Source organism: Acidovorax sp. FG60, assembly GCF_057808995.1.
Genome location: NZ_JBMDJC010000007.1, coordinates 55,534 through 113,204 on the forward strand (window position 1 = coordinate 55,534; position 57,671 = coordinate 113,204).

At 63.9% G+C, this 57,671-nt stretch carries 44 protein-coding genes, 1 tRNA gene and 3 pseudogenes (1 of these 48 running past the window's edge); 20 read left to right on the plus strand and 28 right to left on the minus strand.

Annotated elements, in window-relative coordinates; all coding sequences use genetic code 11:
• Both ACODS0_RS12070 and ACODS0_RS12075 read left to right on the plus strand, forming a co-directional pair.
• Positions 1–271, plus strand: partial view of a PhnD/SsuA/transferrin family substrate-binding protein gene (locus tag ACODS0_RS12070; protein WP_488835171.1) — the end only. The gene continues 713 nt to the left of window position 1, outside the view; the window shows 271 of its 984 coding nt (coding positions 714–984); its start codon lies off the left edge, out of view; it ends in the stop codon at positions 269–271.
• Between the two features lie 526 nt (positions 272–797).
• Complete coding sequence (locus ACODS0_RS12075; RefSeq protein ID WP_121506751.1) at positions 798–1,394, plus strand: lipocalin family protein; 597 nt, start codon at positions 798–800, stop codon at positions 1,392–1,394.
• 257 nt (positions 1,395–1,651) lie between these two features.
• Here the strand turns inward: ACODS0_RS12075 and ACODS0_RS12080 are convergent, their stop codons facing one another.
• The 5 genes from ACODS0_RS12080 to ACODS0_RS12100 are packed head-to-tail and all read right to left on the minus strand — an operon-like array spanning position 1,652 to position 8,104.
• Entirely contained in the window at positions 1,652–3,271 is a 1,620-nt protein-coding gene (locus ACODS0_RS12080) for an ABC transporter ATP-binding protein (protein WP_488835173.1), read from the minus strand.
• An 11-nt stretch (positions 3,272–3,282) separates the two neighbouring features.
• A complete protein-coding gene (locus ACODS0_RS12085; RefSeq protein ID WP_436129995.1) occupies positions 3,283–4,353 on the minus strand; it encodes an ABC transporter permease in 1,071 nt (356 codons plus the stop codon).
• Entirely contained in the window at positions 4,350–5,231 is an 882-nt protein-coding gene (locus ACODS0_RS12090) for a hypothetical protein (RefSeq protein ID WP_488835440.1), read from the minus strand. Before ACODS0_RS12090 ends, ACODS0_RS12085 begins: the two co-directional genes overlap by 4 nt.
• Positions 5,228–6,259 (minus strand): microcin C ABC transporter permease YejB, encoded by a 1,032-nt coding sequence (locus tag ACODS0_RS12095; protein WP_055401810.1) that lies wholly within the window; start codon positions 6,257–6,259, stop codon positions 5,228–5,230. The genes ACODS0_RS12090 and ACODS0_RS12095 overlap by 4 nt, the downstream gene beginning before the upstream one ends.
• Before the next feature lie 18 nt (positions 6,260–6,277).
• Positions 6,278–8,104 (minus strand): extracellular solute-binding protein, encoded by a 1,827-nt coding sequence (locus tag ACODS0_RS12100; protein ID WP_121422674.1) that lies wholly within the window; start codon positions 8,102–8,104, stop codon positions 6,278–6,280.
• 104 nt (positions 8,105–8,208) lie between these two features.
• On the opposite strand from ACODS0_RS12100, the gene fabI reads away from it, so the two are divergent.
• On the plus strand, positions 8,209–9,009 hold the full coding sequence (gene fabI / locus ACODS0_RS12105; RefSeq protein WP_055401808.1) for an enoyl-ACP reductase FabI: 801 nt from the start codon (positions 8,209–8,211) through the stop codon (positions 9,007–9,009).
• A 78-nt stretch (positions 9,010–9,087) separates the two neighbouring features.
• Entirely contained in the window at positions 9,088–9,933 is an 846-nt protein-coding gene (locus ACODS0_RS12110; protein WP_488835177.1) for a DNA ligase, read from the plus strand.
• 89 nt (positions 9,934–10,022) lie between these two features.
• Here the strand turns inward: ACODS0_RS12110 and ACODS0_RS12115 are convergent, their stop codons facing one another.
• Both ACODS0_RS12115 and ACODS0_RS12120 read right to left on the minus strand, forming a co-directional pair.
• Positions 10,023–10,583, minus strand: coding sequence for a fasciclin domain-containing protein (locus ACODS0_RS12115; protein ID WP_121419720.1), 561 nt, complete (start codon positions 10,581–10,583; stop codon positions 10,023–10,025).
• Positions 10,584–10,760: 177 nt separating this feature from the next.
• The gene (locus ACODS0_RS12120) at positions 10,761–13,130 is read right to left on the minus strand and encodes an arginine/lysine/ornithine decarboxylase (protein ID WP_176885630.1); all 2,370 of its coding nucleotides are present in this window, start codon (positions 13,128–13,130) and stop codon (positions 10,761–10,763) included.
• A gap of 146 nt (positions 13,131–13,276) precedes the next feature.
• Here ACODS0_RS12120 and ACODS0_RS12125 point away from each other — a divergent pair, with 146 nt between their 5' ends.
• From ACODS0_RS12125 to ACODS0_RS12135, 3 genes are all read left to right on the plus strand, one after another.
• The gene (locus ACODS0_RS12125; protein ID WP_176885629.1) at positions 13,277–13,702 is read left to right on the plus strand and encodes an NfeD family protein; all 426 of its coding nucleotides are present in this window, start codon (positions 13,277–13,279) and stop codon (positions 13,700–13,702) included.
• 52 nt (positions 13,703–13,754) lie between these two features.
• Positions 13,755–14,672: an SPFH domain-containing protein gene (locus ACODS0_RS12130; protein ID WP_055401799.1), complete on the plus strand. Its 918-nt coding sequence runs from the start codon at positions 13,755–13,757 to the stop codon at positions 14,670–14,672.
• Positions 14,673–14,752: 80 nt separating this feature from the next.
• A tRNA-Ser gene (locus tag ACODS0_RS12135) sits at positions 14,753–14,842 on the plus strand.
• A 644-nt stretch (positions 14,843–15,486) separates the two neighbouring features.
• Here the strand turns inward: ACODS0_RS12135 and pdxR are convergent.
• A complete protein-coding gene (gene pdxR, locus ACODS0_RS12140; RefSeq protein WP_488835181.1) occupies positions 15,487–16,971 on the minus strand; it encodes a MocR-like pyridoxine biosynthesis transcription factor PdxR in 1,485 nt (494 codons plus the stop codon).
• A gap of 110 nt (positions 16,972–17,081) precedes the next feature.
• On the opposite strand from pdxR, the gene ACODS0_RS12145 reads away from it, so the two are divergent.
• From ACODS0_RS12145 to fusA, 4 genes are all read left to right on the plus strand, one after another.
• Complete coding sequence (locus ACODS0_RS12145) at positions 17,082–18,347, plus strand: benzoate/H(+) symporter BenE family transporter (RefSeq protein WP_488835183.1); 1,266 nt, start codon at positions 17,082–17,084, stop codon at positions 18,345–18,347.
• Positions 18,340–19,155 carry a YggS family pyridoxal phosphate-dependent enzyme gene (locus ACODS0_RS12150; RefSeq protein ID WP_488835185.1) on the plus strand — a complete coding sequence of 272 codons (816 nt, stop codon included), beginning with the start codon at positions 18,340–18,342 and terminating at the stop codon, positions 19,153–19,155. Before ACODS0_RS12145 ends, ACODS0_RS12150 begins: the two co-directional genes overlap by 8 nt.
• Positions 19,152–19,871: a glutamine amidotransferase gene (locus ACODS0_RS12155; RefSeq protein WP_488835187.1), complete on the plus strand. Its 720-nt coding sequence runs from the start codon at positions 19,152–19,154 to the stop codon at positions 19,869–19,871. Before ACODS0_RS12150 ends, ACODS0_RS12155 begins: the two co-directional genes overlap by 4 nt.
• Positions 19,872–20,235: 364 nt before the next feature.
• Positions 20,236–22,296 (plus strand): elongation factor G, encoded by a 2,061-nt coding sequence (fusA, locus tag ACODS0_RS12160; protein ID WP_488835189.1) that lies wholly within the window; start codon positions 20,236–20,238, stop codon positions 22,294–22,296.
• Between the two features lie 362 nt (positions 22,297–22,658).
• Here the strand turns inward: fusA and ACODS0_RS12165 are convergent, their stop codons facing one another.
• The 7 genes from ACODS0_RS12165 to ACODS0_RS12195 all read right to left on the minus strand — a co-directional run bounded on the left by ACODS0_RS12165 (position 22,659) and on the right by ACODS0_RS12195 (position 32,713).
• A complete protein-coding gene (locus tag ACODS0_RS12165) occupies positions 22,659–23,336 on the minus strand; it encodes a hypothetical protein (protein WP_488835191.1) in 678 nt (225 codons plus the stop codon).
• 116 nt (positions 23,337–23,452) lie between these two features.
• A complete protein-coding gene (locus tag ACODS0_RS12170; RefSeq protein WP_488835193.1) occupies positions 23,453–24,400 on the minus strand; it encodes an IPTL-CTERM sorting domain-containing protein in 948 nt (315 codons plus the stop codon).
• Between the two features lie 92 nt (positions 24,401–24,492).
• A complete protein-coding gene (locus ACODS0_RS12175) occupies positions 24,493–25,467 on the minus strand; it encodes a helix-turn-helix transcriptional regulator (RefSeq protein ID WP_488835428.1) in 975 nt (324 codons plus the stop codon).
• 321 nt (positions 25,468–25,788) lie between these two features.
• Positions 25,789–28,362 carry an AAA family ATPase gene (locus tag ACODS0_RS12180; RefSeq protein ID WP_488835195.1) on the minus strand — a complete coding sequence of 858 codons (2,574 nt, stop codon included), beginning with the start codon at positions 28,360–28,362 and terminating at the stop codon, positions 25,789–25,791.
• Positions 28,363–28,753: 391 nt separating this feature from the next.
• Positions 28,754–30,019 (minus strand): HNH endonuclease, encoded by a 1,266-nt coding sequence (locus tag ACODS0_RS12185; RefSeq protein WP_488835197.1) that lies wholly within the window; start codon positions 30,017–30,019, stop codon positions 28,754–28,756.
• A 417-nt stretch (positions 30,020–30,436) separates the two neighbouring features.
• Positions 30,437–31,546, minus strand: coding sequence for a helix-turn-helix transcriptional regulator (locus ACODS0_RS12190; RefSeq protein WP_488835199.1), 1,110 nt, complete (start codon positions 31,544–31,546; stop codon positions 30,437–30,439).
• 60 nt (positions 31,547–31,606) lie between these two features.
• Positions 31,607–32,713 (minus strand): helix-turn-helix transcriptional regulator, encoded by a 1,107-nt coding sequence (locus tag ACODS0_RS12195; protein ID WP_488835201.1) that lies wholly within the window; start codon positions 32,711–32,713, stop codon positions 31,607–31,609.
• 217 nt (positions 32,714–32,930) lie between these two features.
• On the opposite strand from ACODS0_RS12195, the gene ACODS0_RS12200 reads away from it, so the two are divergent.
• The 3 genes from ACODS0_RS12200 to ACODS0_RS12210 all read left to right on the plus strand — a co-directional run bounded on the left by ACODS0_RS12200 (position 32,931) and on the right by ACODS0_RS12210 (position 38,895).
• Positions 32,931–33,383: a hypothetical protein gene (locus ACODS0_RS12200; protein ID WP_488835203.1), complete on the plus strand. Its 453-nt coding sequence runs from the start codon at positions 32,931–32,933 to the stop codon at positions 33,381–33,383.
• A gap of 132 nt (positions 33,384–33,515) precedes the next feature.
• Positions 33,516–35,897 carry a glycosyl hydrolase family 18 protein gene (locus ACODS0_RS12205; RefSeq protein ID WP_488835205.1) on the plus strand — a complete coding sequence of 794 codons (2,382 nt, stop codon included), beginning with the start codon at positions 33,516–33,518 and terminating at the stop codon, positions 35,895–35,897.
• Positions 35,898–36,048: 151 nt separating this feature from the next.
• Positions 36,049–38,895 carry a Kelch repeat-containing protein gene (locus tag ACODS0_RS12210; protein ID WP_488835207.1) on the plus strand — a complete coding sequence of 949 codons (2,847 nt, stop codon included), beginning with the start codon at positions 36,049–36,051 and terminating at the stop codon, positions 38,893–38,895.
• A 138-nt stretch (positions 38,896–39,033) separates the two neighbouring features.
• Here ACODS0_RS12210 and ACODS0_RS12215 read toward each other — a convergent pair.
• The 4 genes and pseudogenes from ACODS0_RS12215 to ACODS0_RS12230 form a co-directional block, all read right to left on the minus strand.
• A pseudogene (locus ACODS0_RS12215) lies at positions 39,034–39,257 on the minus strand (hypothetical protein); the annotation flags it as partial.
• Positions 39,211–39,597, minus strand: a pseudogene (locus ACODS0_RS12220) (helix-turn-helix domain-containing protein); the annotation flags it as partial. The pseudogenes ACODS0_RS12220 and ACODS0_RS12215, both read right to left, overlap by 47 nt.
• A 138-nt stretch (positions 39,598–39,735) precedes the next feature.
• A complete protein-coding gene (locus ACODS0_RS12225) occupies positions 39,736–40,752 on the minus strand; it encodes an amidohydrolase family protein (protein WP_488835209.1) in 1,017 nt (338 codons plus the stop codon).
• A gap of 577 nt (positions 40,753–41,329) precedes the next feature.
• A pseudogene (locus tag ACODS0_RS12230) lies at positions 41,330–42,004 on the minus strand (EAL domain-containing protein); the annotation flags it as partial.
• A 163-nt stretch (positions 42,005–42,167) separates the two neighbouring features.
• Here ACODS0_RS12230 and ACODS0_RS12235 point away from each other — a divergent pair.
• The 3 genes from ACODS0_RS12235 (at position 42,168) to ACODS0_RS12245 (ending at position 43,385) form a co-directional block, all read left to right on the plus strand.
• Entirely contained in the window at positions 42,168–42,488 is a 321-nt protein-coding gene (locus ACODS0_RS12235) for a hypothetical protein (protein ID WP_488835211.1), read from the plus strand.
• A 210-nt stretch (positions 42,489–42,698) separates the two neighbouring features.
• A complete protein-coding gene (locus ACODS0_RS12240) occupies positions 42,699–42,881 on the plus strand; it encodes a hypothetical protein (RefSeq protein WP_055393434.1) in 183 nt (60 codons plus the stop codon).
• Between the two features lie 126 nt (positions 42,882–43,007).
• The gene (locus ACODS0_RS12245) at positions 43,008–43,385 is read left to right on the plus strand and encodes a hypothetical protein (RefSeq protein WP_228894763.1); all 378 of its coding nucleotides are present in this window, start codon (positions 43,008–43,010) and stop codon (positions 43,383–43,385) included.
• A gap of 11 nt (positions 43,386–43,396) precedes the next feature.
• On the opposite strand, the gene ACODS0_RS12250 is transcribed toward ACODS0_RS12245, so the two are convergent.
• The 4 genes from ACODS0_RS12250 to ACODS0_RS12265 form a co-directional block, all read right to left on the minus strand.
• Positions 43,397–44,077 (minus strand): hypothetical protein, encoded by a 681-nt coding sequence (locus ACODS0_RS12250; protein WP_488835214.1) that lies wholly within the window; start codon positions 44,075–44,077, stop codon positions 43,397–43,399.
• A gap of 35 nt (positions 44,078–44,112) precedes the next feature.
• Complete coding sequence (locus ACODS0_RS12255; protein WP_487262610.1) at positions 44,113–45,150, minus strand: MlaD family protein; 1,038 nt, start codon at positions 45,148–45,150, stop codon at positions 44,113–44,115.
• A 59-nt stretch (positions 45,151–45,209) separates the two neighbouring features.
• Entirely contained in the window at positions 45,210–46,010 is an 801-nt protein-coding gene (locus tag ACODS0_RS12260) for an MlaE family ABC transporter permease (protein WP_121506797.1), read from the minus strand.
• Between the two features lie 196 nt (positions 46,011–46,206).
• Entirely contained in the window at positions 46,207–46,668 is a 462-nt protein-coding gene (locus ACODS0_RS12265; RefSeq protein WP_488835217.1) for a Cd(II)/Pb(II)-responsive transcriptional regulator, read from the minus strand.
• Between the two features lie 70 nt (positions 46,669–46,738).
• On the opposite strand from ACODS0_RS12265, the gene ACODS0_RS12270 reads away from it, so the two are divergent.
• The gene (locus ACODS0_RS12270; RefSeq protein WP_488835219.1) at positions 46,739–47,386 is read left to right on the plus strand and encodes a cation efflux transmembrane domain-containing protein; all 648 of its coding nucleotides are present in this window, start codon (positions 46,739–46,741) and stop codon (positions 47,384–47,386) included.
• A gap of 3 nt (positions 47,387–47,389) precedes the next feature.
• On the plus strand, positions 47,390–48,265 hold the full coding sequence (locus ACODS0_RS12275) for a DUF3703 domain-containing protein (RefSeq protein WP_488835220.1): 876 nt from the start codon (positions 47,390–47,392) through the stop codon (positions 48,263–48,265).
• A gap of 39 nt (positions 48,266–48,304) precedes the next feature.
• On the opposite strand, the gene ACODS0_RS12280 is transcribed toward ACODS0_RS12275, so the two are convergent.
• From ACODS0_RS12280 to ACODS0_RS12295, 4 genes are read right to left on the minus strand one after another with little or no spacing between them, the layout of a single operon-like run.
• A complete protein-coding gene (locus ACODS0_RS12280; protein ID WP_121419713.1) occupies positions 48,305–48,898 on the minus strand; it encodes a DUF2894 domain-containing protein in 594 nt (197 codons plus the stop codon).
• Entirely contained in the window at positions 48,891–49,550 is a 660-nt protein-coding gene (locus ACODS0_RS12285) for an OmpA family protein (RefSeq protein ID WP_055393450.1), read from the minus strand. The genes ACODS0_RS12280 and ACODS0_RS12285 overlap by 8 nt, the downstream gene beginning before the upstream one ends.
• Positions 49,547–52,225: a DUF802 domain-containing protein gene (locus tag ACODS0_RS12290; protein WP_488835223.1), complete on the minus strand. Its 2,679-nt coding sequence runs from the start codon at positions 52,223–52,225 to the stop codon at positions 49,547–49,549. Before ACODS0_RS12290 ends, ACODS0_RS12285 begins: the two co-directional genes overlap by 4 nt.
• A complete protein-coding gene (locus ACODS0_RS12295; protein ID WP_488835225.1) occupies positions 52,222–53,037 on the minus strand; it encodes a DUF3348 family protein in 816 nt (271 codons plus the stop codon). Before ACODS0_RS12295 ends, ACODS0_RS12290 begins: the two co-directional genes overlap by 4 nt.
• 323 nt (positions 53,038–53,360) lie before the next feature.
• On the opposite strand from ACODS0_RS12295, the gene ACODS0_RS12300 reads away from it, so the two are divergent.
• Positions 53,361–54,020: a YitT family protein gene (locus ACODS0_RS12300; RefSeq protein WP_228894753.1), complete on the plus strand. Its 660-nt coding sequence runs from the start codon at positions 53,361–53,363 to the stop codon at positions 54,018–54,020.
• Positions 54,021–54,047: 27 nt separating this feature from the next.
• Here the strand turns inward: ACODS0_RS12300 and ACODS0_RS12305 are convergent, their stop codons facing one another.
• Positions 54,048–57,596 carry an EAL domain-containing protein gene (locus ACODS0_RS12305; RefSeq protein ID WP_488835228.1) on the minus strand — a complete coding sequence of 1,183 codons (3,549 nt, stop codon included), beginning with the start codon at positions 57,594–57,596 and terminating at the stop codon, positions 54,048–54,050.
• Between the last annotated feature and the right edge of the window lie 75 nt (positions 57,597–57,671).

The window sequence follows — 57,671 nt, forward strand, 5'->3', positions numbered from 1 at the left end:
GGGCGATGTGAAGGGCTCCAGCATCCGCACGCTGTGGGAGAGCCCACCCTTCATGACCGAGACCTGGACGCTGGGCAAGGACGTATCGGCCGAGCTGCAGGCCCGCGTGAAGAAGTGCTCGTACAGCTACAGCTTTTCGCCCAAGCTGCGCCAGCTGCTGCCAGGCAATGACACCTTTTTGCCCATCAATTTCGAGCGCGACTTCGCGACGGTGATGGAGGTCTACACCAAGACGCAGAAGGCGCAGGCTGCCAAGGCTGCCGCCAAATAAGTCCCGGTGTCAAAAGCGTCTATCGCCGCCCCCGCAAGCCGGACTCTGGTTTGCGGGCTCAGATGGTGCAGCAACAGATTGCCGCCATAACACGACAGAGCCAGGAAGAACAGGTCGCCCGGCACCAGCAGACCCTGGCAAGCAGGGATGCAAACACGAAAACAGCGCCGGTACCGGAAGGCCGTCGTACCCCTGGCCTGGTGGAAGCCATCAACACTCTTGTCTGAATGCGGCCACTCAGGGGGACGCATTGCGAGAAGTGCGCCGCGGCAAATGCCATCAACTCCATCTCCGACAGCGCTCCAGAATGGTGGCCTGGATAGGTACGGAACCACGGCAGCGCCACCACACCGATGCACATCCTGCCGACAGCCGCTGCCAGCGCGCGCCTACACACCGGCCCCCTTGCAGAGCCTACAGTGGATCGCACGAACAGCCGCTGCGCAGTGCACATTCCGTCAGGTGCCATAAGGTGACGTCAGGTGCAACGGCAGCCCCGGCAGCAACCCCAGCAGGAGCAAGCCCCATGCGCATTCACACCCCACCCCGTGCCCATTCGCCCTGGCCGCTGATCGTCGGCGCTGCCGCAATGATGGCGTTGCTGGCGCTCACGGCCTGTTCCACGCCCCGCGCGCCCGAGGGCATTCAGCCCGTTACGGGGTTTGACGCAGACCGCTATGCAGGCCACTGGCACGAGGTGGCACGCATCGACCACGCCTTTGAGCGCGGCCTGACCCAGACCAGCGCCACTTACAGCCGCAACGCCGACGACACGATCAAGGTGGTCAACCGAGGCTACGACCCAGTGCGCAAGGAGTGGAAGCAGGCCGAGGGCACGGCGCGCTTTGTGGATGAGCCCACGCGCGCTGCGCTCAAGGTGTCGTTTTTTGGACCGTTTTACGGCGGCTACAACGTGGTGGCGCTCGATGAAAACTACCAGTGGGCCATGGTGGTGGGCTCCAGCACCGATTACCTGTGGATCTTGTCACGCACGCCCACCCTGCCCTGGCATGTGCGCGAGCACCTCATGGAGCGGGCACAGACGATGGGTGTGGATGTGCGCAAGATTCTGTGGATGCCTGCCGCCAGCGAGCAACACGCCAAGCGGGCCGTGATGACCTGAAAAGCTTCAACACCAGCAAGCGCAAATCGCTATATTTTTGATAGCTATTCACGCTTACCTAATAAGCGCCAGGGATCCTCTGCACGAATCGAGCGGCAAGTGTGCGCTGCGGATCGGGAGGGGCTGCAAGGCGCAAAACGCAGCGATAGCCGCAGCTATTGCGAGTATTTGCAACGCGGCAGACCGCCCGAGCCCGCAGATGCACGCGGCGCGGTGATTCGTGCAGAGGGTCCCTTGATGCCATTTCTATTCAAATATCAGCCGATACCCGGCACGGTGGCCGCCGCCACCAGGCGCTGGGTGTAAGGGTGTTGTGGTGCATCCAGCACGTCGTTCACGCTGCCACCTTCCAACACCGCGCCGTCCTTCATCACCACCACGTCGTGCGCCATGGCGCGGATCACATCCACGTCATGGGTGATGAGCAGGTAGCTCAGGCCCTTTTCTTTTTGCAGCCGCTGCAACAAGCCCAACACCTGCTGCTGGATGGTCACGTCCAGGGCGCTGGTGGGCTCGTCCAGCACCAGCACCTGCGGCTGCACGATGAGAGCCCGGGCGATGGCCAGGCGCTGGCGCTGGCCGCCTGAAAATTCATGCGGATAACGGTCCAGCAGACGGGGGTACTGTGCTTCGGCCAGTCCCACCTCTTCCAGCGCGGCCTCGACGCGCATGCGGCGCTGGGCCACGGTCAGTGTGGGCTCGTGCACCTTCAAGCCCTCGCCCACGATCTCTTCGACCGTGAGGCGCGGGGACAGCGACGAAAACGGGTCTTGAAATACCACCTGCACGCGGCGGCGCAGCTGCTGGTTGGCGGGGGTATTGCGCATGGCTGGTTGCTGCCACGCCTGCCCCCCGACCTGCAACTGGCCGGCGTAAGGCAAAAGCCCCAGGATGGCCTGCGCCAGCGTGGACTTGCCCGAGCCGGACTCGCCCACCACCCCCAGCGTCTGGCCGGGCAGCAATTGCAGCGTGGCGCCCTGCACAGCCACAAACTCGCCCTTTTTGAACCAGCCCTTGATGCCGGGCAGCGGCGTGGGGTAGACCACGCGCAGATCCTGCGTCTTCACCACCGGGGCAGTGCCTGCGGGCGGATCGGACTCGACCACATCGCGGCGGGGTTGGCTGGCAATCAGGCGGCGCGTGTAGGCGTGCTGGGGTGCACCAAACACCTCGGCGACGGGGCCCTGCTCTACCAGCACGCCCTGCTCCATCACGGCCACGCGGTCGGCAAAGCGGCGCACCAGGTTTAGGTCGTGCGTGATGAGCAGCACGGCCATGCCCGTCTGGCGCTGCAGATCACTCAGCAAGTCCAGGATCTGGCCGCGCAAGGTCACATCCAGCGCGGTGGTGGGCTCGTCGGCCAGCAGCAGCTTCGGGCTGCTGGCCAGGGCCATGGCAATCATCGCGCGCTGGCGCTGGCCGCCTGAGAGTTGGTGCGGGAAGCTGTTGGCCCGGCGTGCAGGCTCGGGGATGCCGGTCTGGGCCAGCAGCTCGATGGCAGCCTGCGCGCACTGGGCGCCGGTCAGGCCTTTTTTGAGCTGTAGGATTTCGGCAATCTGCAGGCCGATGGTCATCAGCGGGTTGAGCGCGGTCATGGGCTCCTGGAACACCATGGCGATGTCGCCACCACGCACGCCGCGCATCTCGCGCTCTGTCAGCGCCAGCAGGTCGCCCCGCCCTTGCAGCGTTGCCTGCCCGGTGATGGCGGCATTGCCCGCCAGGCGCAGCAGGCTCAAAGCGGTGATGGTTTTGCCCGAACCAGACTCGCCCACCAACGCAAGCTTTTCGCCTGCGGCAATGCTGAAGTTGACGCCCCTCACCACTTCTTTGGGGCCAAAGCGAACGTGGAGGTCCTGAACCTGCAACAAAGGGGTCATGGCCGTAGGGGTCACTGGTCGGCCTTTCGGGGGTCCAGGGCATCGCGCAGCGCATCGCCCATGAAGGTCAGCAGCAACAGGGTGGTGACCAGCACCGCAAAGGTAGACAGCGAAATCCACCACGCGTCAATGCTGTTCTTGCCCTGGTTCAGCAGTTCACCGAGCGACGGCGTGCCCGGCGGCACCCCCAGGCCCAGGAAGTCGAGCGAGGTCAGCGCCAGGATGGCGCCACTCATGCGGAAGGGCAAAAAAGTGACCACGGGCGTCAGGCTGTTGGGCAGGATGTGGCGCCAGATGATCTGGCTGTTGCTCACCCCCAAGGCCCGGGCAGCCTTCACATAGTCGAGCTGGCGGTTGCGCAGGAACTCGGCGCGCACATAGTCGGACAAACCCATCCAGCCAAACAGCGACAGCAGGATGAGCAGCAGCGCAATGCTGGGCGCGAACACGGCGCTGAAGATGATGAGCAGATACAGCTCGGGCATGGAGCCCCAGATCTCGATGAAGCGCTGAAACGCCAGGTCGGTCTTGCCGCCAAAGAACCCCTGGATGGCCCCGGTGAGCATGCCCAGCAGTACGCCGGTGATGGTGAGTGCCAGACCAAACAGCACACTCACACGAAATCCGTACAGCAGCTGCGCCAGCAGGTCGCGCCCCCGGTCATCCGTGCCCAGCCAGTTGTCGGCTGTGGGGGCCGACGGGTTGGGCGCCTTGGCAAAGTAGTTCAGCGTGTTGGGGCCGTAGGGGTTCAAGGTGTACAGCGCCCAGTTGCTGCCTGCGGTAATGCGCTCCTTGATGAAGGGATCGAGGTAATCGGTGGGGGTTTCGAAGTCTCCCCCGAAGGTCTTTTCGGAGTAGTCCTTGAGCATGGGAAAGTAGGTCTGCCCCTCATAACGCACGATGAGCGGCTTGTCGTTGCTGACCAGCTCGGCACACAGGCTCACCAGCACCAGGGCGCAGAAGATCAGCAGGCTCCAGTAACCCAAGCGGTTGCGCTTGAAGCGCAGCCAGGCGCGGCGGGAGGGGGAGAGCGAAACGGAACCGGCGTTCCTGTCTGGATGCCCATTAGTTGATGCAGTCATGCGGACACCAATTGCCATTTACCAGCAGCGGTGAGCACAACATTGCTACGCCCCTGTCTTCTGAACGTCATGATTTCAACCTCTCCGGTGCTGCGCATGGCTGCTGAATAAACCCAACGCTTCTCGCCGTGGGGGTCGATCATGATGGAACCATGGCGCACACAGCCCAGTTGTGGAACCACTGCGTGTTGGGCACGTGTTGAGCAGGAAGGCATTTGCAACGGCAATCCCTCTACATCGCTCATGGATTGCTCAAGCCTGTGCAGCAGCGCGGTAGTTCTTTCAGGGGTACATCCAATTGTTAGTTGTTGCAACCATTCATCGGGTCCGAACTCAATCAACGGGCCACCAGGTGGAGTGAAGAAGTCAGTGACTAACAAGCTCAGGTAGTCGTCGTCTGAGAGCAGTCGATCAAACAGCGAAACATCGCCCGTTCTCTGATACGACGCTGCCCAAAGGACGCCAAGCACCATCTCGGACAACCCAATCCACACACTCACATCCGGTTGGCATTCCGTTGCCAAATTCCATTGGCCGCTGCGAACAGCGTCATAAAACTTCTGCCCCCTGAGAGTAACGGCGCAGCGCAGGTTAAGAAACTCCAGATCGTTGCTACACAATCCTTCCTGCATGACGAATTTGGCAAACTCTGGGTGCTTCAATTGACTTAATACAACCACCCAGCGTGCAATGGCGGCAGCAAATACCTGCTCATCCAAGGCCACAAGCTGCGGGGCCAGCTTCTTGCATTTAGCGCGAAATTTCTGACTGGAGTCGCACAACGGAAAAACCTTCCACAGAACGTCCTCTTGCAGTGGTGAATGGTTGATGCAATCGTCTCGCATGTTCAAATCTTCACGCCTCAAAATCGCAGTCAATCGAATTTGACGCGCGGGTCCACCCACACGTAGCACAGGTCGCTCACCAGCTTGGTCACCAGCCCGATCAGTGTGAACAGATACAAAGTGCCCAGCACCACCGGGTAGTCGCGACGGATCACACTCTCATAGCTGAGCAAGCCCAGCCCATCCAGCGAGAACAGGGTTTCGATGAGCAGCGAGCCCGCAAAAAAAGCACCGATGAACGCAGCCGGGAAGCCAGTGACGATGGGAATAAGGGCATTGCGGAACACATGCTTCCACAGCACCTGCCGCTCGCTCAAGCCCTTGGCGCGGGCGGTGAGCACATACTGCTTTCGGATTTCTTCGAGGAACGCGTTCTTGGTCAGCATGGCCGTCACAGCAAAACTGCCCAGCACCATGGCCGTGACGGGCAGCGTGATGTGCCACAGATAGTCCACGATGCGCGCGCCCCATGTCATTTCATCCCAGTTGGCTGAAGTAAGCCCGCGCAATGGAAACCATTGCAATTGCCCACCAAAAATGACCAGCAGCGCCACGCCCAGCACAAAGCCGGGAATGGCATAGCCCACCAGAATGAGCAGCGTGGTCACCAGATCAAAGCGTGACCCGGCGCGCACCGCCTTGGCCACGCCCAATGGCACGGCCACGAGGTAGCTGATGAAAAAAGTCCACAGGCCCAGGCTGATGGAAACCGGCAGTTTCTCCTTCACCAGTTGCCACACATCCTTGTTCTGGAAAAAGCTCTTGCCCAGATCAAACCTCGCAAACTGTCCCAGCATCTGCAGGAAGCGCTCATGGGCAGGTTTGTCAAAGCCGTACAGCGCCTTGATCTGCTCCAGCCGTTTGGGGTCAACGCCCTGCGCGCCCCGGTAGCTCAGGCCGCCCCCCTCGGCGCCGCCACCGCCCACACCGGCCTTGGCCTCGGCCATGTACTGCTCCACCGGGCCGCCCGGCACGAACTGGATCACCACAAAGGTCAGCAAGAGCACGCCCAGCAGCGTGGGCAGCATGAGCAAGACACGTTTGAGAATGTAGGCAAACATGGGTGGGCGGTCTTATGGCTATTTCTTGTCTGGCGCGGTCTGGGGAGGAATACGCGCCCACCACGTGTCGATGACCCAGCCTTCGCCGCTGGCGTAAGGCGGCACCGTGGCCGGCCGTGCCAGCCGCCAGGCGTTGTAGGCCATGCGGTGTGTGCCCGCCGTCCACTGCGGAATGAGGTAGTGGCTGTGCGCAATGATGCGCTCCAGGGCGTGGCAGGCGGGAAGCAGTTGCGCCTCGGTCTTGGCGGAGGTCATGGCCTTGATCATCGCGTCCACCGCCGGGTTCTTGACGCCCGCAAAGTTGCCGGAATCCTCCACGTCGGCCGCCTGGCTGCCAAACATGTCGGCAAACTCCTGGCCCGGGTTGTTGGTGCCCTGGTAGGCAATCGAGGTAATGTCGAAGTCGAACTTCTGCAGACGCTGCTGGTACAGCGCAAAGTCCACTGACCGAAACCGCAAGGTGACACCAATCTTTTCGAGATTGCGCATCCAGGGAGTGATGGTGCGCACGCCGCCTTCATTGCTGTCCATGTATTCGAGCACCATGGCCTCGCCCTTGGCGTTGCGCAGGGCACCGTCGCGCACCTCCCAGCCCGCTTCCTTGAGCAAAGCCTGCGCCCGCCGCAGGTTGGCCCGCAGTGAGGAATCGCCATCCGTGCGCGGGGGCACCGTCATCGGGCCAAACGCGGCAGCCGGAATGTCCTTGCGGTAGGGCTCCATCAGCGCAAGCTCCTCGGGCGAGGGACTGCCCTTGGTTTCGCACGCCGTGTTGCCAAACAGGCCGTTCACCCGCTGGTAAGCGCCATAGAACATCTGGCGGTTCATCCACTCGTAGTCCATGGCCAGGCCCAGGGCCTCGCGCACGCGCGCATCCTGCAGCAAAGGCCGGCGGGTGTTGAGCACATAGCTCTGAAAACCCGAGGGGAGCTTGTGCACAAACTCGCCCTTGACGAGTTCACCCGTATCGAACTTCTTGCCCGTAACACGTCGGGCCCAGTCGCCCGCGCTGAAAAACCGCATGAGGTCAAACTCGCCCGCCTTGAGGGCCTCCAGCCGCGCAGTGTTGTCCTTGTAGATCTTGACAAGGATGTTGTCGAAATTGGCCGTGCCCTTGCGCACGTTCAGGTCGCGCGCCCAGTACTGCGGGTCGCGCACATAGGTGATGTCCTTGCCAAAACGCACCGGGCCGATTTTGTAGGGGCCACTGCCGATGGGAATATCCATCACCACCTGGTCAAACGGCTTGGCCTTGCCGTTCTCGACGCCCCAGTCGCGGCTGAACACCGGCAGGCCACCCACGGTGAGGGGCAGCTCGCGATTGGGCAGCTTGAAGCGGTAACGCACGGTGCGGTCGTTGATCACATCCACGCCCGCCACCTCGATCAGCAGCGTCTTGTAGGCAGGGGATGTGAAGGGGCCCACCAGCGTGTCGTAGCTGTGCTTCACATCCTGCGCCAGCACGGGCTTGCCGTTGTGAAAACGCGCCTCCGGCCGCAGGCGGAAGGTGGCGGACAAACCATCGGGGGCAACTTCCACATCTTCTGCCAGCAGACCATAACCGGTGGCGGTTTCGTCCATCGAACCGGCGAGCAGCGAATCGAACATCAGCGACGACAAATATGCTGGCGCGTTGCCCTTGATGGTGAACGGGTTGTATTTGTCGAAGGTGGAAACCCGCAGGTTGCTGACCAGCCGCAGCTCGCCGCCTTTCGGCGCATCTGGGTTCACATACGCAAAATGCGCAAACCCGGCGGGATAACGCGGCTCGCCCCACAGGGCATACCCATGTGCAGCCCATGCAGGAACCGCACACCCCATCAGCAAAAAAGTCAGCCAAAACCGCATGCGACAATTCTGCACTACGTTCGCCGGGCCCCGCTGCAGATCGCGCATACCCACATGCGCCAGGCCGCCCGCCGACATTTCGCCATTCCAAAAGGAGATTGAACATGGGTTTTCTGACCGGCAAGAAGCTGCTCATCACGGGTGTTTTGTCCAACCGCTCCATCGCCTACGGCATAGCCAAGGCCTGCCACGCACAGGGCGCCGAACTGGCGTTCAGCTACGTGGGCGAGCGCTTCAAGGACCGCATCACCGACTTTGCGGCCGAGTTCGACTCCAAGCTGATCTTTGACTGTGACGTGGGCAGCGACGAGCAGATCGAGCGCATGTTTGCCGAGCTGTCGCAGACCTGGCCCCAATTCGACGGCTTTGTGCACAGCATCGGCTTCGCCCCCCGCGAGGCGATTGCCGGCAATTTCCTCGAAGGCCTTTCGCGCGAGGGTTTCCGCATCGCCCACGACATCAGCGCCTACAGCTTTCCCGCCATGGCCAAGGCCGCCCTTCCCTACCTGAACGACAAGTCGTCGCTGCTGACGCTGAGCTACCTGGGCGCGCTGCGCTCCATCCCCAACTACAACACCATGGGCCTGGCCAAGGCCAGTCTGGAAGCCAGCGTGCGCTACCTGGCCGAGGCCGTTGGCCGCACCGAAGACGGCCGCAGCATCCGCGCCAACGGCATCAGCGCCGGCCCCATCAAGACCCTGGCCGCCAGCGGCATCAAGGACTTTGGCAAACTGCTGAGCCGCGTGGCCGATGCATCGCCCCTGCGCCGCAACGTGACGATCGAAGACGTGGGCAATGTGGCAGCCTTCCTGCTGTCGGACCTGGCCTCGGGCATGACGGCCGAGATCACCTACGTGGACGGCGGCTTCAGCCAGACGGCGGGCCTGAGCGCAGACCAGGTCTGATTGTCGTTAAAAATTCAGATCAAAAACAGGCCCTAGCGCTTATTGAACAAGCGCTATTAGCTATATATTTGATAGCAAATGCTCCGCAGGCACTGGCTGGCGTGGTTGAGTTTTACTGCGCTGCCCACGCACGCAGCAGATGCCCCTGCCCTGTTGCTGGCCAATGTGTACCGGCCCGGCATGCCGCTGGCCGACTATTGGGTCAGCGAAAAATACGACGGTGTGCGTGGCTACTGGGACGGCCACACGCTGCGCACGCGGGGCGGCGAAACGGTGATGGCCCCCGCCTGGTTCACCGCCGGGTGGCCCACCACTCCCATGGACGGAGAGCTGTGGGCCGGACGCGGGCGCTTTGCGCACGCCCAATCCACCACGCGCCAACAGCAGCCTCATGAGGCGGCCTGGCGCCAGATGCGCTTCATGGTGTTTGACCTGCCCCGGCACGGCGGCATGTTTGACGAACGGCTGCGGTCGCTCAATGCCTTGGTGATGCAGATCAACCAGCCTTGGGTCCAGGCGGTGCCCCAAAAGCGCATCGACAACGATGCTGCCCTGCAGGCCCTGTTGCAACGCACGGTGCGGGCGGGCGGCGAAGGCCTGATGCTGCACCGGGGCAGCTCGCTCTACCAGTCTGGCCGCAGCGACGATCTGGTCAAGGTCAAGACCCACGAAGACACGGAAGCGCGCGTGGTCGCCCACCTGCCTGGCAAGGGCCGCCACGCCGGTCGCATGGGAGCCCTGCTGGTGGAAATGCCTTCGGGCCAGCGTTTCCGGCTGGGGGCGGGTTTCAGCGATGCGCAGCGGGCTGACCCGCCACCTGTGGGCAGCTGGGTGACGTACCGGTTTCGCGGTACCCATGACGGGGGCCTGCCGCGCTTCGCGAGTTTTGTGCGTGTGCGGGACGATATGCCGCCGGTCCGCTGACGGGGCCACAGCAACCCCTGGCCGATCCCGGCCCTGCGATGCGGCGGCCATGCACAGCGGACGGGCAGCCCCTCCCATCCGTTGCTCAATCAGTTAGGCAACAGGACCTTGTCCACCACGTGGATCACTCCGTTGGACTGGTACACGTCGGCAATCGTCACCGTCGCCGTACCGCCCTTTTCGTCCGTCACCATGACAGCATTGCCGCTGGCCTTGGCCGTGAGCGTACCGCCCGCCACCGTCTTGAGGCTGGCCATGCCTTTGCCGTCTGCAATCATCTTGGACAACGCAGCAGCGTCGTACTTTCCCGCGACCACGTGGTAGGTGAGCACCTTGGTCAGGGTGGGCTTGCTCTCGGGCTTGAGCAGCGTGTCCACCGTGCCGGCGGGCAATGCGGCAAATGCCGCATTGGTGGGCGCAAACACGGTGAAGGGACCGGGGCCCTTGAGCGTTTCGACCAGGCCCGCAGCCTTCACAGCGGCCACCAGCGTGGTGTGGTCCTTGGAGTTCACGGCGTTGTCGATGATGTCCTTGCTGGCCAGCATGGGCGCACCGCCCACCATGACCTGCGCCATGGCAGGCATTGCGGCAGCGGCCATGGCTGCGGTGAAGGCGATGGTGGCGAGGCGGGCGTTGAATCGAAGGGTCATGAGAATCTCCTGAGAGGTGTGTGAAGACAGTCGTCACCGCATGAAAACCACGCGGCTGACAGTCAATACGGCAGCACCACAACAGCGGATTCAAATGCACAAAAAATCGCTCCGCCAGCCATGCCGGGGGAGCGATTTTTGAGACGCTGGTGCACACACACCAGCGCGAAGACGTGCTTACACGTTGCGTCCGTACGGGCCGTCGTCGCCCACCTGCACCAGGTTCTGGGCGGTCGCCAGCGGCTTGGGGTTCTTGCCGGTCTTGCCTTGCTCTGCCACGCAGTCGGCGTAGTAGCGCACCTGGCCGTTCTCGTCTTCCACTTCCACCAGGCCGTGGATGTCGGTCTCAAAGCCCGGGCACAGCTTGGCAAACTCGCGGGCGAACTTAAGGTAGTCCACGATCTTCTTGTTGAATACCTCGCCAGGAATCAAGAGCGGAATGCCCGGTGGGTAGGGCGTGACCAGGCCCACGGTGATGCGGCCTTCCAGGTGGTCGATCTCCACGCGCTCGGTCTGGCGGTGGGCGATGTGCGCGTAGGCGTCCGAGGGCTTCATGGCGGGCGTCAGGTCCGACAGGTACATCTCGGTCGTCAGGCGCGCGATGTCGTACTTGGCGTACATCTCATGCACGTGCTGGCACAGGTCCTTCAGGCCCATGCGCTCGTAACGTTTGTGCTGCTGGCAGAACTCGGGAAGGATGCGCCACATGGGCTGGTTCTTCTCGTAGTCGTCCTTGAACTGCTGCAGCGCCGTCAGCAGCGTGTTCCAGCGGCCCTTGGTGATGCCGATGGTGAACATGATGAAGAAGCTGTACAGGCCGGTCTTCTCGACCACCACGCCGTGCTCGGCCAGGTACTTGGTAACGATGGAGGCGGGAATGCCGGTCTTGTCGAACTTGCCGTCCAGGTTCAGGCCCGGTGTGACGATGGTGGACTTGATCGGGTCCAGCATGTTGAAGCCGTCGGCCAGCTGGCCGAAGCCGTGCCACTTGCTGGCGTTCTTCTTGCCCTTGCCATCGCTGCGGATGATCCAGTCCTCGGCGCGGCCCAGGCCTTCGTCCACGAGCTTTTCAGGGCCCCAAACCTTGAACCACCAGTCGTTCTTGCCAAAGTCGTGCTCCACCTGGCGCATGGCACGGCGAAAGTCCAGCGCTTCGAGCAGGCTTTCCTCCACCAGGGCCGTACCGCCGGGCGGCTCCATCATGGCGGCGGCCACGTCGCAGCTGGCGATGATGCTGTACTGCGGGCTGGTGCTGGTGTGCATCAGGTAGGCCTCGTTGAAGAGGTGGCGATCCAGCTTGGTGGTCTGCGAATCCTGCACCAGCACATGGCTGGCCTGGCTGATGCCGGCCAGCAGCTTGTGGATGGACTGCGTCGCGTACGTCACGGAATGCTTGGGGCGTGTGCGCTTCTTGCCCATGGCGTGGTAGCTGCCATAAAACGGGTGGAAGGCCGCGTGTGGCAGCCAGGCCTCGTCAAAGTGCAGGTTGTCCACGTAGCCGTCGAGCATGCCCTTGATGGTCTCGGTGTTGTAGAGCACGCCGTCGTAGGTGGACTGCGTGAGCGTAAGCACGCGCGGCTTGACCTTTTTCGCATCCACGCCCTTGAGCAGCGGGTTGGCCTTGATCTTGGCCTGAATGGCCGCTGGCTCGAACTCGCTTTGCGGGATAGGGCCGATGATGCCGAAATGGTTGCGCGTGGGCTTCATGAACACGGGGATCGCCCCGGTCATGATGATGCTGTGCAGGATGGACTTGTGGCAGTTGCGGTCCACCACCACCACGTCGCCCGGCGCCACCGTGTGGTGCCACACCATCTTGTTCGATGTGGACGTGCCATTGGTCACGAAGAAGCAGTGGTCGGCATTGAAGATACGCGCGGCGTTGCGCTCCGATTCACCAATGGCACCGTTGTGGTCCAGCAGCTGGCCCAGCTCTTCCACCGCATTGCACACGTCGGCGCGCAGCATGTTCTCGCCGTAGAACTGGTGGTACATCTGGCCCACAGGGCTCTTCAGGAACGCCACGCCGCCGGAGTGGCCGGGGCAGTGCCAGCTGTACGAGCCGTCTTCAGCGTAGTCGAGCAGTGCCTTGAAGAATGGAGGCTGTACGCTTTCGAGATAGCTCTTGGCCTCGCGGATGATGTGGCGCGCCACAAATTCGGGGGTGTCCTCGAACATGTGGATGAAGCCATGCAGCTCGCGCAGGATGTCGTTGGGCAGGTGACGGCTGGTCTTGGTCTCGCCGTGCACATAGATGGGCACTTCGGTGTTCTTGCGCCGCACTTCACCGATGAAGTTGCGCAGGCTCAGCACGATGGGGTCCAGCCCCTCACCCACCGTAAATTCCTCATCGTCGATGGACAAGATGAATGCGCTGGCGCGGCTTTGCTGCTGGGCAAACTGCGACAGGTCACCATAGCTGGTGACGCCAACCACCTCGAAACCCTCAGACTCGATAGCCTGCGCCAGCGCGCGGATACCGAGGCCCGAGGTGTTCTCGGAACGATAGTCTTCATCGATGATGATGATGGGAAAGCGAAACTTCATGCGCAGCCTCCGTGCAACCGTGCCCTGCCCGGCCAAAAAACGAAATAGGCGCGAAGTGTAAGGAATAACCTTGACGCGCCTTTGAACTGCAACCCTTTTGTCCCAGAATGTGGTGCACTAAACACAACCACAACAAGGAGTTGGCTATGGAGGAATCCACCATCTGGTGGCTCGCAGCGGGGGCTGTGGTCGTTGCAGAGCTGCTCACCGGTACGTTCTATCTGCTCATGGTGGCCATTGGACTGGTGGCAGCGGCCCTGGCGGCCCATCTGGGGTTGCCAATTACCGCGCAGATCGTGGCAGCGGCTGTTGTGGGCGGCGGCGCAGTGGTGGGCTGGTACTACCTCAAGAAAAAGCGGCCCGGAGATCCCTCTGCCCGTGCGGATCGCAGTGTGAACATGGACGTGGGCGAAACCATTCTCATTGAGGGCTGGAACGCTGATGGCACCACCACCGTGAAGTACCGGGGTGCCACCTGGACAGCCATCCACCGTCCCGGAGTCACCCCCTCCACGGGCATGCACCGGGTTGCTGAACTGGTGGGCAATCGCCTGCTGGTAGACCCTCTCTAAAAATCCCGCTGTCGCTCACCTTCACAGATCAACAACGAAAAAGAGGCTCCTCATGGAAATTGCCATCGTCATTCTCATCATTGCCGTCATTTTCATCGCGCGGTCCGTCAAGGTCGTGCCCCAGCAAAATGCCTGGGTCAAGGAGCGCCTGGGCAAGTACGCAGGCACGCTCACACCGGGACTGAACTTCCTGGTACCTTTTGTCGACAAGGTCGCCTACAAACACAGCCTCAAGGAAATCCCGCTCGACGTGCCCAGCCAGGTTTGCATCACGCGCGACAACACCCAGCTTCAAGTGGACGGCATCCTGTACTTTCAGGTGACCGACCCCATGCGCGCCAGCTACGGCTCCAGCAACTACATCATGGCCGTGACGCAACTGGCGCAGACCTCGCTGCGCTCGGTCATCGGCAAGCTGGAGCTGGACAAAACCTTTGAAGAGCGCGACATCATCAACGCCCAGGTCGTACAGGCCATCGACGAAGCTGCCCTCAACTGGGGCGTGAAAGTGCTGCGCTATGAAATCAAGGACCTGACACCACCCAAGGAAATCCTGCACGCGATGCAGGCCCAGATCACTGCAGAACGCGAAAAACGCGCGTTGATCGCCGCCTCTGAAGGCCGCCGCCAGGAACAGATCAACATCGCCACCGGCGAACGCGAGGCCTTCATCGCCCGATCCGAGGGCGAAAAGCAGGCCGTCATCAACAAGGCCCAAGGCGAGGCAGAATCGATCAAGGCCGTGGCCGAAGCCAACGCCCAGGCCATCGAGCGTGTGGCCTCAGCCATCCGCCAACCCGGTGGCGAACAGGCTGTACAGCTCAAGGTGGCCGAGAAGGCCGTGGAAGCCTACAGCCAGGTGGCAGCAGACTCCAACACCACACTTATCGTGCCGAGCAACATGACGGAGGTGTCTGCGCTGATCGGGTCGGCGATGAAGATGGTGCAAGCTTCACAGAAAGCGGCCTGAGCGCAGGCAAAGCTTTTTTCGAGGCAACGGCTACCGTCAGCCCAGATATCCCTTTTCCTATGGCTATAATAGAGGGCTTCGGAGAGGTGGATGAGCGGTTTAAGTCGCACGCCTGGAAAGCGTGTGTGGGCTAATCCCCACCGCGGGTTCGAATCCCGCCCTCTCCGCCATTACACGACCCCAAGTGATTGATTCACTTGGGGTTTTTTCTTTTTGACGCTTGGCGGTATGCCATCTGATATGCCATGGCATGTTGTCTCTAGTGGGACACCACTGGACAAGTGTGGATTCAAGCTTTTGTCGGTTTGGTCATCGACCATACTGCCGTTCATGGACGCGAGCAATGCCGCGCTAGTCGGGTCTGAAGGAGCCAAAGCGGCGTCAACTGTGGGGTTTGCCGGGTAGATTGCCACGCCCGGTTCCCGGCGGCATCTGTCTCAAGCCACCGTGCGGCGCCACTCGGACCCACCACGACTATCTCTTTGCCCATGCGCACGGCACGCGGGTGAAACATGCAGACCATCACGCGCGTGATGGTTTGGTGCGCTGCCCGAGTGCCTGCCCAACCCACCAGCGGGCTGTGTGCTCCTGAAGAACGGGCAAGTGATCGCGAGCGGCTACACCCAGCCCCCTGCCCACCGAAGGCTCTATGCCCGCCTCGGCCAAGCGTTCGGTTTACCGAATGCTGACGTATTGCGATCCCCTGTCTGAGTGGTGAATCAGGCTGCTGCCTCGCTCGGGTTACGGTGGTGAAATGTCAAGCGCAAATAGCGAAGAAGTAGTGGGTGGATTCGCCCTCGCCTGACCTCCAGATTCAGCGGTCTAGCGCACGCAGTACAACCGCTAGGTTCTTCACCGCGATCTCCAGTTCCTTCGGCGCATACGCGGCAAAGCCCATGAGAAACCCGGGCCGGCACGCGCCCGATGCATGCAATGGCGTAAGCCCCAGCAAATCGATACCGGCACGCTGCGCTGCGCCCATGACTTCCAGTTCGGGAATATCGCGAACGAGCCGACAAGGCATTTGCATGCCGCCGTCCGGTACCTCCGGCTCCACGAAGTCTGCCAGGTGCTCGTGCACGAGCTGCGCCAGGACATCGCGCCGCTCACAATAGACGGCACGCATGGTTCGCACATGCGCCCCGAAATGCCCACCCTCCATGAAACGCGCCAGGGTCAGTTGCGCAATCGGCGCGCTGTGTCCATCCAGCAAGGTGCGTGCGGCGGTCATCGGCGCCACAAGCTCAGGCGGAAGCACCATGAAGGCAATACGCAAGCCCGGAAACATCGACTTGGTGAACGTACCGATGTAGATCGTTCGCTGATGCGGGTCCAGTCCTTGTACGCAGGCCGTGGGTTTTCCCGCGTAATGGAACTCGCTGTCATAGTCATCCTCGATGATCCAGGCTTGGTGCTGCCGGGCCCATTCGATGACGTCCAGCCTCCGGTCCAGCGCCAACGTGACTCCGGTCGGAAACTGGTGCGAAGGCGTAAGAAACACCGCCTTGCCCGGTTGTCGCACCTTGCGCAGGTGCCCCATCTGCATGCCCTCGGCATCCAGCGGGACGGGCACGCATTCCAGCCCCGCGGCGTCGAACGCCTTGCGTGCGCCGTGGTACACGGGGTCTTCAATGAAGATGCGATCGCCAGCGTCCAGCAGCACGGTAGCGCACAGGGTCAAGGCTTGCTGGGAACTGGTGACCACCAGCACACGCTCCGGGGTGGCATGCGCGCCGCGTTCGAGGTTGACGTAGTTGGCAATCGCGCGCCGTAGCGGTTCCATCCCTTGCGGGGGGCTGTGCAGCAGCGCTGTGGTGCCCCAGTCCTTCAACACCTGCCGCTCCAGCCGCTCCCAGGTGGCCAGTGGGAAAGTGCGCGTTTCCGGCACGCCAGGAGCGAACGGGCGAGGCGTCAGAAAGTCTCGCACCCCGCCAGCACGGTACATGGCCGTACCGCGCTGACTCAGCCGAAGAGGTGCCCGCTGTGGTTCAAGGCGCCGCGCCCTGCCACGTCCAGGAAAACGCAAAGCCCGCTCCGAAACGAAGCTCCCGCTACCCACGCGTCGCTCGATAAAACCCTCTGCATGCAACTGGCTGTATGCCGTCTCCACTGTGTCGCGTGACACATCCAGCGACTTCGCCAGGGCGCGGGAAGCAGGCAGCGGCATGGCTACGTCGAGTGCACCGTTGAGTATCAGTTGCCGAATCGCGCGTTGAATGCGCGCGTGCAAGGGCAGCGCCCCATTTGCCGGATCAAGGATCCAGGCTTTTACGGATTCGAGTTGTGCATGCTTGAACAATTGGCTGGTATCGCATCAAAAAAATGGCTGGGCGCAGTATGCCATTCAGGATCTATAAATCCTTACCAGCTTCAGCCCAACAGATCACTTTCAAGAGCTCGATACAAACCATGTCATCCGCCTCGCCCTCCCCATCCTCCCGCTTGCTCGACCTCACCCATCCCATCGTCGCGGGTCTCATTTCGGTCATCGTCAACTATGGCGGGACCTTCATTTTGGTGTTCCAGGCGGCCAAGGTGGCAGGTCTGAGCCCGGAGTTGACAGCATCGTGGGTGTGGTCGATTTCGATTGGTGTGGGAGCTACGGGAATCATCCTGAGCTGGCTGACGCGCGAGCCGATCATTACCGCGTGGTCCACGCCGGCTGCAGCGTTCCTGGTAACGGCACTGGCCACAACGCCCTATGCCGAAGCGGTGGGCGCGTACCTGATCTCTGCCGCGGCCTTTGTGGCGCTGGGGCTGTCAGGCTGGTTCGACCGCTTGATCCGGCTGATTCCTCCGGGCGTGGCCGCAGGCTTGCTCGCGGGCATCCTGCTGCAGTTCGGCATCCAGGCTTTCGGCGGCATGGGCATCGATCCGGTACTGGCTGGCTTGCAGATCGCGACCTACTTGGTGCTCAAGCGGCTCAGTGCACGCTATGCCGTCGTGGGCATCCTGGTGCTGGGCCTGCTCTTTCTGCTCATGCAGGACCGGGTGGACCTGTCGGGACTGTCGTTGAGGCTCGCCGCCCCGGTCTTCACCATGCCGGCGTTCTCGCTCAACGCGTTGCTGAGCGTGGCCTTGCCGCTGTTTCTCATCACGCTGACCGGCCAGTACATGCCCGGCATGCTGGTGCTGCGCAACGACGGGTTCAAGACCAGCGCCAATCCCATCGTGGCGCTGACCGGGCTCGGCTCGCTGCTGATGGCGCCGTTCGGTTCGCATGCCTTCAACGTGGCCGCCATCACGGCCGCCATCGCCACGGGCCGGGAGGCGCACGAAGATCCGTCCAAGCGCTGGATTGCAGGCATCGCCGCAGGCGTGAGCTACATCCTCGTAGGCGTGTTCGGTGTCACACTGGCCGCCGTCTTCATGGCCCTCCCGGCGACCTTCATCACGACGCTGGCGGGCCTGGCGCTGCTGGGCACCATCGGCGGCAGCTTGGCCACTGCCCTGGCCGACGTGAAGACGCGCGAAGCGTCGCTGATCACCTTCCTGGCAGCGGCGGCCAATATCACGCTGCTGGGCATCGGTGGTGCGTTCTGGGGCCTGGTGGTGGGCCTGGCGGCCCACGCCGTGCTCAATGGCACGCTACCGCGCCGCGGGCGCCCAACCACCGCGGCACCGGCCGCCGAGCCCATGATCATCAAGAGGGAAAGGAACCAGGCCAATGCTTGAGCCACCGGACACCCAGACCCGCCACGGCCAGCATGGTCGCTATCCGCAGGCAGCTTCCGTCGTAGATTTCCGGCACAACCTGGCGGCGGTGCGGACCCGCATGGATGCCGCCTGCCATCGTGCGGGGCGCGACCCTGCCGGGGTGCGACTGCTGCCGGTGAGCAAGACCAAGCCCGAGCCCAGCCTGCGCCTGGCCTACGCGGCGGGTTGCCGCCTGCTGGGTGAAAACAAGGTGCAGGAAGCCTTCGGCAAATGGGAAGCCATGCAGGACCTGGCCGATCTGCGCTGGTCGGTCATCGGCCATCTGCAGACGAACAAGGCTAGGCTGGTGGCGCGCTTCGCCAGCGAATTCCAGGCACTGGACAGTCTGCGCGTGGCCGAGGCGCTGGAGCGCCGTCTGCAGGCCGAGGGCCGCGCGCTGGATGTGTTCGTACAGGTCAACACCTCGGACGAGGCCAGCAAGTACGGCCTGTCGCCCGAGGACGTTCTGGCGTTCCTGCGCGCCCTGCCCGCTTTCCCGGCACTGCGCGTGCGAGGGCTGATGACGCTCGCGCTGTTTTCTTCCGATGCTGAGCGGGTGCGCCAGTGCTTCATTCTGCTGCGCACTTTGCGCGACCAGTTGCGCCAGATTGCGCCCGCCAGCATCGCCTTGGAGGAGCTGTCCATGGGCATGTCCGGCGACTTCGAGATCGCCATCGAGGAAGGTGCCACGGTAGTCCGTGTTGGGCAAGCCATCTTTGGCGCTCGCCCGTTGCCGGATAGCCACTACTGGCCCAGCGAGCCCAGCACCAAGGAGCCACGCCCATGAAAACCGCCATTGCCCTGCGCCATCTGCATTTTGAAGACCTGGGCACGCTCGAGCCCCTGCTGGTAGCGCGCGGTTATGCGGTGCGCTATCTGGATGCCCCCACCGATGATTTGTATGCAGTGGACATGGCTGCGGCTGATCTGCTGGTGGTACTGGGTGGTCCCATAGGCGCCTTCGATGACCACATCTACCCTTTCCTCCGCGACGAACTGGCGGTAGTTCTACAGTGGCTGGCAAGCGGGCGCCCGCTGCTGGGCATTTGCCTGGGTGCACAGCTGATTGCCCGCGCACTTGGCGCGAGTGTTGTCAGCATGAGTGTCAAGGAAATCGGCTTTGCGCCACTGACACTGACCCAGAAAGGCGAGGGGTCACCATTGGCGGCGCTAGGCCAAACGCCGGTGCTCCACTGGCATGGCGACCACTTCGGCATTCCCGACGGGGCAACGAGGCTGGCGGGGACACAAACCTGTGCTAACCAAGCTTTTAGCATAGGGCGCAATGTGCTGGCCCTGCAATGCCATCTGGAGGCCAATCCGCGCCAAATTGAGCGCTGGCTCGTTGGTCATGCCTGCGAACTGGCGCAGGCTGGCATCGACGTGCATGCGTTGCGCAGGCAAGCGCAAGCTTTGCAATCCCGCTTGCCGCAGGCAGCACGGGCTGTATTTACCGCATGGCTGGAAGAGATCGAGGCACTTCGTCCCTGGGAGGCTTCATGAGAGCTGCCGCTGGAGGCGTGACCCAGACCGGCCGCTTCCAGCCTGCAGCAGCCCGAAAGCCCGCGGCATGTGTCCAACGCGATGACCGGCCGCCGGCAATGGCATGCATAGTCGACGGTGACAGTGGTCATGACGGGCTCAAAGAGTTATGTCAAGACAACTTGAGCGTGAGCCCATGTCTCTGCGCGCTGGCAACAAGGGGAGGTCAACGCGGCATGCATGCCGGTCAGGTACTGGAAATCGGCGGCGCAATCAACTTGCATCAGCGCGGTCAATCCCGTACGCTGCCCCGACGTCCACACGCAACGCCCGAGCCCATGCGGGCCGCCGGGCAGGCCTTCCGGACGTGCAAAGGAGTCCAACCATGCCAAGCCGATCGAACGGCCTCGCGGCCGAAATGAAAGCCGTGCGAACGTTGGCGCTCGTGGGCGCCGCGGCCGCCGGCAAGACCTCGCTGGCCGAGGCCTTGCTGTACAAGGCGGGCGCCATCGGCGCGTGCGGCAGCATCGATCGCGGCAGCACCGTCAGCGACTACGACCCGCTCGAGCGCCGCATGCAGCACTCGCTCAACGCATCGGTGATGCACCTCTCGCATGGCGGCACGCGCATCCACTTGATCGACACGCCCGGCGGCCCCGACTTTCTCGGCCAGAGCCTGCCGGCGCTGGAGGCGGTCGAAACGGTGGCGGTGGTCATCAATGCCGCCACCGGCATCGAGCCGATGGCGGTGCGCATGATGGAATACGCCGCCTCGCGCCGCCTCGCCCGCATGATCATCGTCAACAAGATCGACGCGCAGGGCGTCTCGCTGGCGGGCCTGCTGGCCGACATCCAGGCGACCTTCGGCCGCGAATGCCTGCCGCTGAACCTGCCCGACGGGGTCGGCAGGCAGGTGATCGACTGCTTCTTCAATCGTTTCGGGCGCTCCGACTTCGGCCCCGTCGAAGCGGCGCACCGCGCGCTGGTGGAACAGGTGGTCGAGGTCGACGCGGCCTTCGTCGATCGCTACCTCGAGGAAGGCGATGTGGATCCGGCCGAGCTGCACGCACCGCTCGAGCAGGCACTGCGCGAAGGCCACCTGATCCCGGTGTGTTTCGCCTCGTCGCGCAGCGGTGCCGGCGTGGCCGAGTTGCTGGACGTAATCGTCAAGCTCCTGCCCAATCCGACCGAAGCCAACCCGCCGAGCTTCATCGTTGGCGAGGACGCAGAGGCCATGCCCATGAAGGCCAAGCCTAACCCGACGCTGCACGTGCTGGCGCATGTGTTCAAGATCACGATCGACCCTTTTGTCGGCAAGATGGGCATCTTCCGCGTGCACCAGGGCACGGTCACGCGCGACAGCCAGCTCTACATCGGCGACGGCCGCAAGCCCTTCAAGGTGGGGCACCTGTTCATGCTCCAGGGCAAGGACCATGTCGAGGTGTCGCACGCGGCGCCGGGCGACATCGTGGCTGTGGCCAAGGTCGAGGAGATCCATTTCGATGCCGTGCTGCACGATGCGGCCGAAGACAGCCATGTGCACCTCGCGCCGCTGCCGTTCCCGGTGCCGGTGTACGGCCTGGCCGTGGAGCCCAAGCGGCATGGCGACGAGCAGCGCGCCTGGGAAATCCTCGGCAAGCTCGTGGCCGAGGACCCGTGCCTGCGGATCGAGCATGTGGCCGCGACCAACGAGACGGTGCTCTACGGGCTCGGCGAGCTGCACCTGCGCATCGTGCTCGAACGCCTGCGCGAGGTTTACCGCTTCGAGGTCCAGACGCGGCCACCGCGCATCGCCTATCGTGAGACCGTGACCGCTCCGGCCGAGGGCCACTATCGCCATAAGAAGCAGAGCGGTGGTGCCGGCCAGTTCGCCGAAGTCTTCCTGCGCATCGAGCCGCTCGCGCGCGGCGCGGGCTTCGAGTTCACCGACGAAGTCAGGGGCGGCGCGATCCCGGGCCAGTTCATCCCTGCCGTCGAGAAAGGCGTGCGCGAGGTCTTGGCGTACGGCGCGATCGCCGGCTACCCAGTGGTCGATGTGCGCGTCGTGGTGTACGACGGCAAGCACCATAGCGTGGACAGCAAGGACATCGCCTTCGCGACCGCCGGCAGCAAGGCCTTCATGGCGGCGATTCGCGAGGCCCGGCCGGCTGTGCTCGAGCCGATTGTCCAGATCGAGATCGCCGTGCCCGAGCATTCCGTGGGCGACGTTACGAGCGACCTGTCGTTGCGGCGCGGCCTGGTCACCGGCACATCGGGGCTGGGGGCCGGCACTGTAGCCATCGGCGGCCGGGTGCCAGAGGCTGAGCTGGCTGACTACCAGTCGCGGCTCAATGCGATGACCAGCGGCCAGGGGCGCTACACCGTCGCGTTGTCGCACTACGAGGCCGTGCCGTCGGCCGTCCAACAGACGCTGATGGGGCAGTACCGGGTGCGCGAAGACGTCTAGGAAAAGCGCAGCGCCATTGCGAGACAACTAAACGAGAGGCTGCGCAAGGCGCTCGGCTACCAAACGCCCGCGGAGATGCTCAGCGAATGTGTTGCATCGACCGGTTGAATCTGCCTCCGTGAGCTAATCGGGACGCGTGTTCTGCAACATCGCGGCGGTCAGCTTGATTGAGTGGTTGCCGAGATTGCCATGGCTTGTGTCAGATTTATCTCGCGAAACGGCTTCATCCGCTTGAGGCTTGCGAAACATGCATGCCGTGTGTTGTGGGCTTGTCCGCCAGCAATGCACCCGTCTCATTGCAATGTCATCGAGTAGCCTGAATGGCTTGCCAATGTGTCAAGTGACACGTTCAAGGTATGCATTCATGCTTTTCGGCGAAACACTGTCCCCATGCCAGCTAACAACGCAGACAGCAGCACGAGTTGCGCCCCGCCCAGCGCAGGTACTGGCGTAGCGTTGGGTTCCAGCACCGCCGAGGTGCAAGGGGCTGTGAACGGGTGCGGCGGACTCCAGCGGGAAAGCTGCTGTGTCTGTACGCCACCCGAAGCGTCGTCTACGCTGCGGTTCTGAGCGGCATCGGAGAACACGTTGTTGATGCCGTTTGCAAACCAATGGGCCGGCATGGTGTGCGTGATGCCGATGCTGCTGAACGATGCTCCCACCGGGTCGCCGGTGATCTCGGTGAACATGCCCGTCAGGATGCCCGCACCGTTGGTGGTGGCGCTGCCTGATGCTACCGTGGGCGCGGAGGTGGCGAGGTCTTGAACAAACCCGACATTGCGCGCATCGTTCATGCGCCAGATCGTGCATGTTAGGTGCGCGGGGGTCCACACCTGGTCGGCAGTGGAGTTACCACCATTGTCGAACACGAAGGTGACGCTGTAGGTCTGGCCGCTGAGGATTTCTGGGAAGTCGGTGGTCGAAACAACTCCGATGTAGGTTGTGGCGTAGGGTGCTGCTGTTGTGGTGCAAGGGATGCAGGCGGCGCAGACCAGCAAGGATGCGAAGAACGCACTACGGCGATTACTGAGGTATGGCATGAAGGTTCTCGGATAGGAATTGACAGGCGGGGTGACGGCCTGCAACGGTTACGGTGATGCCATGAATGGGATAGCGTGATGCGCTTGTTTGATAGGCGCTGACCGTCAAGTGACGTTCAAGCCTCATTGCGTCGCATTGCGCGCAAACCCAGCATGGCCGCAGCCAGTGACAGCAGCGCCAGCGCCCACTCGCCCAGCGTTGGCACGGGAGCGACCGGCCCGGGCGGAGCGCCGTTGCACTGCGCGTGCCAGGGAGTCTCACCGGTTGCGACATCCCAATCGTTGCTGACGGACGGCGTAAGCGGGTTGGGGCACAAAATGGACTGGCCCGTGAGCAGCGAGTTGGGTGCTGCGGGCACGGGGCCGGTGAGCTGGTTCTGGCTTACCACCAGTCTCTGCAAGCCGACGGGCAACGCAGGGATGCCCCCGGTGAGCTGGTTTTGGTGCACCGAAAAGATCTGCAGGGCGGGCACGCCCGCGAGTGACGGGATGCCGCCCGTGAGCTGGTTATTGCGCACCAGAAACCACTCCAGCGAAGGTAAGTTGGTGAGGGGGGGCAGCGACCCGGAAAATGCGTTCAGCACAGCGAAGTAGCGCCTGAGATGCTGCAGACCCGAGGGGTCTGGCAGCGGGCCGGAGAACTGGTTGTCGCCCACGCTGAAGAATTCCAGTTGGCTCAACCCGGCGATGGGCGGCACGGAGCCTGTCAGGCTGCCGTTACTGATAGCGATGGAGATGAGATCCGGCAGCGCCGCCCAGTCGGGCAGCGGTGTACCAGGCGGCGTGCTCGACATGTTGTTGGAGTCGAACGTCAGTTCGGTGACGGTAGTCTCACCCACATCGCAGGTGATGCCGGCCCAGTTGCACTCGGTTCCCGGCACGCCGCCCCAGCCACTGTTGTTGAGCCAGTTGGGGCCATTGGTGGCGAAGTAAAAGTCCATCAGGTACTGGCGCTGCGATGGAGGAATGGCGGCCTGCGCACTGGCGGCGGCCAGCAGGGCAAGCACAGCCAGCTTGGCAATAAAGCTGCGAAGACAGGAGGGGACGGGTATGTGAAATGGCATGGTGCAGCGATTCTTGAAAAACCACCGCGCCGCGTCGTTGCTGGCAACGACAATCGTTGTGCCAGAGGCGACATGCCCCTCTGAAAAGAGATTCAACCCGCGATGCCGCGCACCTCGCTGGGTGTCATGCCGAAGCGCCGCCGGAACGCCCGACTGAAGGCGGAAAAATCGTCGAATCCATTCTCCAGAGCGATTTCCAGCACGCGGCGATGGCGCTGTGCAGGATTCGCCAGCGCAGCGCGGGCCTGCTCCAACCGGGCATCCCGCACGTAGTCGGAAAAGCACGTACCCTCGCGCGCGAACAAGCGCTGCACTTGCCGCGGAGTGATGTGGTGCAGGTGTGCGATCTGCGCAAGACTCAGCTCCGACTGCGCGATGCGCGCGAGGATGTCGCGCTGAATGAGCGCTAGGCGCGGCACATCCACTGCGTCGCGACCAGGCGGTTGTGCGCCTTGCTTCGCTGGCGCGAGCATGTCTGCCATCAGCTCCTGCAGATGCAAACGGGCCGACTGAAGCAGCGAAGCGGAGGGCTGCGGGATCTTTGCCAATAGTTGGGCATAGCCCATTACCAAGGCAGGTTCGGGTCGCTCTTGAGGCAACCGTCGCAGCGGCGCCTCTTCCAGCCTCGCTCCCCACCGCGCTAGTGCGGCGCGGGGCACCTGGAGGCTCGCAGTTCGCCCGCCCCTCAGGTGAATGAATTCATGCGCGCGAGCCTTTGAATGCAAAACAAAGCCCCCCGCAGGTATCTCCAAGTCGCCTCCTGCCGCGCGGATCACGCAGCCGTCCTGCGTCGTAGTGAGCAAGAGGTCATCTGCCCCAGCACTTACATACGCAGTCTTGTGCTCGAAGTGCGCGGGCGTGTGTTCGCTGTATGCATATGCAGCCCCTGCTCCAAGTGGCAACAAAGTAACCGTAAAGTCCAGCGGCACCGCTCCTTCGCAGGGCCACAAGTCCACATGCATCAGCACGCGACCAAACAGCTCGCGCAGCGCATCAGACTTGTCGCGCCCGGTGTAGTCATGGGATGACAGTTGTAGGCGCTGAGGAGGATTAGGCGTTTGCTGCATGGAAATTACGGCAACGGATTCACGGCAGTGCAAGCCATCAGTTTAAGCCGCAGGTGGGCGATCACAGGTGTTTGCTGCTCCGAGCTGTCCGTCATCTGTCGCACTCACAATCGGCGCAACGAGCCGGTGCATGTTGGAATGCTGCGTCGGATAGCAACCGTCGTTTAGTCCACCTAGCTTTTGCTGCGGTGCGCAGCCTGAAGCTGCCGAGCCGGGGTCCGTTCCGCAGCGGTTGCAGTCAGTCGATGGGCCGCGAGCCACAGGCCGCTCTCAAGTTCAAAGCGGTCTTAGGCTCGAAGAGCAGACAGCGTTGTTGGGACTTCATCGGCCGGCACGAAGGTCCAGGGCGTCGACTTCTTCTAGCGTCCGAACCACGGACTCCACCAGGTCCGCATCGAAGTCGTCTCGGTTTGCCTCTTCGTGCGTGCCCTTGTTCAGGTAGGTCCACACCAAGTTTGCTGCTGGGATGCCAAGGATTCGGCCGTACGCGGCCAAGAGCCGGGGCTTGTTGGCGTGGTTGAAGTGCGCTGCGTCGTCGAGCCGCTTGCGCAGGGCTTCGCACAGGTTGCGCAGGCCCGGCTCGGCGCCGACGCCAGCGAGTTGCAGGTTGAGCACGCCCAGTTCGTGGCTGCCGAGCCAACGCCATACCTTCTCCGAGAGCATCTCAAGGCCTTGACGGCAGGCAGCGAGGGCATCGCGGTGATCGAGGTTGTCCTTTGACGCGCGGGCCTTGGCCACGTAGTTCTTGATCGAGACATTGCCCGACACGCGCGGCTGGTAATCGCCCGCGTGGTTGCGGAATAGGTAGATCTTGCAGTCTTCGCGGCGCGCCGCGGGCAAGTGCTGCTGGATGTCCTTGATGAACTCGTTGCTGTGGCAGGTGACGATGAGTTGCGTGTCGGCGAAGTGGTCGCTCTCGAAGATCGTCTCGCGGATGCCGCCGCGGTGGTCGTGGTCGATGGCGTTGATGGCGTCGTCGAACACGACTAGGGGGCTTTGGACGGTCTTGGCTTTGGCCAGCAGGATTGCAAGGCCCAGGCAGCGAATGTGGCCCTCGCTGAGGATGCGCAGGGCGTCCACCCGCACGCCGGGATTGCCCCGGAACGCGATCTCGATCTTCTGCTCGCCGTTGAGGGGCAAGTGGAGGGCTGCGAGCTTGTCGGGATCGAGGTCATTGTTGTTGAACTCGTTGTAGAGGTTCATGGCCGTGTCGTTGAGGCCCGCCATCAACATGCCGGGAAGCTGGTTGCGGTAGCCGCGCAGCAACCCAAGGAATCGGTCGTATGCCGCCTTGATAGGGGCGTCCCGCGCGAGGTCGACGGCTTCTTGAGCCACGTCGGCGATCAGTTGCGCGTTGTCCACGTCGAACGCTGCGATCCTGGCCCTGGCAGCGGCGACGCCGTCCACGAGTTGCTTGCGCTTCAACTCCTGGGCTTGGATGGCCAGTTGCAGGGTGACGAGAGCTGCGCGCTCGTTGACGTGCTGTTGCCGCTCCTGGCGGGCTAGCTCCGAGGTCGAGTCCTGGGCCGCGATGCGGTCGGCCACCACCAGGATCGCCTCAAGCGTGACGGCCTCGGCCTGTTCACCCTCTTGCGGCTGCTTGGTTGGGTAGACAGCCGACCACCATTCGCCAGCCGGTTCGGCCGCGAGCCCTGCGAGGAACCGCCCCACGGGAGACGCTTGCTCCTCATTCGCTGCCAAGTAAGCGGACAGGCTGCCAAGCTGGCGCCGCAGCTCGCGCGAAGTCGTGCCGACCTGGCGCTGCGCGGTCGCGCGCTTCTCTTGCAGCTCGCCGAGCTCCTTCAAGTCGGCCAAGCCCGCCGTGGCCTTCTCAAATGGGTTGGACTTGGCGTCAGCAAGCGGCGTGTCGCAGGCCGGGCAGTGTTCGCCGTGGGTGGCTTGCAATGCGAGGACGGCGGTGTAGAGGTCTTTGAAGGAGACTTGGCTGCTGCGCGCCTCGAGCTTGGCGGCGATGCCGGCGAGCTCTTCCTGGGCCGCGCGCGGCGCTTCAAAGGCGGCCAGAAGGCCATCGCGCGCGATACCGATGGCGGCCGGCGGCAGAGCGCCAAGAATACCGTCGAGCTCTTGCATGCGCCCTGGCGCCTCGGCCGTGCCGATGAAAGCTTTGAGCTCGTAGTACGCCATGCCGTCCTGATGCGCGGCGGCCATCGCGGCCTCTTCGGCCGCTAGGCCAACCAGGGCTTGGGCCTCGCCGTTGACTGTGGCTTGGTCGTTGGTCAGAGCGTTGCGCTTGCCGTTGAGGGCGACCTGCTTGGTAGCCATCGTCACGAGCTGCGCGTCAATGGACTCGTTGAAGTGGCCGACGAACTCGTTGAACTTCTCCATGCCAAACAGCGTGGCGATCAGCTCCGTGCGCTGCGCCGGCGGCCTGGCCGCAATCCGCGAGAACGCATCGATGCGGTTTTTCTCGATGAAGCAGAACCGGAAGGTGTCGGCGTTGGCGACAACGCCGACCTCCCCGTTCTGGTGGTCGGTCGCTCGCAGGGCCGGCGCCTCGAAGCGGCGGGCGTGCAGGTTGGCCAGGTAGGTGCGCCCGTCGATCCGCTTGGTCTCGGCCTCCTCGACAGAGCCCAGCAGGCCGAACTCCAAGCCTTCGCAGAAGCTGGTCTTGCCGCTGCCATTGGGGCCGTAGAACAAGACGACCCGCTTTTGCAGATCGAAGGATTCCGGGTTGCGAAACCCTCGAAACGGGCCGATTGTCATGCCCCGCAGCCGCTTCCAGGGCCAGGCGCCGTCGGCCGCTACGGCTTCGATGTCTGGCGGGCCATCAGGTGTCTGGGCCAGCTCTTGGCGAGCCTTGCCCACCAGATAGATTGAGCGCTGGCTGTGTTGGCGCGAGGTGCGCGCCAGTGCGTCGAAGTGGGTCAGGGCCATGTTGGCCAGGCGCCTCACCTCCGGCGGAGCTTGCGTAGCTGGCGCATGCAACCAGGCCACGAACCGCTCAAAGTCTCGTTTGGAAGATGCCATGTCGCTCCCGACAAATCTGATATCAGCTTGCAGGGCGGGCTGCCGATCACCCTTATCAGGGGGACTGTCAAAGCCGCACAAAGCGCTGTTGCTGGTCGATAGTATCCAACTGTTACGAGTTTGACGACACAGAAGGTGCTTGGATCTGCCCTATGCCTCGCCAGCCAATGGAGTCCGGGTCGCCAGCTAACACGGAGCCGCCCAACGCCAGCGCAGGGCGACCGGCCGCAATCAGTCTGGCGCCGACAGCGCGTCGCTGCGATTGGCTACCGAGGAACGCTGTTGGATTGACGGGTCGTCAGAGCCGTTGCGCCTCGGCTGCCAGAAACCTGACATGCCGACTCTCAAGGTTCGTCGGCGATGGCTGAGCTAGGAAGCTATCAGGCAAGACGGGCAACGAAGTGCCGTTGAGGTTCCAATACTCGGAACCTTTCAGCATCTTGGAGACGTGGATCGTGCAGCGCCCATCGACAGACAATAGCTGTACGTCATACAGCGTGTGAATGTCGGCCCGTAGTAGCAAGCCGTTGGTCAGGCGGTAGTTCGTCTCTTCCGAGTGCGGCACGATGTGTGCCGCCTCGAGGAGATCCGCGACGGCGGAACCCGTGACGGCACAGCGTCGACCGTACGCGGCCAGCAAGCTCATGCGAAATTCCGCCTGCCCCCTGCGAAATTTGATTTCAGCAAGCCTCCTCGCGTCGTCCGCACCGGGAGCATCTTTGCCGTTAGAAGGATTGCCTGGCGTCGGGTCGGCGTCTGGGCGTATCCCGCGAACCACCAGGCACTCGCCTGTGTCGCGGGCGTACCGGTGAACAAACCACGACTCCGGATCCAGACGACGCAGGGCCACTTTGGACGCCTTCTCCGCAATCTCGTCCCGGCTCCGTATGTCGCCTGCATTCAATATCGCTCGCAGAGGCAACCCCTTCCGGTACGAGAGGTCCAGTGCGTCGTCAAACGCCCTCGCCCTCCGCGCCTGCTGGATGACCCGAGACTTCCTGTCCGACGATTGCCTCGAGTCGCGAGCCGCACGTTCCAGATCACGCGCTAACTCCTGTACGTTCTCGCTGTAAGTGATCCGACCCGAGCCTTCGTCCATCAAGTCGCACCACAGGCACAGCACAAAGCCTTCGCCCTCCGATCCGAACGACCAGTCGTAGCAGTAGTCCGGATTCGCCTTCGGCTTCTCAACAACGCTGCCGTCTGCCCGGTAGGACCATGCACTGACGTCGATCCCAGCCTGTACAAGCAAGTCCATGAGGTGCTCAAGCTCGCTCGGGTACAGGCTCGCAATCGAAGCGGTGGAGGTATCAGTGCCCGCACGTCGGAATTCGATCATCCTGCGCTTGATGTCAAGATTGCAGCTCTCCCAACCTGCCCGTAGCCAAAGGTGCGCCCACCCATGGCTGTCACGCGTCCGGGAGTTGGCCCACCACGCGCCATGCGTGTATGCAGTTCTTGGAAGCGTGAGCTTCGCTAACTGTTCGATCTCGCCGAAGCTCAGCCGAATGTGGTCCTGCTTCAGCCCGGCAAGGTAGTGTGCGAGGGGTAGGTACTTGCTCATGCTCGAAACTGTACGCGCGCCTCGGAAGCGGCAGGCAGTCGCTTCATGCGCTGATGACTTCCGCTCCTGGTGACACCGGTCGTTTGGGACTTGACTCTGAGCGGCTGCTCCCAGCCTAAAGCAGCCCACTGCACCGCCCACACCTTTGGGTTCCAGCGACAAAAGTCCCTCAGATGAGGCGCCTTGCATTTCACAATGCAGAATTTCCCCAGCGAACTTTATTCACATCCGCCGCACTATTTTTTGGCGTTACAAGTCATCACCCCGCCCAGCGGGTCACTCCACCGTGACACTCTTCGCCAAATTTCCGGGCTTATTGAAGCCGCTGCGGCCCTGGACGAGGATGGGAACGAAGTTGCGCGTAGAGACCGCGCCGACAATGCCGCACATCCGGCGCAATACCGCGCGGGTCACCGCTCAGGGGATTCGTAGTTGCGCCATCAGATCCGCACGGCTAGCCACCCCCATGCGCGCGTAAAGCTGGCGCCGGTGGTACACCACCGTATTGACGCTGATGCCCATGCGGGCTGCAACCTGCGACTCGGGCAGACCACGTGCCAGCCAATAGGCCAGTTCGTGCTGGCGCTGTGGCAGTCCTTTGGCACGCAAGTCGGCGAGCAGCAGTGCGCTGCGCGCCACACGTTGAGTGATGTGGATGGCTACCGCCTGGCCCGCACCCTCCGCACTGTTGAGTGGGATTGCCTGCAGTACGAACCGGCCGTGGGCGTTGCGCACCTGCATCTGCGGCCAGAGTACTCCTGAGTGCCTGGTGGCATCCGGCGCACGCCACTGCAGGCGCTGCATCAACAGTTGCAGCGGCAGGGGCAAGGGGCCATCGCGCGCATGGTCTTGCCGCCAGCGCCAGCCAAAGGCCTTTGCGAGCAGCACATCGGCTTGTTCGGAAGTCCAAAGAAGACTCCCGATGGAGGATATCGCGAGTACACCTTGGCCGCATGCCTCGCTGTCGCCCTCCTCCAAATCGCAGGGCTGCAGCACCCGCGCTAGGCTTGGCTCCAGACGTGCCAGCATGGCCGCTTCGTCAGGCCGAAACGGCGCAGCCCCTGGCGGGCGAAATAGAAACAGGATGCCCACGCCCCGACCCTCAGGGGTGCGCAGCGCCAGGCTCAGCCAGTCCCCCACACCTGCGGGCCGCATCACCACGTTGTAGTAATCGCTGCGTAAAAGCCCCCCGTAGGGCACGGTCAGCATCTGCGTGAGCGTCTGCGGACCGAGTCGATGGCGCGTGATGTCGCTGGCGTTCTGCAGCACGTTATGGAACACCTCGCGCTCACTGCGCAGGATGCGCGGATCAAAATGGTCGGGCACTGCTGCCAGCACGTCGGCATGCTCCATGTGGACTCCAAGGTCGCCGTTAGAGTCGGTGTAAAAGTAGCCGCTGGAGTCAAAACCGATCAGCGCGTGCAGCAATTCGAGCACGGACCCGATCAACTCCGGACCGTTGGTGTCCAGACGCGCCAGGTAGCGCAGGTGGGCAACGGCGTTCATCGCTTGGCGGTGCGTGGGCATGGTGGGGGTCGGCGCTGTTAGCAAAGGCGCCAAATCTAGTGCGCCCTCGCGCACCACGACCTACCCCCACGGGGTAGTTGAGGGTGGCAGCAGCCGGTCGACCAGCCCCTGCCGACTCTGCACACCCAGCGCCGCGTAGAGATGGCGGCGGTGGTAGACCACCGTGTTGACACTCACACCCATGCGCTGGGCGATCTGTGATTCCTGCACCCCGCGCGCGATCCAGTACGCCAGCTCCGCTTGGCGCCGGGGCAGTCCCACGGTGCGCAGCCGTGCCAACAGCTGAATGCCGCGAGGCACGCGGTGGGTGATGTAGATGGCGGCGGCCTCGCCTGCGCCTGCCACTCCTGCAAGGCGCGTGGCACGCAGGGAGAAAGCGCCGTTTGCCGTGCGCAAAGTCACCTCGGGTAGCGGTCCATCGTCGCTCGCATCGGGCCAGAACAGGCGCTGCACCAGCAACTGCACCACATCCGGCAAGTCACCTCGGCCCACGCGCCAACGCGTACCCAGGCCCAGGGCCAGCAGCGTCTGCGCTTCGGGCGACACCCATTGCAGCCGCCCCTCGGGCGATACGACCAGCAACCCCTGGCCGCAGACCTCGTTGTCCCCGGCATCGGCCTCGCTTGGTTGAAGCGCGCGCGCCAGCACGGGTTCCAGCCGCCCCAGGGCGGCGGCCTCCTCAGGCGCGAAGCGCGGGTCCGCCTCGCGGCGAAACAGCCACAGAATGCCCACCCCTTGGCCTGCAGACGTACGCAACGGAAGCTTCAGCCCGTCGCCTACGTCGCCGGGGCGCAGCACCGCGTTGAAAAAGTCGCTGCGTATCAGCTCGGGCACGGACACCTTGGCCATCTGCGGCAGCATCTGCACGCCTCGTTCCAAGCGCAGGGCCTCGCTGAAGTGACGCGCGCCGCGGTGCATCACCCTCGCCTCGCTGTACTGGATCCGGGGGTCGAAGTAGTCGGGCATCGCCGCCTGAAGGACGGGGTTTTCCATGAAAACCTCCATCTCGCCTTGCGCTCCGGGATGGATGAGGCAACCCGCGTCAAACCCGATCAGCTGGTGTAGCTCAGCCAGCACGGGCGAGATGGCTTGCGCCCCAGTGACATCCAGGCAGGCGAGTTGCCGCAGGCGGGCGGCGGCTTGGGTGTTGCGACGGGGCGGGGGCATGACTTATTTCACAAAAACGCGAATGTAGCGCGCCCTGCCACCACACGACTACCCCGTCGGGATAGGGCGGTGCAGGCGATGCGCTACTAGCCTTGCCAGGACCTTAACGGCAGGCTCATGTACTCACCTGATATCTATCGAAATTGATAGCTGTTGACGGCTTCCTATCAAGCGCTAGCGGAACTTTCCGCATCAAAACTGACTTTGCAGGCACCTCATGAACCCACCCCTGACCCGCACCCTGGCGAGCCTCACGCTCGCCGCGATGGCCTTGCTCGCAACCACCACTAGCGCCTGGGCCGCAGGTGTCGCCGACCCAGCGCGCCTGCGCCTCACACCCGCGCTGCTGGATCGCATGGAAGCGGCGGCTGCAGAACTTCGAAAGCTACCTCAGCCGCCCGACAAGCTGGGCAATGAAGACGAAGTGGATGCCGAATCAGTGGATGACATCGCCCGCAAGCTCGACGCCCACCCCCAGGTTCGCGCTGCCCTGGCGCGCCACGGACTCAACAGCCGCGAATACGCCGCCGCCGCGCTGGCTGCGCTACACGCCGGCATGGTGCTCGCCGTGGAGAAAGCGCCCGGCGCCAAACCGGCGCAAGGCCTGACGCCCGAGCAGCGCGCCAATGTCGAGGTAATGCGCACACGCCAGAAGAGAGGCGGCAAGTGACGGCCCGGAGGCTTGTTTCTTCTCCCCGCCCCCGCCCGCTGTCACACCTCGGACGTGGCGCACTCCGTCTGCATTCGCCCGTTCTTGCCCATGTTTCTTTCCAAACAACAACACTGAAGAGGAGTTTTTCACATGCACCTGACATACAAGAGCGCCCGCCGCGCCGGCGCGGCGTTGCGCGCGCTAGCCGCATCCCTCCCACTGCTCGGCGGCGGCGCCCACGCGCTCGAGTGCCCCCGCGGCCAATGGCTGGCCGAGTACTTTCCGAACATCACGCTATCAGGCGCACCCGCGCTGCAGCGCTGCGAGAAAAGCCCCATCGACCACTACTGGGTAGGACCCGAAGGCAGCCCCAACCCTGCACATCTGCCGGTGGACGGCTTCTCTGCCCGCTGGACAGCCACGCTGCCATTCAACGGCGGCACCGCCCACTTCATTACCTTCACCGATGACGGTGTACGTGTCTTCGTCAATGACCGCAAGGTCATCGACAACTGGACGGTGCACGGCATCACTATGGACGAGGCGCGCGTTCCGCTGAGTGCGGGCCACCATACGGTGCGCATGGAGTATTTTGAAGCCGGTGGCGAAGGCCTGGCCCAACTGGTGGTCGAGGAGGACGCGTCAACCCCTCCGCCGCCCGCCCCCCCGCAGATCCAGTCCTTCACAGCCCAGCCTGCCACCGTGGACGCTGGCGGCACCAGCATCCTGACCTGGAGCACCGGCAATGCCGTGGCCTGCACCTCCACGGGCGGCTGGAGCGGCGAGCAAGCCCCCAACGGTGGCGCTACAGTGCGCCCGCAGGCCTCCACCACCTACGGTCTGACCTGCCGCAGCGCAGAGGGCAACACCGTCAGCGCATCGACCACCGTCACCGTGCGCGACGGTCCGCCACCCGCGCCGCCAGCCATTGCCCGTTTCGGCGCCACGCCATCGCGCGTATTGGTGGGCGACAGCACCCGGCTGTCCTGGCAGGCTACCAACGCTGTATCCTGCACGGCATCGGGAGGCTGGAGCGGCTCGTTTGCGCCCGAAGGCGAAGAAGTGGTGCGCCCTGCGGCCAGCACGTCGTACACCCTTGCCTGCAGCAACGGCACAGGGCAGACGGCCACCGCCACGACCCAAGTCGCGGTGGATGCAGCCAACCCCCTGCCCCCAGTCGGCGGGCTGAACGGCACGGCCACACCCCAGGGTGTGCGACTTGGCTGGAACCCCGTCACACAGAGCGGCAAATGGGTGACCGGCTACTACGCAGGCTGGTACTGGACGATGTATCCGCCCGATGCCGTGGACATGAGCACCATGACGCACTTCATCTTCGGCCGCTATGCGCCCGCACTGGGCTCGCTGCCTGGAGGGCGCGCAGGCGATCTACTGGAAGGCGCGGGCAACGCGCACATCGAGGTTGAAGACGCCCTCATCGCCAAGGCCCACACGGCAGGCGTGAAGGCAATGATGATGATCGGCGGGGAAAACGATGGCCCCGGGTTTCTGGCCGCCACCGCCAACCCCACGGTGCGCGCGCGCTTCATCCAGAACATCCTGGACAAGGCTGTGCAGAAGAACTATGACGGAGTGGACATCGACTGGGAAGAGAACCTGGACACCCCGGAAGGCCGCGCCCAGGCCCTGGGTCTCCTGCGCGAACTGCGCGCCGCGTCCGCGCAGCGCCCCCGCTACCAAGCCACTCCGTTGGTGTTGAGCTGGCCCGGCTTCTGGGTAAACAAGAACCAACCCGACGTCACGTCCTGGCATGCCGAAGTCGCCGCCGCCGTGGACCAGTTCAACCTGATGACCTACAGCATGGCGGGCGACTGGGGCTGGCTGTCATGGCACCACTCGCCGCTGTTCGGCGCGGGCGACCTGCACCCCACATCGATTGAATCGACCGTGCAGGCCTACCTGGATGCGGGCGTGCCACGCTCCAAGCTGGGCATCGGCATCGGTTTGTATGGCGCGTACTACAACAATCCCGTCACCGGCCCGCGCCAGAGCCTGCAAGGCATGCAGGGCTGGATGAACAACGGTGACTGGATGAACTTCTACCAGCGCCTCGTGGAGGACAACGCCTTCGGCCAGCCCGGCGCCACCCGCCATTGGGACGAGGTGGCCAAGCAGAGCTACATCACGTACACCCAGCCCTGGTGGCGTTCCGGCGACACTCCCGTGACCTACCTGAGCTACGAGGACGAGCACTCCATCGCCGCCAAGGGGCAATGGGTGCGCGAGCAGGGCCTGGGTGGCACGCTGGTGTGGACAGTGAACTACGGCTATCTGCCGCGGCAGAACGCCAACCCGCAGATGCAGGCCGTCAAGCAGTCCTTCATCGCCGCCAGCGCTGCGGGCTACCGTGTGTACCGCAACGGCGTGGCCATTGGCACCGTGGCCTCGGGCACGACCTACACCGACACCAGCGCGCCGCGCGGCGGCAGCCACAGCTACCAGGTGGCCATGCTGGACGCCGCAGGCAACGAGGGACCGCTGTCGGCCCCGGTTGTGGTGCAGGTGCCTTGAAGCGTACCCCAGTTCTGTGACGCGAGGGCCTGACGCCCTCCTCCTTTTTGCCTTTCGCTCCATCACTCAATTTTTAGGAGCTGCCAGCGCCCTATCCAGAAGCGTTGCAGCCCTCATTTTTTCTTCAATTTTTGAAGGGGAATCACCTCCCATGCTCACCCTCGCCCCCAGCCTGCGGCACCTGCTGTGCATCAGCGCGCTGTACCTCCTGGCTTCTGCCGCGCAAGCCCAATGGTTGCCAGGCCCTGACTTCAACGGCGCGCGCTTCCAGCACACCGCCACCCCGCTACCCGGCGGCGGCGTTTTGGTGGCTGGTGGCGACGACGGCACCGGCGCGCTGGCGACCACCCTGCGCCACAACGGCGGCACCGGCCAATGGACCGCCGCCGCGCCGCTGCCCCAGCCCCGCCTAGGGCACACCGGCACGCTGCTGCGCAATGGCACCGTACTGATTGCTGGCGGCACCAGTGCCACGGGCACTCCATTGCGCAGCGCCGCAACCTACGACCCCATGGACGACGCCTTCACGCCAGCGCCTGATCTGGCGGTGGCCCGCCGCCATCACACCGCCACGGTGCTGCGCGACGGCCGCGTGCTGATCGTGGGCGGCCGAGGCGGTGCGGGTCAGGCGGCGCTGCGTTCCGCAGAGATCTATGACCCTGCTAGCCGCACCTGGAGCAGCGCGGACCAGATGCCGGGCCAGGGTGCGCGTCACCACACGGCCACGCTATTGCAAGACGGGCGCGTACTGGTCGTCGCCGGCATGGACAATGGCGAAATTGCCACGGCGCATGCGTCCATCTATGACCCGGCCGCTAACACCTGGACGCCTGCTGCCGCTCTGCCCCTGGCTGAGCGGCGCATGTTCCACACCGCAACCCTCTTGCCCGATGGCCGGGTGTATGTGGCGGGAGGCGAGCAGGAAGACGGTACGGTGTTCAACGGCCCGACCTGGCTCTATGACCCCACGACTAATAGCTGGACCGCCGCCGCCAGCATCGGCCAGCGCACCCGGCACAGTGCCACGCTGCAGGCTGACGGGCGCGTTCTGCTAGGTGGTGGCCGCGCCAGCGCCGGCGTGCTGGTCGCAAGCAGCGCTTTCTTCAACCCCGCCGACGGCACCGTGGCGCCCGGGGGCAACCTGATCCCTGCGCGCGAGTGGCACACGGCCACGCTGCTACCCACCGGCCAGGTGCTGACCGTGGGCGGCCGCGGTGCCGGGGGTACACTCACCAGCCCCCAGATCTTCACCCCCACGGCCGCCATATCCACCGTGCCGACTGCGCCGCGCACGGCAACCGCCGAGTTCACCGCCACCGTGCTGGCCGATGGCTCGGTACTTGTGGCGGGCGGGAGTGTCTATGGCGGCGGACACGCACTGCCTATGCGCTACCGCCCAACAACAGACGACTGGGTGAGTGCAGGGACTCCCTCCGTGGCCTTCAGGCGTCATCAGACACAGACTCTGCTGAACGATGGCAGAGTGCTGATGGCGGGAGGCGCGGGCAACACAGAGGCTCACGCCAGCGCCGAAGTCTTCGACCCTGTCGCCAACACCTGGAGCGCCACGCTACCGATGGCGCAGGCCCGCCTCATGCACACGGCCACGCAGCTGCCCGGAGGCAGCGTGCTGGTGGTGGGCGGCACCGCGCAGATCAACGGCGCACCGCTGGCCCACGCGGAGATCTACCACCCGGTTGTGGGCCTGTGGCTGGCGGCAGCACCCCTGCCCCAGCCGCGCAGCAGCCATACCGCCACGCTCATGCCAGACGGGCGCGTGATGGTGGTGGGCGGCAGCGCTGGTGGCAACCATGTTGCCAGCACCACTTTCTACAACCCGGCCACCAATACCTGGACCAACGGCCCAAGCCTGAACCAGGCGCGCGGCAGACATACCGCCACCCTGCTGCCGGGCGGGCGGGTCCACGTCGCGGGTGGGTGGAACAGCAACAGCACCCAGATCTTGACCAGCGCGGAAATCTACGACCCAAGCAATGGAGCCTGGAACAGTGTCTCCACCATGACTGAAGCGCGCTCCAACTCGACGGCCACCCTGCTGCCGGACGGCCGGGTGATGATGGTGGGAGGTTGGGGCGGCTTTTCCGAGGTGCGACGCATCGAGGTTTTCGACCCTGTCCTCAGCAGGTGGAGCATCGTTCAAACCCTCGCACAGGGCCGAAATGGCCACGAGGCTCTGCTGCTGGCCGATGGCAGGGTGCTACTGGTTGGCGGGTATGCGCCCGGCGCTGGAAACCCAGACCAGCCGCTGTTGATCGACATCCAGCCCACCGCGCGCCCGCGCCCCATCATCACCAACAACTTCACCCTGCAAGACCCCGGCGCGCCGCTGCAACTCATCGGCACCAGGTTCACCGGCGATGGGGAAGCTGCGAGCGGAGGCACACAGCAGGCCGCCAGCAACCTGCCTCAGGTTCGACTGCAGCGCATGGAAGGGGGCTCGGCTGTGTGGCTGGATGCGCTGCTGTCCAACGACAACGGCTACACGTCGCGGCCGCTGCCCACCAACTTGCTCCCAGGCCTGTACCAGGCACGTGTATTCAGCAACGCAATAGGTTCCACCGCCTACACATTCGAACTGCGCGCAATGACGGCAGCACCTGGCGCGCCCACCGGAGTGACGGCCACGCCGGGCAGTGCGCAGGTCACCATCTCCTGGCAGCACCCAGCCGGCGGAGCCACGCCCGCGAGCTACACCGTCACCGCGCAGCCGGGCGGGGCAAGCTGTACCGTACTGCACCCCGCCACAAGCTGCACCGTCACGGGGCTCACCAATGGCAGGGCCTACACCTTCACCGTGACAGCTAACGCGCAGGGCGGCAGCAGCTCTGCGCCGCCAACGGCCGGGGTTACGCCCCGGGCCGGAGCAGGCCCTGGCCCCGGCGACGTACATCCCGTGCCCACACTGTCCCTGTGGGGCTTGCTATCGCTGGCCTTGGTGATGTCGGTTGCGGGACTGCGCCGCCGCGCGGAAAACTAAGGATGCTCTGCACGAATACCTTTAAACCAGGCCACTGCAGTGCCTGAGCTAAGACTGCGCTCGTTTTCAGCAGTTCGGCGCGCCCCTTGGGCCAGGTGTGGGCGCGGCGCTGAGGCCCCTACCCCAATCTTCGGGGCCTTACGCACCCTGCACGCGCACGCGGCGCACGCACTCCAGCAACTTGCGCCTTGTCATCCACAGATTGCATGACGCCAACAGCGAAACGATCTGTGCCGTTTTCTTTTTGAGCACCGTCTGTATCTTGCCCATGCAGCGTGGCAGTTGACTTCGATCACATCACCGACATTGCCACTGCCATCTCGCACTGTATGCACCAAGCCAGAGTCCGCATCCACGCCAATGCTGCTCGATCAGTTGCGCCACAGCCTGACGTGTCCGCAGTGCGTAAGGCATCTTGAGCTGATCGGGCGTCTTATCCATGATCAGCATCCGAACCCGTGCCTCTTGCTCGGCGCTGAGCAGTCGCTTGTCGCCAAACTGGCGTCCACCCGGGGCATCTTGCAGCGCATTCGCACCGTGCTACTCATGACGCTTGCAAATGTTGAATACGCCTGTCTTGCTCAACCCTGTCAGCTGAGCAATCTCATCAAGCGTATGACCCGCTTTGCGTAGTCGGATGACCTGTACCCGACGCTCGTGGCGCGCCGGTCTTGGAAAACTTCTCATGTCTGTTGCGTTCATCATTCATGCTGATGATGAAAGACTCCAAAAGTACAATTTAATGAAGGCCGGATCAATAGCGATTGATGAACAGGGGCGGCCACGGCCCGTCCCACACCCCTCCCAGTCGGCATAGCGCGCGCTACCGCCAACTTTCCTTCACGGTGTCGATTCAGGGCGCTGCAGGGGCGCAGCAACTACAGGGTCTATGCCCACAAGACGCAGCAAGGTGCCGCTGGCCACTTGCTCTCGCGCACCGGGTTTCAACTGCGCCAGAAAACTCTGCACGCTGGCGTACTTCATCTCGTCACTGGCGGCAGAGCGGTGGCTGGCGTCCGTTCCCACCATGAAGCGTGCGGGCATCGACTCAATCAGCGCCAGCCACTCCGGCCACACCCGCACGCCGTCTCGCAGGATAGTGTAGTCGGGTGACCGAGGGTGGAGCGCCCAGGTGCGTGCGCTCAGCTCGTAGTACAAGTTGGGGTATCGGTCCAGCATGCGCCGAGCAAGAAACAAGGGCGTGTACCCGCCGTGCGCCCAGATCACGGGCACATCGGGGAACCTCTGCAGCAACTGCTCCAGGTCTGCCATGCGCGTACTTTCCACATGCACCATCACCGGCACCTTGTGCTTGCGCGCCAGCTCCATGATCCCGGTCATCATGGGTCCGATGACACCAAAGTCGGTCTCGGCAAACCCCGCCGACGGAAAGTGCACGGCAGAGATTTCGCCAATGCCTTTGAACAAACCGGTGGCCAGCATGTCGTCAAGCTGCTGCAGCAATGCCTTGCTGTCGCCCTCCCAATGAGGGCGGTATACAGTGCGTTCGGGCGATATCGACGCAAACGGAATCAGCCTGCCGGGGTGTAAGCGCGCGCCCTCGGCCACCGATTCGTTGCTGCTGCGGCCACCCCAGAACACCACCGCCTGGCTGGCGCCCCAGCGCTGCATGAGGTTCAGCTGCATGGGCAGGCTGTTCAGGTGCACATGCGCATCCACAAACGGAATGCGCTCCGCTTGTGCAAGGTCGGAACGTGGCGCATCGGTGGTCGCAGCAGACAGGGGCTGGCGCCGCACCTTGTCCACTGCATCGCCATGCGACCATGTGTTGGCAGCCAGAGTGATCAGGCAGACAGCCAGCAGGCTGTGGAAGATGGCAACAGGGGGATGCGGCATAACGACGGTGCAGAAAAGAATGCAGCGTATCAAGAGAACCCGGGTCACGCCCTCCCTCGGGCAGATAGGAAAAGACCAGAGCAGGACCGCCACAGGCAGCACGCAACTGGGTAGCCGAACTGTGAAGGTGACACCGGGCGGCTGGACCAAGAAGGGCGGGCCTCAGAAATGCACGACGACAGAACTGTTCTGTCGCCGGCAAGCGCCAAGCGTTTCGCAACCTCAAGAATTGGACCCAAAAGGTCGAGTCCGAGTCCGACGAAGCGCTCGATCTGGCGCACATCGCACGCTTCAAATGGCCCAAGCACTACCACTTCGCCGAGGCACTGCCCAAGAACAACTATGGCAAGGTGCTCAAGACCGCGTTGCGCCTATTGGACCAGCGGAAGTAGGCTGGCTGTTGATTTCCACGCAAACCTAACCTGCTGGCGCCCCATCCTGCAACAGGATGACGGGAATTTTCGGTGGCGAAAACCAGGTGCCTCGAACCTTGCGCAGGTGGCTCCTGGTAACGGCCGTTCAGATAGGTGTACGCCCAAAGGGCGAGGCTTGCCCACTCGGGCGTCCATCGAGGACGTTAGCCGCTTTTGGGGACTAAGGCCCTTCGCTGCTCCATATGACGCTGCACCCAGGCAACCAGCTCATGCGCTTCCATAGGCATTGCGATGTGGTATCCCTGGCCTTCCTGGCAGTCCATTCCGACGAGTGCACTCCAGACAGTCGCATCCTCAATTCCTTCCGCCAATACGCTGAGGCCCAGCTTTCGCCCCAATTGAGCCACCATCTCGGCGATTCGGGCGCTGCGCGGCTCACTCAACTGACGAACAAAGGAACGATCAATCTTGATGCGATCCAGAGGCAGCCGCTCAAGATAGCTCAGCGACGAGTATCCGGTCCCGAAGTCATCGATTGCAATGGATATGCCCTGCGCGCGTAGGGCTGAGAGGGTTTGCTCCAAGAATTGAGTCGGAAGCGCAGCGACTGATTCAGTAATCTCCAACTCCAGGTGTAGTCCCTGCAACCCGTTGGTCGCCAGCGCTGCGCAGACAAGGTCAAAGAACCCAGGGTCCTGCAACTGCACCGTGGAAACATTCACAGCCATTCTCTGCGGGGCGGTACCGGAGTTCAGAAGCTCGCGCATCGTTGCACAGGCTGTGTTGAGAACCCACTCGCCCAATCCCACGATGAGGCCGGAATGTTCGGCGACGGGGATGAACTGATCTGGAGGGACAAATTTTTCGTTTCGGCCTCTCAAGTGACACGGAGCGCTTTCAGCGCCTCCTTCCCGCCTCGCGAAATGCCGGGAGCGGTGGGACCAAACCCGCCGATTTGTTGCAAAACGTGTGATTGGTTGTCACGCCGCGGCGCACTATTCACAATAAATGACTCCACCCAAAAGGAGTGCACCTATGCCCATGGAGCTACTGTTCGTCCTTGCACAGAGCAAGCTGCCCATGATGATCGAGAAGCCCTGCGACGTTGACAAGCTTCGGGTGCTGGCGGCTGCTCAGCTCGTAGAGGTGCAGCTTCCCGATGTGCGTGCCAAGGAGCAAAAAGCAGAGGTTCTTGCCATTTCGCCGCAAGGGCGGGCAGCGCTGGCAACAACCTACCCCCGTCACCCATTCAAGTTCGCGCCCATGCGCTCTGCGCCAGCGCCGGCTTCGGCCGTTTGGCTTCCGTCTTTGGACTCCTGCCAAGTGCAGCGCGGTGGGACAAGGACCACGCTGGACTCCTAGTGTCATGCGCATGCTCGCTCTACGGAACATCTGAGCACAACCAAGCTTCTGAATGACTTGCAACCAAAGGCAACAAACCGGGGTCATCTGCGGATATCGCACTTGTCTGACAGACGCTGGCCGCGCGTTTTGCTGAAATCCTCTCCATCAGCCATTGAGGCTGACCCGGGAGCTCATTGGGACTCCCACCTTTTTGACAAAGGATCCGCCATGAAGCGCCACCCCTTGACACCCGGAACCCGCGCCCTCGCTGCGTTTGCCGGCACGGTTGTGCTTGCGGTACTGGCGGCGGCATCGTTGCTGATGCCCGATGTGACCGTGCAGTCGGTGGATTCGATGCCGCTTTTGCCCAGTGGGCTGGACCAGATCTTTCCCTCCAGTCTGTTTGAGTGAACTTGTGCATGAGGTGGAGTGGTTTAGCACGCCTACTCGCCATGGGTAGCAAAAAGCATAGCATCGGAGTACCATCTGGCGCTGCGCACCGGGATTTTCGGTGGCAATCTAGAATGGAGGACGATCGTGACCACACGTTTTCGAATCTCTGCAAGTCTTTTTTCTGCTCGCTTCTTCGCGCGGCCTGTGGCGGCGACAGCGCTGCTGGTGGCGATGGGGGGATGCACCAGCCCGAGGGATGGCTCCCTTGAAGAATTCGCGCGCTGGCATGACGGTGCGCGCGCCCAGGCCCAGGCCGGGGCGCTGAGCTGGAGCGAACTCTACAAACAGAGTTTTGACCGCCTGACCGCCCTGCCGCCCTCGTTGCAACAAGACACGCGCCTGGAAAACACGGTGCTGTTGTTATCCACCGCCCGCAAATACGAAGCCAATGAGATCACCGCCCAGCAGTTTGCGCTGGAGCGGGAACACATCGAAACGCAATTGCAGGCACGCCTGCGCTAGCCGTTCGCGCCTCAGCGCTGCGGCGCACCCTGCTCCACGATGGCAATGCGCCGACGCAGCGCTGCAGTGGCTTGCTGGTCGCCCGCAGCTTCAGTGCGTTGCACCTGCACACTGAGCCAGGCCATCAACGGCCTGCGCCAGCCCTGGGCAGAGGCTGTGTCAGCAGCGATAGCGATCACCGCCGGGCTGGCGCGCCCCGACTGAAACAGCACCCCAGCTGCCACGAGGCGCGACAGCGGGTCTTCCAAAGCGGGCAACGCAGATGCATCGCCCGATGCAGCTACCTTGCGCTGCGCTTCGGGCAGCAAGCCCACGTCCTGGGGCTGTACTCGCCCCCCCAGATAGTCGGCATAAGCGCGCTCGGGCGCGGCGGCGTCGGCGCGCAGTGGTTCAAAGCGCTCGCAGGGGCCAGGTACCAAGCTGGCGACCTGCGCGGCGCAGCGCATCAGTTCCAGGCGGGCCAGCAAGTCTGGGCGGCCCGTGCGGGCCACTTCAGCCCTGGCGCGGTCCCATTCGAGCTGCTCGACGCGGGGGTTGCCCGACAGATAGGCTTCGAGGGCCTTCTGGGCTGAGCCTTGAGCGTTCATCTGCCAGTCGGGCACGGTAGGTTTGCTGGAGCATGCTGACAACAACGCCGCCGCAACGACCACAGCTCCCAGCAATGACACCCGCAGTGGCCTGGCCAGGTGCATGGGCTTCGAAGGGAATGCAGAAACTGAAAAGGGCTTCATGGCAGCTTGAGTTCCGTATCCCGCGCAAAAGGCCATTTGCGGTTGATTTCGTTGACCAGGCTTTCCACCTTGCGCAGATTGCTTTCCACCTCGGCGCGCAAGGCCCCCAGGTCAGTGGTGGCTTCGCGGGCATTGGCGCCAATGGCCTGGGCCTCCACCAGCACCGCGTCCACCTTTTTCAGGCTGGTGCGGGTGTCGGCCAACAAACCATTGAGCTGGGCCACGGTGGCGCGCACCTCAGGTACCAGCGCTTCCTTGCTGCCTTCGGCACCAAATACCTGTTTGTCAGCCCGCGCCGCCATGCCATCCAGGCGCGCCAGCAGGGCATTGGTGCGGTCGAGCGTGGCAACAATTTTCTTCCCGTCGGCCTCATTGCCCATCAGCACTCCCAGCATGCCGCCAGGGCCGTTGAGGCGTTCGGTGAGCGCCTGCACATTGGTCAGGCTGCTGCCCAGGGCAGCGTCCTGCGCCGTGAGCGCATTGAGGTTAGACAGCAGTTCGCGCGCCGAGGCCATGAGCTGCGGGATTTCGGCGGTGGCGTCGCCACGCAGCACGGGGCGCACGGCACCATCGGGCAGGAGCTTGTCGTTCAGCATGCCGGTGTAGGCGCGGATATTGGTGCCACCCACGATGCCCCGCACCAGGGTGAACACGCTGGATTCACGCAGCCAGTGCGCGTCCTTGCGGGGCACGTCCACGATGATGCGGGCGTTGCCGGTTTCGGCCAGTTCGATGCGGCGCACGCGGCCAATGGGGAAACCCGAGAACGTCATGTCCATGCCCACCACCACGCCTTCAGAGTCGTCGGCCGTCAGCACCAGGGTCTGCGTGGGCTCGAACGCACCACGCGCATACAGCAGGTACAGGCCCGACCCGACGATGAGGGCCAACGTGAACAGCAGCAACGCCGCCGCCTTGATCTCCAGGTAAGCCACCGGGCGCAGGGTTTCCACGGGCGCCACGTCGGTGGCAGGAGAAGCCGGGGCTGGCCCTGGGGGCGGCGTTTGGCGGGCGTTGTGGTTCTCGTCGTTCATGGTGCCGGAAGGTGGGTCGCCGTAAAGGGATGGGGTAGTCGGGTGTCAGCAGACATCGGTCAGTAGTAGTTGCCCATGAGCGAGGCCACCTCGATCATCAGCAGCACGGCAAACATGCGGGCCAAGCCGCCCAGCTCTGAATCGGGCTGGGTGCGATCGCCCGTGTCGTACAGGCCTGCCGCCATGGGGATCAGCGCTACGGCCAGGCTGAAGAACACGGTCTTGAGCGCGAACACCATCGTCACGCTGGGCGTGAACACCTGGCCAAACATGCGGGTGTAGCTGGGCAGCCCCGCCAAGTTGAAACCATACACCCCCAGGTACGCCAGCACCAGGGCCACCACACAGCTGAGCGCGGCGAGCGTGATGCAGGCGAACACTCCAGCGATCACGCGCGGCAGAAGCTCGATGCGCACCGGGTCCGAGCCGTGGGCGCGCAGCGCGTCGAACCGTCCGGTTTGCCGCAGCCGCGTGATCTGCGAGCCATTGGGGATGGTGCAGCGCATGGCGACGAACAGCGCCGCCGTGAGCGGGATCAGCTCCAGCACCAGCACGCGGATCACCATCTCCAGCGCATAGCGCGACAGGCCATAGCTGAGCGCCGTGACCACCACGATGCGCGTGAGCACCAGGCTGATCAGGGCAGCCAGCACCGTAAAGCCGAGCAGCACCGGGGCGGTGTCGAGATACAGGTGGCGCGCCAGCGCCTTGCGCGTGCCCTTGCCATAGCTGGACGGCGACAACACCAGCACCAGCACCACCGCCCCCAGATACAAGATGCGCCACCAGGCGACCGCCCAGCGCCGCGCGGTGTTCCACACACGTTCGGGCAGGGAGAGGCCGGGCAAGCGCGAAATCATGGTCGGATCATAGCGGGGCACTCACAGAGAGCGTTGACGGTGGACTGCCATAGAAATTTTTCGATGTTTTTGGCATCTAGCGCTTGATAGATAAGCGCAAACAGCTATCATTTTTATAGCATTTTCAAACACAGAGGAAACAGCTACTCACATCCTTGCGGAAGCTGGTGCTTGCAAGCGCCCACGGCAGACCGGGCTACACATGCCGCTTTGCCGCAGCGGTGGCGAACGGCACAGCGGGCTGCGCATCCGCACGCGCGTGCAGGGCTTCGATGATGTGACAGTGGGCATCTGTCCCATCGCAGCGGTCGCGCAGCGCGAGCAGGTCGGCCTCCAGGGTCTGCAGCTCTGCCAGGCGGGCACGCACATGCTGCAGATGGTCATCCAGTGTGTCGCGTGCGGCGTCGCAGTCTTCTTTGCGGCTCCAGTCCAGTGCCAACAGGGTTCGCACTTCATGCAGCGACATGTCCATGGCACGGCAAAGTCGGATGAAGCGCAGCTGGTGCACGTCCGCGCCGCTGTACAGGCGGTAGCTGTTGTCGCCCCGCACGCCGGGGGGCAACAGCCCCTCCTTCTCGTAGTAGCGGATGTTGGCGGCAGACACCCCGGACTGCAGGGCGGCCTCGCCAATGCGAAACTGCACAGCGTTCTGATCCATGGCTTGACCTTCAAGTGACTTCAAGGTTTCCAATCATGCCATCGCTTTCAAAACTGCACGGAGAACCCCCATGTCTGCCCACTGCCACGACGACCATTGCGCCACTGGCCCTGCCGCCGCCGACCCGCGCTACCGCCGCATCTTGTGGATAGCACTTGTCGTCAACGCTGCCATGTTTGTGGTGGAGCTGGGGGCGGGTACCCAGTCGGGTTCGGCATCGCTGCTAGCCGATGCCATCGATTTTTTGGGGGATGCCGCCAACTACGGCCTGTCGCTGTGGGTGCTGGCCATGGCCCTCACTTGGCGCGCCCGCGCCGCCCTGGTCAAGGGGGCCAGCATGCTGGCGTTTGGCGTGTTCGTGATTGGGCGCGTGGCCTGGGGTGCGTGGCAAGGCACACCGCCCGAGCCCTTCACCATGGGCAGCGTGGGCCTGCTGGCGCTGGCGGCCAACCTGGGCGTGGCAGCCCTGCTCTATGCCTACCGGGAGGGCGACGCCAACATGCGCGGCGTGTGGCTGTGCACCCGCAACGATGCGCTGGGCAACCTGGCGGTGATGGGCGCTGCCCTGGGCGTGTTGGGCACCGGCACCGCCTGGCCCGATCTGGCGGTGGCGGCCATCATGGCAGGCCTGGCCATCAGCGGCGGCTTGAGCGTGATACGCCACGCGCGGCAAGAGCTGGCCAGCACCACTGCACAGCCACAACCGCAAGGGCACTGATCCATGCGCGTGCACCTATCGACTCCGTTGAACGCCCCACCTGAATGGGTGGCTGCGCAGCTGCAAAGCACCGCTGTGTTCCGCCACATCACGGCGCCGCTCATCCAGTTTCACCCCGCACGGGGCACGGAATGGCCCACGCACTGGGCTCCCGGCGAGCTGGCGCTGCACATGCGGTTGCTGGGCGTTTTGCCGATGGGCCCGCAAACCGTGCGCATCTCCATCGAGCCGGCAGTACAAAGGGGCGGCTGGCCCACGCTGCGCGACAACGGAGAAGGCGTGCTCATGCGCCGCTGGGACCACCGCATCACCCTGCAGCCCCTGTCCGATGGCCACACGCTGTACACCGATGACATCGAGGTGGTTGCGCGCCACCTGCCCTGGCTGATGACACCGCTGAGCGCCCTGTTTGCCCAGGTGTTCTACCGGCACCGCCAAAGGCGCTGGCGCCAACTGGCCGCGCAGCATGCCGCCGGGGGCGCCGCCCCCGCCGCGCTGCACAGGCGCGCCGCGTTCAACCACCTGCTGGCCAGCTTTGCCCGCCAGCCTGACGCGCCCCCCGCCCAGCGCTGGCGTTGGCTGGAGGCCGCCCACGTGCTGGGACAGACCTCATTGCCCCTGCACTGGCGGTCACACACCGCCATGCTGCGCTACGCCCTCGCACTGGGAGATGCGTGCGAGGCCACCGGCCAGCTGCTGCGGCTGGCCCTGGTGCCCCTGGGGCACCTGCTAGCACGGCTGCCGCTGGGCAACATCGGGCGCTCCCACGTGAGTGCTTTCCGGCCCATGGTGCCAGCGGCAGAAGTCACTGTGCTGATGGACCAGGCGCTGGAAGAAACGGCGATCCGCCCCGTGCAGCCGGGCGACCACGGCGTCTGAAAGCTGCGCACCCGGCTTCCCCAGTCGCAGCCTGCGCACTCAGTGCTTGGAGGAGCGAGCCACGCGACCTGGCTTGAGGGGTGCCCTGGCTGGCTTTGCTGCGGCCTGCTCCAGCCACAGCAGGCTGTCCATCTGCGATAAAAAATGCCGCAGGTAGTCCGGCGACAGCGACCGCATCAAGGCCAGGGAGCGCAGCATGAGGCGGTGCGCATTCAACGGCCCAGCGTTTTCCGGCCCACGCGTGAAGGCCTGGGCCACCTGCTGTTCCGCAGCAATCTTGGACCAGACTTCGCTGAAGCGGCGCACGCTCTTCATGTCCGACACACTGGCGCCACCGCCCACCAGCACGCTGTCTGCGTCGGCCTGGGCGCGGGTACTGAGATCGCGGTTCAGTTGCGCCAGTGCAGATGGTGCACCGGCTGGCGCTGTGGCGGCCAGTGGCTGGCGGGGAGGTGTCCGGGTGCGCCTGGCGTAGTCCACCAAGGCGGCCTGCAGCCTGCGGGCCAGCACCTGCTGTACGGCGGGGGGCTGCGCAGGCAGGCGCGCGGCCAGCACCTCCAGGTACCGAAAGCGCACCGGGTCGTGGTGCTGCGCGCCTTCGGCCCGCAGGGACTCCAGGGTGGGCTCACTCATTGCGGGCGGGCTTGGCCTGGGCAGCGCGGGGTACGGGGGCCATCTCCACGCGGCGGTTCTGGGCCCGCCCCTTTTCGTCGGCGTTGTCTGCCACCGGCTGCTCGGCGCCAAAGGCCGCAGCAAACACCTGGGACGAGGGCATGTCCTCTTCGATCAGGGCGCGGGTCACGGTCAACGCGCGCTGGGCCGACAGCTCCAGGTTGTCGGCAAAACGCTGGTGGCGCCCTTGCAGCAGCGTGGTGTTGTCGGTAAAGCCACTCACCATCAGCATCTCGTCGCGTTCGCGCAGGTACACCTGCAGCGGCTGCACCAGGCTCTGGAGCAGTTGCCGGCCTTCAGGGCGCAACTCGGCAGAGCCCGCCGCAAACAGCACGCTGCCGCTGATGCCGATACGGCCTTCATTGACCGTGACGCGGCCGCTGGCCAGCGGAATCGCCAGTGCTTTTTCCAGCGCCATGCGGCGCTTTTCTTCCATCTGCCGCTTTTCCACTTCCTGCTTGAGGCTGGCCACCAGGTCGATCTGTACCACCAGCACGCCCACCAGGATTAGCACAAACGCACCCAGCAAGCCCGCCATGAGGTCGCCAAATACGGCCCACACCGGGGCCGTCTGTTCGGTGGCATCGTCCAGCGTGTCGTCCAGGCCGGTCACGCGGCGACTCCCTGCACCGCTGCGGCCATCTGCCCGTTGAGGCGGCGCAGGTCTTCCACAATGCCCTGCTGCGAAGAAATGCTCAGGTCGATCACCTCGCGGGCCTGTGCCACGTAGTAGGCAAGCTGCTCATCGCTGCGGCTCATGGACTGGCCAATGGCGCCTTCGATGCGCTGCAGGCTGTCCATCAGCTTTTCGTTGCTGGCCGTGAACAGCTCCACGCCATGGCCAAAGGACTCACCCAGGCTCGACAGCTCCACCGCGCTGGCGGCCACGTGTGCTGACACTTCATCGACCTTGCCCGCCTGCGCGCCGAGCGCCTGGGCAAACTCCTGCCCCGCCTGCTCCAGCACCGAGGCCGCAGCCCCCACCAGCGATTCAATGGCCGCGCGCTGCTGCCCGGCGGCTTCGTTCACCGATTGGAGCAACACACCCAGCTGCTCCATCATGGCCGTGCGCTCTGCCAGTGCCGCGTTGTCGCGTTCGCTCAGGTGGGTCATCTCCTGGCGCAGCTGGGTGATCACCTCGGCCGCGGCCTGCGGCACATCCGACGCCGTCTGCAGCAATCGCGTGAGCGGGGCTTCCAGCGCAGACCCCAGCGTGGCCAGGTGCCCGGCCACGGCGGCCTGCAGCGCATCGAGCCGCTCCACTGCGGCCTGGCCACGTGCCGCCTCGGCATCCCGCAGCGCCACCAATTCCGTGCGCCACACGCCCGCCAGCGCATCCATGCGCTGGGCCTGGGTGTCGGCCCATCGGGCTTCGGCCTCTATGCGGGTGTGCAACAGTGCGTCCGACTGGTCCATCAACCGGGCGGCACCGACCAGGGCATGGTGGACCTGCTCGGTCATGCGCTCGGTGAGCTGCGCCGCAGCGCCCTCCAGCGCCTGGCACACGCCGCGCTGATGCTGCGCCGTTTGTTCGCCCACCTGCTGCCATTGCTCCGCCAGTCGGCTGGCCATGCCCTCCATGGACTGGCTCCAGCCCGCAAGGCGCTGCTGATCCGCCACTGCCTGGTCGGCCAGCGTTTTCTCCACCGTCTGTTCCAGCGAGGCCAGCAGCGCCGTGGTGCGCTGCTCGAAGGCCTGCGATGCCGTCTGCAGCGACTGGTCGAGCTGGGTGGCAGCGCCTTCCAGCGCCAGGCACACGCCCTGCTGGTGCTGTGCGGTTTGCTCGCCCACCTGCTGCCATCGCTCCGCCAGTGTGCTGGCCATGCCCTCCATGGACCGGCTCCAGCTTGCGAGGCGCTGCTGGTCGGCCGCCAACTGGGCCGCCTGTGATTGGGCCACCGTCTCTTGCATTGAGGCCAGCAGCGCCGTGGTGCGCCGCTCAAAGGCCTGAGATGCCGTCTGCAGTGACTGGTCGAGCTGGGTGGCAGCGCCTTCGAGCGCCTGGCAGACGCCGCGCTGCTGCTGCGCCGTTTGTTCACCCGCAAGCTGCCATTGCTCAGCCAGTCGGCTGGCCATGCCCTCCATGGACTGGCTCCAGCCCGCAAGGCGCTGCTGGTCGGCCGCCAGTTGGGCCGCCTGTGATTGGGCCACAGTCTCTTGCAACGTGGCTAGCAGCGTCGTGGTGCGCTGCTCTAGCGTCTGCGTGATGGACTGCAGCGCGCTGCCCAACTGCGCCGCCTGCTGGTCCTGCGTCTGCGTGTGGCGGTCCAAGGCCTCCGTCCAGGTGTCCGCCACCTGGCGGGCCGTGCCCTCCCATTGGGCCGTGAGGGCGTGCATCTGCACGCCAGTGGCCTCGCGCAGCCGCTGGTGCGAGCGCTCAGCCTCTTGCGCCAGCGTTGCCATGGCCTGCTCCACCACCGGGCGGATCGTCTCACCCGCCATGCGGGCGCTGGCGCCCAGGCTGTCGTGCAGGGATGCCCCCACGGTGGTGGCCAGCTGGGTGTAGGCCGCTGCCGCCTCGCGGTGAAACACCTGCTGTTGGTCTTGCAGTTGGCCGTTCAACTGCTCGTGGCGGCGCTCCAGCCCTTCCATCAGGCCTTGCAGGCGCTCAGCAATCAGCGGCATGGCCTGCGCCTGGGCCTGCAGGGCCTCGAACATTTCCTGGCGCCGGTGGGCCGCCGAGAAGGGGCGCAGCTCGCTGGCGATGCGGGCATCGAGCGTGCGCAACGCTGCCAGCCGTTCGCGGCGGCACAGGGCGGACATCAGCCCCAGCATGGCCGACGCTGCCACCCCGGCCACCGAGGTGCCGAACGACAGGCCCAGCCCCTTGATGGGCGCGGCCAGCGCCGCCCGGATAGACTCCAAGCTGGACGAGGCCTCCAGTGCGAAAACCGCGCCATTGAAGGTGACCACCATGCCCAGAAAGGTGCCCAGCATGCCCAGCATGACCAGGAGCCCCACCAGGTACGGCGCCAGCGCAGGCCCCGGCAGCGGCACACGCTCCCCGTCGATCCGCTGGCGAACCGGGTTGCGCAAGGACGAATGCAGGCGCTCCAGCCAACCACCCAGGTCCACAAGGGGCTGCTGCCCCAGCCCGGCCAGCGCAATGGACAGCGACGAAGTCGCGGCCCGGAACTGCATCAGCTCATAGGCTCCCACCACGTAGACGGCAGCAATCACCACCGTCATGGCCAGCGCCAGAGGGCTCGACCCGACAAATCCCCATCCCACCCAGCCCACCACCGCCAGGCCCACCGCAAAGATGGCGGCCATCACACTCTTGTTCATTCGATCATTCCTGTTACCGGTTCCGGGGTCTTCGTGGTTGTGGGGGGACGGTGGGAGTCATGGCTCTGCGCCGCTTCCAGCAAACCAGCAAGGGGCTCCAGCCGCACCTGCAGCTCGGCCAGCAGCAGCGCCCGAAAGTCCTGCTCAAAGGCAAACAGCCAGCCGCCCGGCAGCGCCCAGCGCTGCGGCTCATCGTCTCGCCCTGCAGCCTCCAGCTGCTGCTGGTGGGCTGCGCGCAAATGCGCCATCCGCCGCTCCAGATGGCCGGGTAGCGACGCCCACAGCCTTTGCTCACGCGCATCCAGCATCTGGTCCATCACCGCATCCAGCAGGGCCAGCCGACGCAGGCCCTCGGGGCCCATCGACAAGCTCTGCCGAATCAGCGCGCGCAAGGCAGCCAGTCTGGCATCCATCTGCTTTTGTAGCGCCAGATAACGCGCCGCGTGGACTGCAAAATCTGCCCCGGCCTCGGGGTCCGGGCCGTCGACAGGGGTGTTGTCGGCACGCTCGCGCACGGGTTTGGCAGGCGCGGCCTTGGCCGTGACCAAGTCCGTCAACTCGGCCCGGGTGGACTGAAGGCTGGCCTGCAATGCGCGCACATCCACCGTCCCCCGCCCCAGCGTAGTGACAGCCGGGGTTTGGCTGGACTCCAGAGCATGCAGCGCCCGACTGAGCTTGACCGCATCCACGGTACTGAGCCACTGGCTGAGTTGCTCCGCCACATCCTGGCGCGCCGATCCACCTTGTGGCTGCGTCCATTGCTGGAGCAAAAGCACAAGTCTGGAGCTGTTGAGTCGGTGGGGCTGGTACATCAATCTGAGGCGTCCATGGCACCGGCCCCCCGAAGGGTGGCGGGCGTCAGGGAGCAAGTCCCTGCAATGGGCAAAGCCCGCTATTTTCGCAGGAACGCTGCCGCCCCAGCCCCACATGGCTGTGCGTTGCAGGTGTTACATCTAAAGCAGAATGCAAGAATCGGCCAAAAAACCGCCAAGGAGCGGCCAGTTTTTCCAGGACCGAAGCCCCCACAGACACGCCGCTTCTTGACGGCGGACAAGTCCGGCACAGGGCTTGCATGGTCCAATCTGCGACTCTTTCCCCTGACCGGCACCCGCCGCCCTGCCCGCCTGCGCTCACCATGTCCAACCCGCCTGCACCCCACGCCCCTTCCCTGCCAAACCCTGCGCAAGTGGCCGCTCCTGTGGTGGTGCCGCACACGCTCACGGAAGATGCTGTGGCCATCTTCACCGGCGTGCTGCTCATTTCCGTAGGGGTTGCTTTTTTCACCAGCGCAGGCCTGCTGACCGGGGGAACCGCAGGCCTTGCGTTCCTGTTGCACTACGCCACGGGTATCGGCTTTGGCAAGATTTTCTTTGTGCTGAACCTGCCCTTTTACTGGCTGGCCCTGCGCAAGCTGGGACGCGCATTTACGGTCAAGACGTTTATTGCCGTGCTGCTGTTGTCGCTGCTGACCGAACTGCAGACTCAATTTCTGGAGTTTGCGCAGTTGCAGCCGCTGTATGCGGCCGTGGCAGGTGGGTTGATCACGGGCACGGGGTTTCTGGTGCTGTTTCGCCACCGTTGCAGCCTGGGGGGGGTGGGCATTGCCGCGCTGTACCTGCAGGACCGGTACGGATGGCGCGCCGGCAAGGTCCAGATGGCGGTGGACTGCTGCATCGTGCTGCTGGCGCTGTGGACGGTGGAACCCCTGCGCGTTGCCTGGTCCATTGCCGGGGCCGTGGCGCTCAACCTGGTCCTGGCGATGAACCATCGGCCCGGGCGCTACATGGCGGTGTAAGCCGGGCCAGAACACACGGGCCAGAACTCAAACAGAGGCTGCCCGTGCCTGCAGGTACTGCTCCAGCACCCCGATAGGCACCGGGCGGCTGAACAGGTAACCCTGAAAGAGCGTGCAGCCGTGCTTTTCCAGAAACGCCCGCTGCGCGTCCGTCTCCACGCCTTCGGCGATCACGTCGATTCCCAGGCTCTGCGCCATGCCGATGATGGTCTGCACGATCAGCGCATCGGTGTGCTGAATGCCAATGTTGCGCACGAAGCTCTGGTCGATCTTGAGCTGGTCCAGTGGCAGACGCGTGAGGTAGGACAGCGATGACTGCCCCGTGCCAAAGTCGTCCAGAGAAAAACGCAGACCCAGGGCGCGCAATGCGTTCATCTTCGCGATGGTGTCGTCCACGTTGTCCAGCGCCAGGCTTTCCGTCAGTTCCAGCTTCAAACGGTCGGGCCGCGCACCGGTTTGCAGCAACACGGTGCGAATCTGCTCCATGAAATCGGGCTGCCGGAACTGCCGCGCGCTGACGTTCACGGACAGCTGCAGCTGTTCCGTGGCGGGGTTGCCCTGCCAGCGGCGCAACTGAGCACACGCGGTCTGCAACACCCACAGGCCTATGGGCAGTATGAGCCCCGTTTCTTCGGCCAAAGGAATGAACTCATAAGGGGGGACCATGCCGCGCTCTGGGTGTTGCCAGCGGATCAGCGCCTCGGCCCCGACAGGGCGTACACCACAGCCCACCTGGATCTGGTAGTGCAGCAAAAACTGCCCGGCAGCCAACGCAGTTCGCAGGTCGTTTTCCAGTGCAGCGCGGGCAGAGACCGCCGCCTGCATCATCGGATCAAAGAACCGGATCGCGTTGCGCCCCGCTGTTTTTGCGGCGTACATGGCCAGGTCGGCGTGTTTGACGACGTCTTCCACCGTTTGGCTTTGGCCGCTGAACAGCACGGTTCCCACACTGGTCGTGCTGTGCACATGGTGCAAGGCAAGCTGGTAAGGCTGGTTCAGGGCGGCAAGTATTTTCTCGGACACATTCTGTGCCTGCTCAGCCGCGTCGGTGGCAAGCGCATCCAGGTCTTCCAGCAGCACCAGAAACTCATCGCCGCCCAGGCGGGCCACGGTGTCGCCTTCGCGCACGCATCCCGACAGGCGCTGCGCAACCTGCTGCAGCAAGACATCACCCATGTCATGGCCCAGTGTGTCGTTCAGGGTCTTGAAGTGGTCGAGATCGAGGCACAACAGCGCCCCATGCAGGCCGGTGCGCGCGCTGGTGGCAAACGCCTGCTGAAGACGGTCCAGCATGAGGCGGCGGTTGGGCAGGTGTGTCAGCGGGTCATAAAAGGCCAGATGCTCGATCTCGCGCGCGGCCTGGGCACGCTGGGTGATGTCGCTGAGCGTGCCGACATAGTGGGTGACTTCGCCCCCATCATCCGTGACGGCGGTGATGCCCATGAAGTGGAGGTTGACCGCCCCGCTTTTGCAGCGGTTCCAGATTTCGCCTTTCCATTCACCGGTGTCCGAGAGGCTGCCCCACATGGCGTCGAAAAAGGCCTTGTCATGGTGGCCCGACGCGAGAAGGCTGGAACGCTTGCCCACCGCATCTTCCGCGCTGTAGCCCGTAATTTTGGTGAAGGCCCTGTTCGTGCGTAGGATGACGGTCTCTCGGTCGGTGACGATCATGCCCTCCTGCGACTCAAACGCAATGGCCGCAATGCGCAGTTCGTTTTCATCGCGCTTGCGCGCCGTGATGTCCTTGCCCACGCCCCGGTAGCCGCAAAATGTTCCGTTCACGTCAAAAATGGGGGTACCGCTCACCGAAAGCCAGTGCAGCTGGCCCGAAAGGTCTTTGCGCTGGAACTCGAAATCGCGGAACTCCTGATGGCGTTCCAGCAGCTCGCGGTGCTCCTGCCAGCGGGCTTCGCTCACCCCAGGGCCTGCCAACTCCCAGCGCGTCTTGCCCATGTACGCGGCCGCCTCCTGCAGCAGACGGTCTTTGTCGCTTCCGTCCACATGGGTCAGGCGGAACTGGGCGTCCTGCTCCCAGTACCAGTCAGATGACAAGATGGTCAGGGTGCGAAAGCGCGCTTCGTTGTCTTCCAGTTGCTTGCGCACGCGGTAGGCCTCGGTCACGTCGCTGAACACCAGCACGACACCGACAATCTGCCCCTGTGCATTGCGAATGGGCGCCGCGCTGTCCGCAATCTGATATTCGGCACCGTCCCGCGCGAGCAAGGTCGTGTGGTTGCTCAGCCCCACCACCTCGCCCTTGGCCACCACCATCCGCACCGGATCGACCACCGGCTCCCGCGTGCTGGCATTGACGATGCGAAACACGTCCGTCAGCGGGTTGCCCAGTGCCTCGGGCAACGGCCAGCCTGTCAGGCGTTCGGCCACTGCATTCATGCGTGTGATATGGCCCTGCGCATCCGTGGCCACCACCCCATCACCAATGGAATGCAGCGTGATGGACAGGTTTTCCTCACTCTGGCGCAACTGGGCCTCGGCGCTCTGGCGCGTAAGCGCCATGCGGTCAAAACGCTGACCCAACTCGGTCAACTCTGCCAGGCCGGTGGCGAGGGGTTGGGGGGCATAACGGCCCTGGGCCAGTTCGTCGGTGGCGTCCAACAGGCGCCGCAATGGTTTCATCACGCCCCGCCGCACGCCCTGCTGGGCCAGCAGGAAAGACAGCGCAAGGCCAGCCAGCAAGAAGGCCACCTCGGTCCACATGTTGCGGTTGGCAGTGGCGTAGAGCTGGTCCAGTGGCACAGCCAGACTCATGGTGGCAACCGTTTTTCCACCCGACTCTATGAGCGGCTGAAACACCATCAACTGGTGTGATCCGGCCGCATTGCTGCGCTGCAATACCCCTTCGGCAGAGCGCTGCAGCGCCGCGCTGAAATCTGCGTCGGCCAACTGGGTTCCGAGTTCGGCCCCATCGGGCGGGAAACGCGCCACCACGCGCCCATCGGCGTCGGTCACACGCGCCACAGCCCCGGGTGGCAGGCCCAAATCGGCAAGCCGTAGGCTCCACCATTCCAGCGACACCACGGCCACTGCAGCGCCCACCACCTCCTGGCTGCCCGGCGGGACCACAGGCACCGCAAAATTGACGCTCGCAACCTGGGCAGCCCGGTCGATCTGAAAAGCCCCCACCGAGAACTCCCGGGCGGTGATGGCGTGCTGGAAATAGGGCCGATTCGCCACGTTCACGGGCGCCTTCAACGGGCGGGCATTGCACAGCAGGTCGCCACTGGCCTGTGGCACACCAATGTTGACGTAAGTGGCGTTGAGCGACAGCACCTCGGCCAAGTACCTTCCACACTCGGGTTCCGCCGGCCGGTGCACCGAGGGCATGGCCGCAAGCTTCTGCAGAAAATCGCGGGTGTTCTGAATCAGGCGCTGCTGGCTGGCTGCCACGGCCCGCAGCGTGCCCAAAGCCTGGTTCTCTGCGGCGGCAATGGCGTCCATGCGGTGCGACCGTGCCTGGTAAACCGCCAGCAGCACGGCGGGCAGGGTCGCCACCAGAACCAGCCAGCGGATTCGCGCAGACAACGTACTCCAGGTTCCCACCAGCCAGGAAGGCATACCGACCTTTCGTCTTGCACAGTCATTCCAGGCACCGCAGGGCCAGGAGATGCACCGAACGCATTGTTACATCGT

Coding starts and splice junctions, on each gene's coding strand:
- ACODS0_RS12125 (WP_176885629.1), top strand. CDS start 13,277: ATGGAGGAATCCACCATCTGGTGGCTCGCAGCGGGGGCTGTGGTCGTT.
- ACODS0_RS12085 (WP_436129995.1), bottom strand. CDS start 4,353: ATGACTGCATCAACTAATGGGCATCCAGACAGGAACGCCGGTTCCGTT.
- ACODS0_RS12290 (WP_488835223.1), bottom strand. CDS start 52,225: ATGAACAAGAGTGTGATGGCCGCCATCTTTGCGGTGGGCCTGGCGGTG.
- ACODS0_RS12130 (WP_055401799.1), top strand. CDS start 13,755: ATGGAAATTGCCATCGTCATTCTCATCATTGCCGTCATTTTCATCGCG.
- ACODS0_RS12180 (WP_488835195.1), bottom strand. CDS start 28,362: ATGGCCCTGACCCACTTCGACGCACTGGCGCGCACCTCGCGCCAACAC.
- ACODS0_RS12110 (WP_488835177.1), top strand. CDS start 9,088: ATGCTCCGCAGGCACTGGCTGGCGTGGTTGAGTTTTACTGCGCTGCCC.
- ACODS0_RS12305 (WP_488835228.1), bottom strand. CDS start 57,596: ATGCCTTCCTGGCTGGTGGGAACCTGGAGTACGTTGTCTGCGCGAATC.
- ACODS0_RS12210 (WP_488835207.1), top strand. CDS start 36,049: ATGCTCACCCTCGCCCCCAGCCTGCGGCACCTGCTGTGCATCAGCGCG.
- ACODS0_RS12295 (WP_488835225.1), bottom strand. CDS start 53,037: ATGTACCAGCCCCACCGACTCAACAGCTCCAGACTTGTGCTTTTGCTC.
- ACODS0_RS12115 (WP_121419720.1), bottom strand. CDS start 10,583: ATGACCCTTCGATTCAACGCCCGCCTCGCCACCATCGCCTTCACCGCA.
- ACODS0_RS12190 (WP_488835199.1), bottom strand. CDS start 31,546: ATGCCCACGCACCGCCAAGCGATGAACGCCGTTGCCCACCTGCGCTAC.
- fabI (WP_055401808.1), top strand. CDS start 8,209: ATGGGTTTTCTGACCGGCAAGAAGCTGCTCATCACGGGTGTTTTGTCC.
- ACODS0_RS12200 (WP_488835203.1), top strand. CDS start 32,931: ATGAACCCACCCCTGACCCGCACCCTGGCGAGCCTCACGCTCGCCGCG.
- ACODS0_RS12270 (WP_488835219.1), top strand. CDS start 46,739: ATGTCTGCCCACTGCCACGACGACCATTGCGCCACTGGCCCTGCCGCC.
- ACODS0_RS12235 (WP_488835211.1), top strand. CDS start 42,168: ATGGAGCTACTGTTCGTCCTTGCACAGAGCAAGCTGCCCATGATGATC.
- ACODS0_RS12175 (WP_488835428.1), bottom strand. CDS start 25,467: ATGCAGCAAACGCCTAATCCTCCTCAGCGCCTACAACTGTCATCCCAT.
- fusA (WP_488835189.1), top strand. CDS start 20,236: ATGCCAAGCCGATCGAACGGCCTCGCGGCCGAAATGAAAGCCGTGCGA.
- ACODS0_RS12300 (WP_228894753.1), top strand. CDS start 53,361: ATGTCCAACCCGCCTGCACCCCACGCCCCTTCCCTGCCAAACCCTGCG.
- ACODS0_RS12265 (WP_488835217.1), bottom strand. CDS start 46,668: ATGGATCAGAACGCTGTGCAGTTTCGCATTGGCGAGGCCGCCCTGCAG.
- ACODS0_RS12250 (WP_488835214.1), bottom strand. CDS start 44,077: ATGCACCTGGCCAGGCCACTGCGGGTGTCATTGCTGGGAGCTGTGGTC.
- ACODS0_RS12185 (WP_488835197.1), bottom strand. CDS start 30,019: ATGAGCAAGTACCTACCCCTCGCACACTACCTTGCCGGGCTGAAGCAG.
- ACODS0_RS12195 (WP_488835201.1), bottom strand. CDS start 32,713: ATGCCCCCGCCCCGTCGCAACACCCAAGCCGCCGCCCGCCTGCGGCAA.
- ACODS0_RS12170 (WP_488835193.1), bottom strand. CDS start 24,400: ATGCCATTTCACATACCCGTCCCCTCCTGTCTTCGCAGCTTTATTGCC.
- ACODS0_RS12095 (WP_055401810.1), bottom strand. CDS start 6,259: ATGTTTGCCTACATTCTCAAACGTGTCTTGCTCATGCTGCCCACGCTG.
- ACODS0_RS12075 (WP_121506751.1), top strand. CDS start 798: ATGCGCATTCACACCCCACCCCGTGCCCATTCGCCCTGGCCGCTGATC.
- ACODS0_RS12145 (WP_488835183.1), top strand. CDS start 17,082: ATGTCATCCGCCTCGCCCTCCCCATCCTCCCGCTTGCTCGACCTCACC.
- ACODS0_RS12120 (WP_176885630.1), bottom strand. CDS start 13,130: ATGAAGTTTCGCTTTCCCATCATCATCATCGATGAAGACTATCGTTCC.
- ACODS0_RS12260 (WP_121506797.1), bottom strand. CDS start 46,010: ATGATTTCGCGCTTGCCCGGCCTCTCCCTGCCCGAACGTGTGTGGAAC.
- ACODS0_RS12255 (WP_487262610.1), bottom strand. CDS start 45,150: ATGAACGACGAGAACCACAACGCCCGCCAAACGCCGCCCCCAGGGCCA.
- ACODS0_RS12275 (WP_488835220.1), top strand. CDS start 47,390: ATGCGCGTGCACCTATCGACTCCGTTGAACGCCCCACCTGAATGGGTG.
- ACODS0_RS12150 (WP_488835185.1), top strand. CDS start 18,340: ATGCTTGAGCCACCGGACACCCAGACCCGCCACGGCCAGCATGGTCGC.
- ACODS0_RS12080 (WP_488835173.1), bottom strand. CDS start 3,271: ATGACCCCTTTGTTGCAGGTTCAGGACCTCCACGTTCGCTTTGGCCCC.
- ACODS0_RS12100 (WP_121422674.1), bottom strand. CDS start 8,104: ATGCGGTTTTGGCTGACTTTTTTGCTGATGGGGTGTGCGGTTCCTGCA.
- ACODS0_RS12225 (WP_488835209.1), bottom strand. CDS start 40,752: ATGCCGCATCCCCCTGTTGCCATCTTCCACAGCCTGCTGGCTGTCTGC.
- ACODS0_RS12155 (WP_488835187.1), top strand. CDS start 19,152: ATGAAAACCGCCATTGCCCTGCGCCATCTGCATTTTGAAGACCTGGGC.
- ACODS0_RS12280 (WP_121419713.1), bottom strand. CDS start 48,898: ATGAGTGAGCCCACCCTGGAGTCCCTGCGGGCCGAAGGCGCGCAGCAC.
- ACODS0_RS12240 (WP_055393434.1), top strand. CDS start 42,699: ATGAAGCGCCACCCCTTGACACCCGGAACCCGCGCCCTCGCTGCGTTT.
- ACODS0_RS12205 (WP_488835205.1), top strand. CDS start 33,516: ATGCACCTGACATACAAGAGCGCCCGCCGCGCCGGCGCGGCGTTGCGC.
- ACODS0_RS12165 (WP_488835191.1), bottom strand. CDS start 23,336: ATGCCATACCTCAGTAATCGCCGTAGTGCGTTCTTCGCATCCTTGCTG.